The organism is Thalassolituus maritimus (genome assembly GCF_900156675.1).
In the GTDB taxonomy this organism is placed as follows: Bacteria; Pseudomonadota; Gammaproteobacteria; order Pseudomonadales; family Oceanobacteraceae; genus Thalassolituus; species Thalassolituus maritimus.
Window position 1 is genome coordinate 55,445 of the sequence record NZ_FTOH01000007.1, and the last position, 56,887, is coordinate 112,331.

Consider the following 56,887-nt stretch of genomic DNA (forward strand, 5'->3'; position numbering starts at 1 on the left):
GCCAGAACACCAATAAAATCATGGCCTGGATCGACGACCGTCTGCCGGTTACCCAGACCTATGAAAAGCATATGTCTAAGTACTATGCTCCGAAGAACTTCAACTTCTGGTACTTCTTCGGCGTACTTTCTATGCTCATGCTTGTTAACCAGATCCTGACGGGTATCTGGCTGACCATGCAGTTCACGCCAAGCGCTGAAGCTGCTTTCGCATCGGTTGAATACATCATGCGTGACGTAGAGTGGGGCTGGCTGATCCGCTACATGCACTCCACCGGCGCGACCTTCTTCTTCGTTGCAGTATACCTCCACATGATGCGTGCGATTCTGTACGGGTCATACCAGAAGCCACGTGAGCTGATCTGGATCTTCGGTATGCTGATCTACCTGGCCCTGATGGCTGAAGCCTTCATGGGTTACGTACTGCCATGGGGCCAGATGTCCTACTGGGGTGCACAGGTAATTATTTCTCTGTTCTCTGTTATGCCATACGGCGACCTGCTGACTGAGTGGATCCGTGGTGACTTCCTGATTTCAGGCGCTACCCTGAACCGCTTCTTCGCTCTGCACGTTGTTGCTGTACCTCTGGTTATTGTTGCTCTCGTTGTTATGCACCTGCTGGCGCTGCACGAAGTAGGCTCTAACAACCCAGATGGCGTTGATATCAAGAAGCACAAAGACGAAAACGGCAAGCCACTCGATGGCATCCCATTCCACCCTTACTACACCGTTCACGATCTGGTGGGTATTGTGGTCTTCCTGATGGTGTTCTGTACTGTGCTGTTCTTCTTCCCAGAAGGTAACGGCTTCATGCTGGAATACGCTAACTTCGAGCCTGCGAACGGTCTGAAGACACCTGAGCACATTGCTCCTGTATGGTACTTCGGTGCGTTCTACGCCATCCTGCGTGCGGTTCCGGATAAGCTGCTGGGTGTAATCGCTATGGGTGCCGCTATTGCTGTACTGTTCGTACTGCCTTGGCTGGATCGTAGCCCGGTACGCAGCTGGCGCTACAAAGGTATCGTTAGCCGTATCTACATCGTGATCTTTGGCTTTAACTTCGCACTGCTGACCTGGTTGGGTACACAGCCTGCAACTGAGCTTCTGACTCTGATCGCTCAGATCGCATCTGTTATCTACTTTGGTTACTTCGCCTTCCTGCCACTGGCGCCGAAGTTCGAAAAAACCAAGCCTGTCCCTGAGCGCGTAACTGGAGGCCACTAAGATGAAACTGGGCATGAAAAAGATATTTGCACTGGTTGCTGCCTTCGTCCCAGCGCTCGCTCTGGCTGCTGGCAGCAGCGTTCCACTGGATGAGCACCGTACTGACCTGCATGACACCGCGTCACTGCAGCGTGGTGCTCAGACTTTTGCTAACTACTGCATGGGCTGTCACTCTATGGAGCACGCCCGTTACAACCGCGTAGCGAAAGATCTGGATATTCCAGAAGAACTGATGATGGAAAACCTTGTATTCGCCGACAAGAAGTTCGGTGACAAGATGACCATCGCAATGGATCAGGTAGATTCTAAGCGTTGGTTCGGTGCTACGCCTCCGGATCTGACACTGGTTGCACGTGTACGCCGTCCTGACTGGCTGTACACCTACCTGCGCAGCTTCTACGAAGACGACAGCCGTCCATGGGGCGTTAACAACGTTGTCTTCAAAGATGTAGGTATGCCACACGTTCTGGCAGAGCTGCAGGGTAATCAGGTACTGGGTACTGCACTGGTTGAAGAGGGTTTCGACACTCTGACTGGTCAGCCTATCATGGTCGAAAAAGAGCATGTCCTGTACATCGAAGAAGAAGGCACGCTGTCTGCTGATGAGTACGACAAGCTGGTCTACGACCTCGTGAACTTCATGGTTTACATGGCTGAGCCAATCGCTGTTGAGCGTGAGCGTCTCGGTTGGTGGGTTCTGCTGTTCCTGGCCATCTTCTTTGTACCGGTATACTTCCTGAACAAAGAGTTCTGGCGCGATATTAAGTAATTTCGCTTAATTGAGCCTGAGTCAGAGCCCGACCGCCTTAAACAGCGGTCGGGCTGTATTCGTTTCAGGCCGTGCCCAATTAACTATTCGCAGTTATAAAAGAGAGGAAACTATGGGAGTTGTAGCCAAGCGCTCTTCCATGACGTTCTTATCCGATGCGGCTGATCACTACAGCCACCGTGTACGCATCGTACTCGCCGAGAAAGGCGTTACGGTTGATATTCACGATATCGACCCGGATAACAAGCCAGAAGATCTGGCCACACTGAACCCGTACAACAGCCTGCCAACCCTGGTAGACCGCGAGCTGGTTCTGTATGAGCCAAACGTAATGATGGAATACCTCGATGAGCGTTTTCCTCACCCGCCACTGCTGCCAGTATATCCGGTAGCGCGTGCGCAGAGCCGTCTGTGGATGCACCGCATCGAACGCGACTGGTGTGGTCTGATCGAAACTATCCTGACCGGCAAACCAAAGGATGCAGACAAGGCGCGTAAAGCACTGACTGACAGCCTGGTTGCGACGACTCCTATCTTCACTGAGATGCCGTTCTTCATGAGCGAAGAGTTCTCAATTGTAGATTGCTGTGTCGCTCCTATCCTGTGGCGTCTGCCGCAGCTTGGTATCGAGCTGCCTGAAAAGCAGTGCAAGCCATTGATTCAGTACATGGAGCGTTTGTTCGAGCGCGAAAGCTTCCAGGCATCACTGTCTGAAGCTGAACGCGAGATGCGCGACTGATATGAAAGATAAGATGACACCCAGCCGTCCGTATCTGATGCGGGCGCTGAATGAATGGATCCTCGACAACGACTGCACACCGTATGTGCTGGTCGATGCCGGGCTCCCCAATGTTCAGGTTCCTGACGATTACGTAAACAACGGACAGATCGTGCTGAACATCAGCCCATCTGCAGTACGCAGTCTGCTGATCAATCAGGATGGGCTGTCATTTAATGCACGCTTCGGTGGTGTTCCGATGGATATCTATGTGCCCCTGATTGCGATCCTGGCGATATACGCCAAGGAAAACGGTCAGGGCATGGTGTTCGGGTCTGAGGCCGGCGCGCCTGATCCGGATGATCCACCGCCTCCTCCAGGTAAGCCGGAGAAAACGAGCAAGTCTGATTCATCAGGTTCTGGTCGTCCGTCACTCAAGGTTGTTAAATAACAGCGTTAAGTGAGTGCACACAAACCGCCTACGGGCGGTTTTTTAATGCCTGCTTAAAACTAAACCGGGTTTTACACTGTCGTAATTTTACTGAATTAAAGAACGAGGCATAACGTGGCAACACCGGAAGATCTTGAACGCCTTAAGCAGGTAGAGCGGTTTGCGCGCATGATGGATGCGCAGTTCAGGATTCCGTTTACACGCTTTTCGATTGGTCTCGATGGAATTATTGGTTTGCTACCCGGGATAGGTGATGGTGCGTCTTTCCTTATGGCGCTCTATCCTGTCGTTCTTGCGCACAGATCAGGGGCTGGCTTCTGGCTGAAATTCCGTATGGTGATGAACATAGCTGTCGATACCGTGATTGGTGCAATACCACTGATCGGTGACCTATTCGATATTGGCTTTAAAGCCAACCTTCGAAACGCAAAACTGCTGCGTAAGTTTCTGGAAGAACGACAGTAGTATTCACTGAGCGAAGTTATAGCTCTGCTACACCAGAGCGATAACAACCCCATAGAACAAGATAAGAAAACCACCGATTTCCGCCGCGATCAGTGTCCACATATAGACAGGAATCGACTTATGAACAAAGGTCGGCTTCTCTCCGTCTGACAGATGCAACTGATTGCGTGTGTCTTGTTTTATTCCGTGGATAAAGTAACTGATTACCGCAGTGGCAAAATACCCCACCAGAAGTATGACCGCTAATACCTCTAGCCAATCGGCTAACTCACTGATCAGAACAAACTGATAGATCAGCACGCAGGCAAACGCATACATTAAAGACGCTCGGTGACACACATCGATATAAATGTGAGCACGCCCCTTTGGTGAAGCAACGATCTGCTGATACTTAATCACGCCTGTGATCAGACCAAAAAGAAAGAACAAACCGGCAGACAGAATAGAAATAACAGCCGCAGACATAACAGAACCCTTTTACTGAAGATCATCAGTGTAATCAGACAAAGCCCGTGTGTGTAGGAGTGATGTTACTGCGTTGTGGGAGCGAATCAGCCGAAGGCTATTCGCGATAGCAATAGAACAGGTTAGCAGCGCAGGCATCAAGCCAGACTTGAGCCTGACATTCAGGCTTACATTGAGACTGCTATGGCCCTCATGCATAATTGCCATAATAAGCACTTAACCAGGGAAGACATTGTGCCTGAACTACTTTTCCTCAAAGAGCCTGCCAAAGCATCAGATGTACTGCATGGACTGAGCACCGATGATACTCAACAGCTGTGTACGGCAAACCAGGTTATGCCGGGCACATCGCTGCCACGCTCTACCGTTTTCAGCCTTGAGTCCGACAGTCTGTCGGTCAGTGTACGTAATCAACTGAACCGGGTAGCACCTGCTGAACGTCAGTGCATTGCGGGTGTCGCGGAAGCGTGCGGTGATGAAACTGCCGTTCTGGCCGCGTTTCTCGATCGTTATTTTGGCGATGAGAACATGGCACAGTTGAATGCTGCTATTAATGCGGGGTCGACGGCGGCTTTCGCAAGACTGAACAACTTTGAAAAAGCCGTCGTTACCTATCAGAAGTCGCTTAACAATCTACGTAGTCTTGTGGAGTCTGGTAAATACGGACGTGGGCAAGGTCAGCGCATTATCGAAGCCAAGCGCTCGGTGCGTATTGCCTATGCTGAACTGGCGAAGCGCTATGCTATCGAGCTTCAGAGTTTTTCACCGGCTGCCCACCGCGCCAAAAACCGCGGCACAGCGTTCAGCAACGCGGAGCGTGGCATTACTCTGGCGAAGCGAAAACCGAGAGCGACTAAGCCGGATATCCGGTTAAACGTTGAAGGGCAGCTACAGGCCAGCCAGATTGCGAAGATGGGTAAGCTGATCAATGGGCTCGGCACCGCGACGATTGTCGCCGATGGCGTATTCCGAACGACGGAAGTTATGGGCATCGCTGAAGAGGGTGGTGACTGGATGCGTGCAGGTGCGCGAGAGGTGACTGGTTTTGGGCTGGGTACAGCTTCTGGGTTGTATGCAGGTGGTTTGGCCTACTCTGGTTTGATTGCTCTAGCTGGGCCCGTAGGATGGGGAGTGCTGGGAGCTATCTTTGCGGTTAGTTTAGCTGCTGGTTACCTCGCATCGACAATTGGTAGTGCTGCCGGAGAGAAGCTATCTGACCGTGTATGGGAGCTATCGCAGTGACTCTTTTTGATTACGTATTGGTCGCCTGGATGTGCTTGTTGATCTTGACCTGCGTATTCTGGATTTTGTTTAGCAGGAAGAATTTAAATGCGCTTGAAGAGCGCGCAAAGAAAGCTGGCTTGTATGAGCAAGAGCCGGTAGATGTTATGGGGACCCGAGTCTTAATTATCTCCAATGTATTGGTATTGCCTACATATATTGCGAGGCGCTTTGAAGGCACACCGCTGGAGGGGATCTCAAAGATGAGGGCATATGCGAGTGTTGCTGACAGGCGCTCCGCTTTATTGCTGGTTCTCGCTATGCATACTTTGGCTTTATTAACCTTGGTAATTTACTTTTTACCTGTCGAAAGCTAGTAGGTCATTGTTCACCTTTGTCGGATTTTTCTAGTCCAGTATTCCGGCACCTCTTAAGCTTTATACTTCTTCAAACCTCGGTAGCGGCGGCATTTCTACCTCTTTCGCGTCTTTAGGAACTAACACCACTGATTCCCCGTCGGTCACGAGCTCATCGTTCTGGTTTATCACTGTGCAAGCGAGGGTAGCGACTGGCTTGTGTTCGTGAAGTGCTATCACCTCCACGTTCACAGTTAACGTATCTCCCGGTCGCACTGGTGCTCTGAAGTTGAGCGTTTGCGACAGGTAGATGGTGCCGGGCCCCGGAAACTGAGTGCCCAGCATTCGGGAGATAAGAACGCCCGAGTACATACCGTGCGCAATGACACCGCCGAAACGGGAGTGCTTTGCGTAATCGTGATCGAGGTGAACAGGGTTATTATCGCCGCTGGAGGCAGCAAACAGGCGTACGTCGCCTTCTGTGACAGTATGGGTTAATTGGTCGCTGTCCCCGATACTCAGTGAAGAATAGGCATGATTGATCGTCGATGACATAACACTGCTCCGCGGTAAGGTCAGGAGTCAGGTTAACGCGATGAGATGAAAAGGCGATGACGTAAGGCACAGGATCGTCGTCTTTGTTGGTGCTCTGATAAAGAGATGAACCTGTAGGAGGGGGTCATATCCCCGACATTCATGCGCCGGTTGTTCGCGATTGTTGAGCCTATGACAAGCCGATTTCCTCTCGGAGCACGCCGTAAATCCATCCCTGGGTGCTCGGGTGCCGCGTCCTTGCGGCACACGGCCAGCGACTTGCCAGAGACCCGTGTAGAATGGCAATGAATCATGCGAATCTATTACCCAGCGGTGAACTCTATGAAATACAAAGTCGGTTATGACACCCAAACCTCAGACGGCATCAAAGCTCTGTGGGAGTTACCAGCCGATGCGACCGTTCTCGACATTACCCCCATGGGCGATGTCTTCGTAGAGCTTCCAGACGGCGAGTTCCTGATGATCTCAGTCACCGATGGTGAGACGCTGAATGTCACTGAAGAGATCAAAGAATATGGTCTGCCGCCCGTAGATGTAGCATTAGGCGACGACTGGTATCACCTGGATGCTCAGGCTGCGTTGTCGGAGGCGGGCTTAACTTTGAATACAAATGAGTGCTTCGGGTTTAAAACGCCGCTTTTTCAGGATGGCGATTACTCCGCTGAGAATATCGAGATTATGGATATTCTGGAGTATCACAAGCGGGTACATCAGAGCTTAGCTGCGAGCTAAAAAGCGACTCGCGGATTTGTAGGAGGGGATCCTATCCCTTATACCGCTATATCCATGTGGGAGCGAATCAGCCGGAGGCTATTCGCGATTGATAGTGAGGCCTCTGTTAAGTCGGCGAGACTTGCAGGAAGTGTCTCTATACCTCTGAGGCTGCGTTCTATATTAGGATCCTCCGAACTAGGTACCGCATGTGGAGAGGAGCCGAAGTATTAATCGGTAGTCGCTACCCATCCCTCATATGTAAAAGCTTTCCATCTCTGTGAATTTGTCTCGATACCTTCGAGGGTCGACACTCGATTCGATATACGTTAGCTTCTTAATAATTACGTGGAGGGAATCTAGTGGCCAAAGATTATCAGGTACGAACGGTTGAGGAGCTGGCAGAAAACCTTAAAGCTGCTAATGGACAGTGCGTTTTTCTTATCGGCGCAGGTTTCTCCTATAGTGCTGATATTCCGTTAGCTGGTGCCTTAGTTGATGAGATAAAGGACACCTATCCTTTGGCTTATAAGCGAGCTAAAACTAAATCCTATAATCATGTTATGGGGGAGCTTACTCCCCAACAGCGCATACAGCTTCTTACCAAGTACATAGAGCGAGCTAAAGTCAACTGGGCACATATTGCTTTGTCTGCCTTGTTTGAGAAAGACAAGATTGATCGAATTCTTACCGTTAATTTTGATCCTTTAATTCTAAAAGCCTGTTCTATGGTTGGGGAATTCCCTGCTGTTTACGATCTTGCAACAGCGTCTGAGTTTAAATCGAACCGTATTGCCCCTAAATCTGTATTTTACTTAAACGGTCAGCACACAGGTTTCTCTATGCTGAATTCCGAAGAGGAGTTGGAAGAACATAAGGACCGCTTGAGGGAAATAGTTAACCAGACTGGAGTTAGTCGAATTTGGGTTGTAGTGGGGTACAGCGGTGATGCAGATCCATTATCGGAAGTGCTTGCAGAGGTTGCAGGAAAATCTTTTGATAATGGATTGTACTGGGTAGGTCATAGTAATGAGCCATCTGACAGTCAGCTTAACCTCTTAAAACACCCCAATACCTATTACATAGGCAAACAGGATGCAGATAAATTCGCGGATGAATTAGCTAAGAAAATGGAATGTTTTCCACCGGATATTTTGGTCAGACCATTTGACTATATTGAAAATTTGGTCACAAGAAATATTGACTTTACTACGGGAGGAGGATACGCGACTTCAACTCAAATTAAATTAAAAGGCATGATTGAACGAGCGAAATTGGCATGTAAGAGTGACCCGGTGGGACGATTCACTAACAAAGCACTCGATACATCCTCTCTTGTTATGTCTGGGAAATATGATGAGCTGATTGATCTCTGGAATCAAGACTCTAACCAGTTTGATGAAAACCAGATGGAAGATGTTGCATGGGCTTTTTTGTTGAGAGGGAATTCAATTTGTGAGCAAGCTCAGGTTCATGTAAGTGATAATGTAGAGTTAGCACGGAAAGAATGGTCGGAAGCAAGAGCGGATTATTCGAGAGCGCTTGAGATTAAACCTAATATGCATGAAGCATTGAATAATTGGGGGAGCGCATTAGATGAAGAAGCCCGAGCTATATTGGATGGAAATCGAGAGAGTGCTCTAGAAAAATGGTCAGAAGCTACCGTTAAATTTCAACAGGCACTAGATATTAACCCAGGAATGGCGGACGTTATAAGTAACTTGGGGCTTGTTCTTGATCGAGAGGCTCAAGCGGTTCTGACTTATGATAAAGATAGTGCGCTTACAAAATGGAAGGAGGCTAGTAGTAAATTTTCTGAAGCTCTTTCCATTGATTCTCGGAATGAAGACGCATTGTACAACTGGGCTAATTTGCTGTGTCGAGAAGCGCGGGTATTGCGTGAAGATAATAGTATGGCTGCGATGTATAAATGGTCGGAAGCGTCCGAAAAATATGAGCAGGTGTTGGCGATTAATCCGAATAATTATGATTCTTTAAGCAACTTGGGAGCTACCCTCGATGATCAAGCTCGTATTTATATAAATGAGGATACAGGTAAAGCTCTATCGTTGTGGAATAAGGCTTGTGAATGTTACGCCTCAGCACTATTTAGTAAGCCCGATTTTTATACAGCCTTGAACAACTGGGGAAATGCACTGAGCCATCAGGCAGAGGTTTACGTAGACGAGAATAGGAATATGGCGTTAGGGAAGTGGAAAGAGGCAGGAGAAAAATATGCTCAAGCGATCCAGATTAAGCCCGACCTTTATGAAGCACTCACCAACTGGGGAGCTGCACTATATCGGATAGCAGGAGCTTTGTTGCCAGAGGAAACTGATCTTTCCCTTGAAATATGTTCTGAAGCTAGTGATAAGTATGCTTTGGCGCAGGCAGTTAGGCCTACTGATCCTCATGTATTACTTAGTTGGGGGGCAATGCTTGATAGGCAAGCGCATACGCTTTTAGGTATTGATCGAGCCAAGGCTTTTGAGAAATGGCATGAGGCGGGAGAGAAGTATGCCCAGTGTCTATCTCTCGAACCAGATAGTTACGAAGCATATAATAATTGGGGAGTGATACTTGGGCTTGAGGCTAAGGAAATCTTTGAATATGACAGGGAGAAAGCACTTGAGAGCTGGCGGCTGGCTCGTACGAAGTTTTCAAATGCACTATCTATAAAGCCGGACTATTACGATGCGCTCTACAACTTTGGCACTATGCTTGGTAGAGAAGCTCAGGCCCTTTTAAAGGGTGACAAACATGAGGCCTTTGATAGGTGGGCGGAAGCCGGGGAGTTATTTTCCAGTGCGGTCTCTATAAAGCCGGATTTTTATGAGGCGCTCAGTAATTGGGGGGCTATGCTAGATTTAGAGGCTCAGGCACTATCAAAAGAAGAAATTTCTATTGCTAATGGAAAGTGGTCAAAAGCATGTGAGAAATTCAGTCAAGCGGTATTGATTAAGCCTGGTATGCATGAAGTACTTGGTAAATGGGCAAGCGCACTTGCGCACCAAGCGCAAGCTCTGCAGTCGAAAGGTGAAAACCTGGCTGTAGAGAAATGGTCTCAAGCGAGCGAAAAATTTTCTGAGGCTCTACTTATTAAGCCAGATAGTCTTGAGTTACTTAGTAATCTTATCCTCGCACTTTTTAGCGAATATAACTTACTAAAATACAGTGACCCTGGTCTGGCTAATAAGAAACTTCATCGTATAAATACTCACCTTGAGTCGGGGGTATCTATGGCTCCAAATAAATACGCGTACAATTATGCTTGCTGCTTAGCTTTGTTGAACAATGTAGGGAAGAGTGTCTTCTGGTTAGAGGAGGCCAAACGCTTTGAGGTATTACCAAGTAGAGAGGATGTCGATGCAGACGGAGATTTCGACCTCATTCGTAGTTCAGTTGAATTTCAGGATTGGTATAGTCGTACATTTACGGAAGATTGTTCACCCGTCTAGTTTCATTTCGACCTTCCAAAACAAAAAACGGGAGCCGAAGCTCCCGTTCTTATCACTTAAAAATCAGCCCAATTCCTCAAGCTTCTTCTTCAGCACTTCCATCACCACTTGTGGGTTCACCCCTTTCGCAGCTTTACGCGTCAGGCCAATAAACGGCCCCATGGCTTTACCACGTTTTTCTTCTGGGGTGGCTAGGTAGCCTTCCACCAGTTTCGGGTTGTCGGCCAGTACCTGAGCTACGATTTCTTCAATCGCACCAGTGTCCGATACCTGTTTCAGGCCGAGTGAATCAACGAGGCCATCGACATCGTCGCCTTTACCTTCAACCAGAGCATTAAAGACTTCTTTTGCACCGCCGTTGTTAAGGGTGCTGTCCTTAATTAATTGCAGGATGCGGCCCAGTTGCTCTGCCGTGATGTTCAGTTCGTTGATGCCAACTTCGAGACGGTTCAGTGCAGCAGACACATCACCCTGTACCCAGTTGGCAGCCAGTTTGTAGTCGCCAGCGATTTTCGCTGCGGTTTCAAAGAAGTCTGCGAGATCACGGTTAGCGGCCAGTACGGCGGCGTCTGTGGCTGACAGGCCGTGGTCGTTTTCGAAACGTGCTTTCTTAGCATCAGGCAGTTCTGGCAGCGTTTCTTTTACGGCGTCGACGTAGTCCTGATCAATGATGACAGGCAGCAGGTCCGGGCACGGGAAGTAGCGGTAGTCGTTCTCTACTTCTTTTGAGCGCATGGCGCGGGTTTCATTTTTGTCGGCATCGTACAGGCGGGTTTCCTGCAGGATGACGCCACCGTCTTCGAGGATGTCCATCTGACGTTCGATTTCGGCGTTGATTGCGCGTTCTACGTTACGGAAGCTGTTTACGTTTTTAATTTCGGTACGGGTACCGAATTCTTCCTGACCTTTCGGGCGCAGAGAGACGTTACAGTCACAACGCATTGAGCCTTGCGACAGGTCGCCGTCGCACACACCTAAGTAGGTCACGATGCTGTGCATCTTTTTGAAGTAGGCCGCAGCTTCTTTAGCTGTACGCAGTTCTGGCTCAGAAACAATTTCGATGAGTGGCGTACCGGCACGGTTCAGGTCGATGCCTGACATACCGCTGAAGCCTTCATGCACAGATTTACCGGCGTCTTCTTCGAGGTGAGCGCGTGTTACGTTAATACGGCGGGTTTCGCCGTCGTCCAGCTCGATATCAATGTGCCCCATGCCGACGATCGGGTGGTGCAGCTGAGTCGTCTGGTAGCCCTTGGGTGAATCCGGGTAAAAATAGTTTTTACGGTCGAAGACACTTTTCAGGCCGATTTCGGCATCAATCGCGAGGCCGAATTTCACAGCCATGCGCAGTGCTTCTTCGTTAAATACCGGCAGTACGCCCGGCAGACCCAGGTCGACAGCGCAGGCCTGGGTGTTGGCTTCGGCACCGTATGCGGTCGAAGCGCCGGAAAAAATCTTAGACTTGGTGGCCAGCTGAGCATGAATCTCAAGGCCAATTACGACTTCCCATTCCATCATAAACCTCTCTTATTCAATGCCCTGTGGAGCTTTCAGGTGCCAATCAGTCGCTTGCTGGAATTTATGACCAGCGTTCAGGATGCGTGCTTCGTCGAAGTAGTTACCAATCAGTTGCAGGCCCACTGGCAGGTTGTTTACCTGGCCGCATGGCACAGACATCCCCGGCAGACCGGCCAGGTTGGTTGCGATGGTGAAGATATCTTCGAGGTACATGGCGACTGGGTCGTCGGTTTTCTCACCAAACTTAAATGCTGGCGTCGGTGAGGTCGGGCTCATGATGACGTCGACGTCTTTAAAGGCTTCGACAAAATCATTTTTAATCAGGCGGCGGACCTGTTGCGCTTTTTTGTAGTAGGCATCGTAGAAGCCTGCAGACAGTGCGTAGGCACCGACCATAATGCGGCGCTTCACTTCGTTACCGAAGCCTTCACCGCGTGAGCGGCAGTAGAGGTCTTCGATGTCTTTTGGATCTTCGCAGCGATAACCGAAACGAACACCATCCATACGAGACAGGTTGGCTGAACACTCGGCCGGTGCAACTACATAGTAAGTCGGCACAGAGAGGTGGGTGTTTGGCAGTGAAATCTCTTTCACTTTGGCGCCCATTTTTTCGTATTCGGCGATGGCGTTGCGTACCTGCTGCTGCATTTCAGCGCTGATGTCGTCGCGGAAATATTCCGTTGGCAGGCCGATGGTCATGCCTTCAATGCTGTCGTTAAGCGTGCTGGTGTAATCCGGCACGTCGCGCTCAACACAGGTGGAGTCTTTCTTATCGAAGCTGGCCATCACATTCATCATCATGGCGGAGTCTTCGACGGTGCGGGTCATGGTGCCGGCCTGATCAAGGCTGGATGCGAAGGCGATCATGCCCCAGCGAGACACGCGTCCGTAGGTTGGCTTCAGACCGGTAATACCACAGAGGGCAGCGGGCTGACGGATTGAACCACCGGTATCGGTTGCTGTTGCACCCGGTACTAAACGAGCTGCAACGGCTGCGGCCGAACCGCCGGATGAACCGCCGGGTACGCGGTCGGTGTCCCATGGGTTTTTCACCGGGCCGAAGTAAGAGGTTTCGTTGGATGACCCCATGGCGAATTCGTCCATGTTGGTTTTACCCAGTGAAACGGCGCCAGCGTTATTGAAGTTCTCGACCACGGTGGCGTCGTAGGGGGCTTCAAAGTTGCTCAGCATTTTTGAACCGCAGGTGGTCAGTACGCCCTTGGTGCAGAAAATATCTTTGTGCGCCATCGGCACGCCTGTCCATGGGGTCGCGTTACCCGCGGCACGGCGTTCATCGGCGGCTTTCGCTTGCGCGAGCGCTTGTTCTTCTGTGACGGTGATAAAGCTGTTGAGGCCTTTATCGAGGTCTTTAACCCGCGCCAGCAGGTCGGTCGTGATTTCGGTGCTGGAGTATTCTCCGGCGGCGAGATCGCGTGAAATCTCAGCAATAGTTTTGTTGTGCATTCTCAATGTCCTGGAGGCAACTGCCCGCTTATTGGCTGGGCCTTATTCAACTACTCGAGGCACAAGGTAGTGACCTTGCTCGGTGGCTGGTGCAATTTTCTGGAAATTCTCGCGCTGATTTTCTTCAGTCACTACGTCGGCGCGCAGGCGCTGAACCGCATCAAGCGGGTGAGCCATCGGGTCGATGCCGTCGGTATCAGCAGCAGAAAGCTGATCTACCAAGTCGAGAATATTGGTCAGATTGGTCTGATATTCGGCTATCTGACCGTCGTCGATCTGCAGGCGGGCAAGGCTGGCAATTTTGCGAACCTGATCCTGATCCAGAGCCATGGGTTTACTCCAATGAATACGAACGAATATATAAGTGGGCGAGACTACCACAAATGTCCCTTGCCCTAAATCCCCGCCATTGCTAGAGTTACGGCAATTTTTTGCCATATTTGTTTACGGGAACCCGGTGGATGTTTAAGAAGCTCCGTGGCCTGTTCTCCAGTGATCTGTCTATCGACCTGGGAACCGCCAACACCCTGATTTACATGAGAGATAAGGGAATTGTCCTGAATGAACCGTCAGTGGTTGCCATCCGGACTCAGCCTAATGGTAAATCAGTACAGGCCGTCGGTGCCGATGCGAAGCGCATGCTGGGCCGTACACCCGGGAATATTCAGGCGATTCGTCCGCTCAAAGACGGCGTTATCGCCGACTTTGAAGTTACTGAAAAAATGCTCGAACTGTTTATTAAGCAGGTACACGAACGCAGCCTGATGCCGCCAAGCCCACGTGTTGTGGTGTGTGTGCCGTTCCAGGCTACCAAAGTCGAGCGCCGTGCGATTCGTGATTCCGTGATTAATGCTGGTGCGAGCAAGGCGTATCTGATTTACGAACCGATGGCCGCAGCGATTGGTGCTGGCCTGCCGGTTGATGAAGCACGTGGTTCGATGGTTGTTGATATCGGTGGTGGTACCACTGAGATTGCGATCATCTCTCTGAGTGGTGTGGTTTACGCCGAATCTGTGAAAGTCGGTGGTGACCGCTTTGACGAAGCGATTGTGGCTTACGTACGTAAGCACTACGGCAGTCTGATCGGTGAAGCGACTGCTGAGCGCATCAAGCAGGAAATCGGAACAGCTTACCCAGGCGGTGAAGTCCGTGAAATCGATGTTCGCGGTCGCAATCTGGCAGAAGGTATTCCACGTAGCTTCACACTGAATTCAAACGAAATTCTCGAAGCTCTGCAGGAGTCCCTGGCGCAGATCGTTCAGGCGGTTAAAGGTGCGCTTGAGCAATCACCACCTGAGCTGTCTTCAGACGTTGCTGAGCGTGGCATGGTACTGACTGGTGGTGGTGCACTGTTGCGTGATCTCGATAAACTTCTGAGTGAAGAAACTGGCCTGCCAGTGATTGTTGCTGATGATCCTCTGACCTGTGTTGCGCGCGGTGGTGGTAAGTTCCTTGAGAACGCGACCGAGCAGCAGTTGGCCATGGCGGCGCTTGAGTGATCCGGTTTCCGGGCCTGTTAAGAATGCATTCGCAGCGTTCTTTGCACATATATCTGTAGAAAGGGGCCGTCAGGCCCCTTTTTCTTTTCCGTATCCGGGCCAGACGGTATAGTTGGGCATGATATTTCAACGAGTGAGGCAGCGTCATTAAAGCTCAGTTTCAGGTGCCCCCATTCCAAGGACAGCGAGTCGGCCTGATCGCAGTGTTTTGCCTTGTGCTCATGTGGGTGGATAACCAATATTCCTGGCTGGATTCCGTGCGTTATGGTGTCGGCTACCTGATTGCGCCGGCCCGCCAGACGGCGGTCATTCCTCTTTCGGTAGCCGAATGGATGAGTGAGAACGCGACGCTGCGCCGCGAGCTTCTGAAAGAGAACAAAGTTCTCTCGGCACGTAACCTTGTGCTTGAGCGCAAAGCACAGCGCATGGCCTCGCTTGAGGCAGAGAATATGTCTCTGCGTGAACTCCTTTCGGCGTCAGACCAGATTGATGACAAGGTTCTGGTGACTTCGGTTACCGCCGTTGATCCTGACCCGTACACTCAGCAGATTCTGATTGATAAAGGCGGCAGCGATGGCGTGTTTGTCGGTCAGCCAGTGCTGGATGCTTATGGTCTGCTGGGGCAGGTCATTGATGTGCTGCCGTTTTCTTCTCGTGTGTTAATGATCGCTGATTCAAACCATGCGGTACCTGTGCAGGTAAACCGCAATGGTGTGCGTGCGATTGCGACGGGTACCGGGGCTCTGAACGAGCTTGAGCTGATATACGTGCCTAACACCGCTGACATTAAGGTCGGCGATATGTTGGTCAGCTCGGGTCTTGGCGGGCGTTACCCTAAAGGGTATCCGGTCGCGACCGTCAGCAGCATTCGCAACACGCCGGGCGAATCTTTCGCGACGGTGACGGCAGAACCAACGGCGAAGCTGGATCGCAGCCGTCATCTGCTCTTAGTGTTTACCGACGAAGCTGGGCGAGTTCCCCCTGAGCAGTTGTGGAGGGATGAAGAATGAAATTGCACAGCATTGTGTACGTTATGATCATGCTGTTTGTGGCTTTCGTACTTGAGCATCTGCCTCTGCCAGCAATGGTCGACTGGTTCCAGCCAGCCTGGGTGATGCTGGTTGTGACTGCAGCCGTACTGGCGGCGCCTTCTGTCTTCGGTGTGTGGCTGGCGATTCCGCTGGGTCTGATGCTGGATGTCGAGAAAGGTACGCTACTCGGGCTGCATGTGTTGCTGGTAGCGATGCATGTGTATCTGCTGCAACTGCTCTATCGCCGCATGTATTTGTTTAATGTTTTGCAGCAGGCTGCCGTACTGTTTCTGATGGTGCTGGCTGAGCAGATTATTCATTACTGGTCTCTGGCGGTGATGCGCGAAGACGTGACGCCGGTCATGTTGCTTGCTCCGGCACTGACCACGGCCGTGCTCTGGCCCTGGGTTTACGTGATTGGTTACCGCTCGCTGCAACGCATGGAGTCTTCATGATTCTTGCGTCGTCATCGCCACGGCGTCGGGAATTACTGACACAGATCGGCGTACACTTTCGTATCCAGGCGGCGGATATCGATGAAACTCCTCTTGCCGATGAAGGTGCTGTCGCCTATGTCGAGCGCATGGCGTTAGAGAAAGCCAGAAAGGTCGCGGAAGAGCACCCGCAGGAAGTTGTCCTTGGATCAGACACTAGTGTGATCTTCTCCGGGGAAATTCTCGGAAAACCTGTCAATAATCGTGAAGCTGAAGAAACGTTGCAGCGGCTTTCCGGTCAGACTCATCAGGTGCTCAGTGCTGTCGCTGTGGTTAAGGGCGACAGAGAGAAAGTGATTAGTGTGGCGACTGAAGTCACCTTCCGGTCATTAAGTGATGAAGAAATAGCGCGTTATGTCGCGACCGGAGAACCTGCCGATAAGGCAGGAAGTTATGGAATTCAGGGGATGGGCGCCATTCTGGTGGCAGGTATTTCTGGTAGTTATAGCAATGTGGTCGGCCTGCCGCTGACCGAAACCGCCGCCCTGTTAAATGAATTTGATGTGCCTGTCTGGCATACAGAAGAATTATGAATGTGAACGCAGAGATTTTAATGAACGTCACACCGACAGAGACACGCGTCGGTGTAGTTGAAAACGGTGTACTGCAGGAAATCTTTATCGAGCGTGAAAATCATCGTGGCCTGGTAGGTAATATCTACAAGGGCAAGGTGGTGCGGGTACTGCCGGGTATGCAGGCCGCGTTTGTCGATATCGGTCTTGAAAGGGCGGCGTTTATTCATGCCGCTGAAATCGGTGATGGCGACGCCAATACGCCGATTAACCAGCTGGTGCACGAAGGGCAGTCGCTGGTCGTTCAGGTGACAAAAGATCCGATCGGTACCAAAGGTGCCCGCCTGACCACTCAGCTCTCGATTCCTTCGCGCTATCTGGTGTTTATGCCGGGTTCGGTGCATGTCGGTATTTCGCAGAAAATCGAAGAAAATGGCGAGCGTGATCGACTCAAGCAGCTGGTGAAAGACAGCATGGAAGTCGAGGGCCTCACCGGGGAAGCCGGATTTATTCTGCGGACCGCGGCCGAAGGTGTGGGCGAAGAAGAAATCGGTGCCGATACCAGCTACCTGCGTCGCTTGTGGCGGAAACTGCAGGAGCGTATCGCGGACAACAAGCCACCCAGCCTTGTATACGACGAGCTGCCTCTGTCGCTGCGGACGATACGTGATCTGTCCCGCCCAGAAACCAGTAAGCTGTTGATTGATTCCCGTGAGACCTTCCAGAAAATCGAACAGTTCTGCCAGCAGTATGTGCCAGAGGTTGCTGAGAAAATCGAATACTATCCGGGGCCGCGCCCGATCTTTGACCTCTACAGTGTGGAAGATGAAATTCAGCGTGCCCTTGAACGCAAAGTGCCTTTGAAATCAGGCGGTTATCTGGTGATTGATCAGACCGAAGCCATGACCACAATCGATGTGAACACGGGTGGTTTTGTCGGTCGACGTAATCTCGAAGAAACAATTTTTAAAACCAACCTCGAAGCGGCAACCGCCATCGGTCGTCAGGTTCGTTTGCGGAACCTGGGCGGCATTATCATTCTCGACTTTATCGATATGACCGACACTGAACATCAGCGTCAGGTGCTGCGCATGCTTGAGAAGGTGCTGGAGAAAGATCACACCAAAACCAAGATTAGCGGTGTCTCTGAATTAGGGCTGGTGGAGATGACGCGTAAGCGCACCCGTGAGTCTCTTGAGCACATGTTGATGGAAACCTGCCAGGCCTGTGATGGTCGTGGTGTGGTTAAAACAGCAGAGACCATCTGCTATGAAATATTCCGTGAAATCCTGCGTGAAGAGCGCGCGTACGAAGCAGGGACTTATCTCGTTCTGGCTAGTCAGCAGGTGGTCGATCGCCTGTTAGATGAAGACAGTCACGGCATGGCTGATCTTGAAGCGTTTATTGGCAAGGCAATTAAGTTGCAGGTCGAAGCCCAATATACGCAGGATCAGTACGACATCGTCCTGCAGTAACAGGTGTACTGATGTTGCGCTCAGTCTGGACTCAGTTATGGATAACTCTGGTGGTAGCCACAGTGCTGCTCGCCTTTTATACCAGTCTGGGCCGACAGTTAATTCCACTGATTGAAACTCAGAAGCCTGAGCTTGAGGCGCTTTTGCAGCAGCAGCTTGGCTTGCCCGTCAGCGTCGGCACTCTTCAGGGTGACTGGAATCTTCTGTCACCGGTCGTGCGTCTGGAAGACATTCAGGTGGGCGCCAATGATGAACACCTGAGTGTTGGGCGCATTGAAGCCGAACTGGATATTAGCGCTACTGCATTTTATTTCTCCCCCGTTTTTAAGCGCATTCTTGTCGAAAACGTGCGTGCACCGCTGACTGAAAACGAAGACGGCCAGTTATTTCTGGGTGAGCAGCCCTTAATTAATACTTCGAATATCACCGACCCCAAAACAGACAAAGCCGATAAAAAAGCGACACCGCGCTGGCTTGAATGGTTGGGCTATCAGCAGGCTGTGATTCTCAGTGACTGGGAAATTACCAATGCCCGCAGCAGTGGCTCGGAAACGCTCCTGATCCGTAAGGTGTTGTGGCGTAACCGGGGTGAGCAGCATGCGCTTGAAGGTGACGTTGCCTGGGGGCGTGAAGAAATTGCCGATGTGTATGTGGGCGCCCAGCTGAATGGGCCGTTGTGGCCGTGGGACGATCAGGAAGGTCAGATTTATTTGCGTGCTGATGAACAGCAGTGGACCCGCTGGATTCCGGAAGACCTGCCGCGGGAACTCTCGTTGCCGTCATTACGTGGCAGTATGGAAGGGTGGTTGTCGATTGCTAATGGCGACCTCGACTCTATCTATGTGCGCGGTGAAGTACCCGAATTAATGTTGGATGCACCGGCTAAGCAGCTTGTGCTGACAGACGGGCAGCTGGAAATCTCAGGCGAGCGCAGTGATGAAGACTGGCACCTGAGCATTCGTCAGGAATTTACGCAGAATCTGCCGTTAAACGAACTGCGCCTTAGCTCAGTTCAACTCGATGACGAGCGTGGCTGGCACATAGGTATTCCTCGTGCAGACCTTCAGGACGTCAGTAACTTCATACTGGATTACAACCTGCTGCCTGAACGTTTCAGCCGTTATATCGAGAACCTTGAACCTGAAGGATTGGCAGAAAGCGTACGCATCAGTCTTGTGCCTGAAGTGGCTGAGACAGGTGAACGTGGTGTCGATATCCGGGCAGACCTGAGCGACATCTCGACCAAAGCGTTTATTGGTATTCCGGCCTTTACTGGCGCCGACGGGCATCTCCACCTGCAACCGCAAGGAGGCGTTGCTCATATTGATGACCCTTCTCTGAGTATGCACCTTGACGGCGTCTACAATCCGACCTGGGAACTGACTGACGCCTCTGCGAGTTTCTATTGGGATATTCAGCCGGAGCTTTTCAATCTACGACTGGTCGACCTCGATGCCGGACTGCGTGATGCCCGTGTTCATGGCGACCTTGCGATTCGCCTGCCGCGACGCGACACGGATGTAGAAAGTCACTTTGCCTTGATACTTGGGATTGATAAGGCGGATATCCGCTTACAGGAAGACCTGGTTCCCGACATGCTCGACCCGTCCATTAATGAGTGGCTCGATGATTCCTTGCGAGGAGGAACAGCTTCTCAAGTCGGCTTTGTATTGAACGGCGTTATCGGGGGCGATATTCCAGACAACGGTCTGACTACGCAGCTTTATCTTGAAGCCGATAACGCCACCATCGATTATCTGGATGGCTGGCCTTCGGTGGCTGGTGTTAAAGGGCGGGTATTTCTCGACAGCCCTGATCTGGATGCATGGATTGATGAGGGGCGCACTTTAGGTGGGCAACTGAGTCCGGGGGCGCGGGTTAAATTACGCGACACCCGTGCGGGTACGGAGCTGTCCCTTAATGGTCATATCGAAGGTGACAGCAGTGAGGCGTTACTCTATTTGCAGGAGACGCCACTGGCGGATCTGATTGATCGATCTCTCGATGATTGGCTGGCTACAGGCGCAGCAGCAACCGATCTCAGTCTGTCGATGATTCTTGGTGACGAAGATGCTACGCCCGATGTTGAGCTGCGCAGTGTGCTCCAGAATACCGGCATTACGCTCACGTCTGCAGACCTGAAATTCAGCGATTTGAATGGTGCGCTGACATTTGATACCGATACCGGTTTATTCGCCGACAAACTCAGTGGACGTACTTTTGGTGGCGAGTTTACGCTGGATATTAATTCGGTCGCTACCGGCGACAGTTATCGGATTGATGGCGATGCCTCTGGTAGCGCTGACTGGCAATCGTTTAAACAATGGGCGGATTTATTTTTACTCGACCCGGTAAAAGGCCAGTTGAGCTATCGCGCCAGCCTGGGTATTGACCCCGCTGAAGACAATCCGTTTAACCTCCTGATTGAGTCCGACTTGCAGGGCACAGAGATATCCCTGCCTGCACCTATGGGTAAAGTACCGGAAGATAAGCGTCGTCTCACAGCCCTTGTGACACCGGGGGAGACCATTGACGTTTCAGTGAATTATGACGATTTACTGAGTACGTCGGTGCGACTTGATGACGCGGGTGTAAGCACAGGTGAAGTGGTGCTGGGTGGTGGCGAAGCGCGTATTGATGATAGCCCTGGCATTGATATTACAGGCCGGGTTCCTGGAACGGTGAATGTCTCAGACTGGTGGGATGTCTGGGATCGTATGATGCTGCTGGTGGATAAAGCAGATGCCCGGGCGCAAGCGCAGGGCTTACCGACCGAGCTGCCTGAAAATACGCTTGGGAATACCAACCCGGTCAGTTCGGTTGAGCTGACTATCGACTCACTGGATGCATGGGATATTCCGATCGGAGCTACTCGTGTTTCTGGCGGTCAGGAGTTTGGTGAGTGGACGATCCAGCTCGCTAATGAAGTTGCTCGGGGCACGGTCGTTATCCGCGAAGACGACAATGATCCTCTGGTTCTGTTGATGGACTTTGTTCACGTACCTGAGCCCCAGGAACCGGCACCTGAACAAACGATCGCGTCTGCAGCGGCCGAAACTTCAGCAACTGCTTCACAAAATACAGACCCGATGTCGGAATTTATCCCGGCAGATGTCAGCGCTATGGATATCACGATTCAGGAGCTTTATTACGGTACCCGTAACTTTGGTCGTTGGCAGGCGACAACGCGTCCGATTCCATCCGGGTTGAGCTTGCAGGTTCTCGACAGTGACATGAAGGGGATTAAACTTCAGGGAACACTGGACTGGGTTTTACGCGAAGGTCAGCATGCAACGCGTATGACAGAGTTTGATGTCAGTGCGAGTAAGGTCGCCGATATTCAGCGCGCCTTTCGTCTGCAACCTGTGGTTGAGGGCGATAAACTTACCGGTAAGTTTAGTCTCGACTGGATAGGCTCGCCCGCTGGTTTTGACACCGAAACGTTAAATGGCAAAGCCAATTTCCGCATTACGAATGGGCGTGTGAATGCAGAAGGTGCGGCGGCTCTGAAAGCCTTCGGTGCATTGAATTTTAACTCTATTTTCCGGCGTCTTCGTCTCGACTTTTCGGACCTTGTAGGCTCAGGGATGGCATTCGATACCATGAAAGGCGCTGCGACTATCGAGCAGGGTGTGCTGACGTTAAGTGAGCCTATTACCGTTGATGGTCCGGGCGGTAAATTCCTGACTTCGGGTATGACAGACCTGAATACCACTGAGCTTAATATGAAGCTCGCGGTGACTTTCCCCGTGACTAATACCTTACCTCTGGTCGCCGTACTGGCGGGTTTTGCACCACCCGTCGCCGCATCCATCTACGTCACCGAGCGCCTTATTGGTGACGAACTGGAGCGCTTTACCAGTGCGAGTTATACCATCTCCGGGACCTGGCAAGAGCCGGATGTGAAACTGAATAAAGCCTTTGATAACGACGTTGAAGGTAAGAAAAGCCGTGGTTTTATGGATCGCGTGCTGAGTATTTTTGGACTGGGAGGGGACGATTAATGGCCCGTAGAATTGCAGCGGTGCAGTGCACCAGCGTCAGTGATCCGGAAAAGAATAAACGGGCGCTGTCGGTGTTGATTTCTGAAGCAGCTTCTCAGGGTGCAGATCTCGTGCTCCTGCCCGAAATGTGCCTGAGCATGAACAGTGACTATTATCAGGACCTGGCTGAGGACAGCGCAACCCTGGACTGGCTGGCAGCTCAGGCTGCCACCCATTCGTTTTGGCTGGTGGCCGGTGCTGTTCCTCAGCCTGCCCCTGGCGACGATTCCCGTGTTCGTTCTGCATCACTGGTGTTTAACCCGGAAGGCGAGTTAGTTAAACGCTACGATAAAATTCATTTATTCGATGTCGACGTAGGGGATGCTCAGGGAAGCTACCGGGAATCTGATACCTTCTCTGCAGGCAGTGAAATCGTCAATATTGAAACCCCCGTCGGTAATGTCGGTCTGACGATTTGTTTTGATCTGCGTTTCCCTGAACAGTATCAGGCTCTGCGTGACGCCGGTGCCGATATTATTCTTGTGCCAGCCGCTTTTACGCATACCACGGGCGAAGCGCACTGGGAAATTCTGCTGAAGGCCCGGGCCATCGAAACGCAATGTTATGTGCTTGCGGCGAACCAGTGTGGCTGGCACGATGACAAACGCCGTACCTGGGGACATTCGATGATTGTCGATCCCTGGGGAGAGTCTCTGGGAATGCTCCATGAGTCGCCCGGTGTGATTGTTGCCGACGTGGATCTGAAAGAGCTGGAAAACCTCAGAAAGAAAATGCCACTCACACGTATGTAGTGAGTACTTTAAGCGACTGGCCTTAATGTAGTCGTCAGACCAGTCGTTCGTAGAGCAGGCCGAGAACTAATATCAGTAAGATAAAAGAAACCCCTTGCCAGAACTTGACCGGATCTCGCTCCATCACCGGTGGGCGTGATTTCTGAAGGTAGACTGAATTCGGATTTCTCAGATCATAAATAAATTCAGCCGGTTCTTTATAGCGCATCGCGCGTTTAGGGTGGACTGCTTTTTTAATCGCCTCATCAACCCAGACGGGAATAGCACGTCCGCAAGTTCGTACGGAGGTGTAGTGCAGTTTGTTCAGGTCTTTACGCTTGGTTATGCGGGCGACATCTGAGCCGTACGGTAAGCGCCCAGTGAGTAGCTCGTAAGTAATGGCACCGAGTGCGTACACATCGGATTCTGTAGAACCTTGTGCACCCAGAAAATATTCGGGGGCCGAATATTGAGCCGTGCCAAGTAACGTCAGGCGCTCGAGCGGTGTGTCTATCTCGGTGATGCCAGCTACCCGCGTCGATCCAAAATCCAGAATCCGCACGATGCCATCATTGCCGATCATTAAATTATCGGGTTTAAGGTCCTGATGCAGCATTTCCAGACGGTGAAAGGCCTGAACGCCACGGGCGGCCTGTTCCATAACTTCCCGGACCTGTTCGAGGGTCGGCTCCGGATGATCACGCATCCATTGGTCAAGCGTCTGGCCTTCGATGTATTCAGTGGTGACGTAAATAAAATTGCGGACCCGATGCGATGGCCCCGGACGAACTACGTAAGGGCTGTCGATTCTTCTGGCAATCCAGTCTTCGAGTAGAAAACGTTCAAGGTAGGCCGTGTTGTCACGCAGCTCACCGGATGGCGTTTTCAGAATCAGCGTTTGTTCTGTCTCTGTGTCTTTTGCAAGATACACATGGCTGCGTGGGCTGCTGTGTATCTTGCGGAGAATGTTGTAGCCGTCGAACTCATCGCGCGCCTTCAGAGAAGGAGGAAAGGGGAGTTCGGTGAGCTGTTGATGAACGTCCTCTTTATTCTGATCAAGCAGGTGATCAATACGTAAGATCTGGATCGTCAGGTTGTCGTCACTGTTGTTATCCCGTGCGGCTTCGAGGATTTCTCGTGCGGCACGATCAAGATCCGATGAATATTTATTGATCGTACTGATGACCAGCTTGTCGCTGACGAACTCATAAATGCCGTCGGTCGCACTGATAAAAATATCACCGACATTGACTGAGAGAGACAGATAATCAATTTCTAACTGGGTATCCATACCTAAGGCACGGGTCAGGTAGCTCTGGTCTTCGGAGGTATAAAAGCGATGGTCGGTGGTCAGTTGTTCCAGCTGCTCATCCGCAACACGGTAAACACGGCTGTCACCGACGTGGAAAATATGGGCTGTACGGGATTTAATAACTAACCCATTAAAGGTACAGACGTAGCCTTTATTCGGGTCGTAGCTCCTCAGGTTTCTTCTTGCCTGCGCGTGCAGCCATGAGTTCGTAGCTTCCAGTACTCGCAGCCCCGATGTTTTTACCGACCATGCCTCAGAGGTGCTGAAGTAATCACTCAGAAAACTCTGTACGGCTGTTGCGCTGGCGTCCTGACTGACGTTGCTGCTACTGATGCCATCGGCGAGAGCCATGGCAACGCCTTTGCTTTCCAGAAGAGGGAGTGTTGGGGTGTGAACGGCGTGAAAGTCCTGGTTAATGGCTTTGACGCCCTTATCGCTGCATTGCCCTGTGCTGACTTTCAGCTGCTCTGACATGGTATTGCCTCGCAGAAAAAACAAATCTGCCTGTGCAATGTGCACAGGCAGAGTTTATTGCTAACTATCAAAGGTAGCGTTTACAGGGCGCGGTCTGCACTCTGGCGTACGTGTGTGTAGTACAGCGGCAGTGCTACGAAGACGAAACCGCCGACAAGGTTACCCAGTGCAGTTGGGAGTTCGTTCCAGATGATGTAATCCATCACAGTGAAGTCACCGCCCATGATCATAGAGAATGGGAACAGGAACATATTTACGATGGAGTGTTCGAAGCCCATGAAGAAGAACAGCATGATTGGCATCCACATAGCGAACATTTTAGAGATCGCAGAAGTAGAAATCATAGCGCCAACGACACCCATAGATACCATCCAGTTGCACAGCATGCCGCGGATGAAAATAGTCAACCAGCCGTCTACGCCGTGCGATGCATAACCTACGGTACGTGATTCACCGATGGTAGATACTTTGGCAGCAATCGCACCACCATCAGTGTTATAACCATAAGTCAGAATGAAAGAAATCATCACGGCAACAGACAGTGCACCCGCCAGGTTACCGCAGAAAACTAGTCCCCAATTGCGCAGCAGTTGTGGCCATGTACAACCCGGTCTTTTGTCGATAATCGCCAGTGGCACCAGAGTGAATACACCGGTCAACAGGTCGAACTTCATCAGGTACAGCATAATGAAACCTACCGGGAACAACACAGCCCCCAGAATTGGCGAACCACTTTTCATGGCGACGGTGATCGCGAATACAGCAGCCAGAGCCAGGATGGCGCCAGCCATAAAAGCACGGATTAACGTGTCTTTGGTCGACATGAATATCTTTTCTGCACCGCTATCCACCATTTTTGTGGCGAACTCAGAAGGCATTAAGTAGGACATAGCATTTCCTCATTATTGGGGGTGTTCTATCGGCTTTAAAATGAAAAACGGCGTCGCCCCAGTCGGTAATTTACCGATGGGTGTCGACGCCGTTATCGAATTTTTTCTGATTTTTCATGAGCCGCCGTTGGCTCACTCAGAATTTTGCAACCGCCGTGCCATGTTTGAATATTAGAAATAAAACCCTATTAAAACAGTGGGTTAAAGAATCGTAGCTGAATGTTAAGACGTAATAGAGAGAAACACTCTGGATTTTGGTGCGATACTCAGGTGCAGGAAAAACAAAAGATGCGCACTAAGTGCGCATCTTTGTAGAGAGCAAAAGAAGGCTGACTGATAATGCGCTCAGGCGTTGCTGTCGATTTCTTTTATCAGCTGAAAGAGTTTCTTGAATGCAGCTCCCGGCTTTGGTGGCTCAGCCTGCATCTCTTTCTGAGCATTGCGCACCAGATTACGTAATTGCTGGCGATCTGTATCTGGGTAGGTATCAAGAAACTCATTCAACGCTTTGCCATCCTTGATAAGCCGATTACGCCATTGCTCTAACTGGCCCATGCGACGACCGAAGGCCTCGCTGGATGGGTCGAGCATATCGATCGCCTCCTGAAGAGCGTCGATGTCTTCCGAACGCATCAGCTTGCCGATGTATTGAAAGTGACGGCGGCGGGCTTCGTGTTTTTTAATACGACGGCTCTCTTCCAGCGCGGCCATTAGCACATCGGTAATCGGAAGGTCAGTCCATTTGGCCGGTGGAAGATTGCACAGAGTTTCTCCGAGTTCCTGATAGCGATGCATTTCACGCTTCATTTCAGTCTTACTGACCAGTTCGTATTCGATGTCGTCGTCTTCGTGGGTCATAAGAACTCCGGAGTATTCAGTGGTGATCAGCGCAGCGACTGGTCAGCTTACAGATAGAACAGGGTGGCGAGCCCGAGAAATGACAGGAAGCCGATCACGTCGGTGACGGTTGTCAGTACTACGCCACCGGCGAGTGCCGGGTCGATGCCACGGGCTTTGAGTATCAATGGCAAAGCCGCGCCAGTGACTGCCGCGACCAATAAATTAATGATAATCGCAGCACCGATAATAGCGGCGATGCCTGGGTCGTTAAACCAGAGCAGGGTAATGACCGCGATGACAGCCGCCCATAATACGCCGTTAATGCCTGCGACGATAATTTCCCGGTTAAACAGCCAGCGGAAGTTTGCACTGGAGAGGTGCCCGAGAGCCTGACCGCGGATAACCAGAGTCAGCACCTGACTCCCGGCAATGCCCCCCATACTGGCGACAATTGGCATCAGTACGGCGAGAGCGACGACCTGTTCGATGGTTTTATCAAACAGGCCGATGACGGCGGAGGCAGCCAGTGCCGTAAGCAGGTTAATGCCCAGCCAGACAGCTCGACGGCGGCTGGTTTTCAGTGCCGGAGCAAAGGTATCTTCTTCTTCATCCAGACCCACGGAACTCATCAGCGAGTGGTCCGCGGTTTCCCGGATAACGTCAACCACGTCATCGATGGTGATACGACCGATGAGTTTGCCCTCTGCATCGACAACCGGAGCCGATACAAGGTCGTGTCGTTCGAACAGTTTGGCAACGTCTGTGTCCTGCATGGTGGCAGGGATCACCCGGGCGTCGGTGGTCATAACCTCACGCACGGTCTGATTTGGATCACTGACAAGAAGCTTGTTGATGGTCAGTATGCCAATAAATTCGTTATTCCGGTTTACGATCAGGAGGTTATCCGTCATTTCTGGCAGCGTTGGGTGACGGCGCAGGTAACGCATAACAACTTCGAGCGTGATGTCAGGACGGATGGTCACCGTATCGGTGTTCATCAGACCACCGGCGCTGTCCTCCGGGTAGCCGAGTACCTGTTCAAGACGGGTACGGTCCTGCTGGTCCATCGCGTCGAGTACTTCCTGGGTAACGCGTTCAGGAAGTTGCTGCAGGATGTCGGCGACATCATCGGCGTCGAGGTCTGAAGTGATGTCGACCAGTTCTTCGGCACTCAGGTCCGACAGGAAGTGCGCTTGCAGGTCTTCGCTTAAGTACTGGAGTACTTCGCCTTCGAGTTCTTTGTCGACCAGATCCCAGAGCACTTTACGTGCTTTCGGCGGGGAGGACTCGATCAGGTGAGCAATATCGGCAGGCGCGAGGCCGGAATTCAGGATGCGCTCTACTTTATTTAGGGCACCACTTTCCAGGGCAGCATTAAGGCTGTGGAGTTTTGCTTTTGCCTTTTCTGTGTGCTGAGCCATGGCCGGAATCCGGAGTAAATCGGGTTAACTGATTCTAGCCTGATTGCTCGGTTGATACCACGAAAGTACTCGCAGTTTTGGGCCTAATCAGCTGTTTTAGCGGGGATAATCGTGAAATTTTCCTGAGGGCTATTCTTCTTCATCGAAGCGACGATCAATGAGATCGGTAATGGCATCGACGGCAGCTTCTTCGTCACTGCCTTCCGCTGTCAGGATCAGCTCAGTGCCTTTGCTTGCGGCCAGCATCATGACTGACATGATGCTCTTGCAGTCGACCATACGCCCGTCCTTGCCAATTTTCAGCTGGCTGGAGAAGGCTGACGCGGTAGATACCAGTTTGGCCGCAGCACGGGCATGCAGGCCGAGTTTATTTATTATTAGAACGCTTTTCTGGATCATACGGTGTCCGGGTTATGGAGTGGGCAGATTCGCCGCTCGCGCTAGTTCACGGTGACGTACCTGCACGTTCGGGTATTTCATACGGTATTCGGTGGCTAGCTGCTCCGCCAGGTAGACGGATCTGTGCTGACCACCGGTGCAGCCAATTGCGATGGTCATGTAGCTCCGATTTGCTTCGATCAGACGATCCGTCCAGCGAGTCAGAAAATCGCTGATTGATTTCCGCATTTCTCCAACAACATCATAGCTGTTCAGGAATAACTGTACTTCACTGTCGAGGCCTGTGAGTTTTCGCAGGTCTTCGCTCCAGTAGGGGTTCGGCAGGTGCCGTACATCGAAAACGTAGTCGGCGTCTGTCGGGATACCGTGTTTAAAGCCGAACGACTCAAACAGGATCGACATCTCACCGTTCGGACGATCTGCAACCCGCAGGCGAATCATGCTGCGCAACTCGTGAACAGACATGTGGGTGGTGTCTAAGGTCAGGTCCGCCATATTGGCGAGTGGATCAAGGAGCTCTTTCTCCTGGTCGATGGCTTCTGCCAGTGACAGTTCTGTGGTCGTGAGAGGGTGCTTTCGGCGTGTCGCGCTGAATCGTTGCAGCAGAACCTTTTCAGACGCATCAAGATAAACCACGTCGAGCTGATAGTGATCATTAGGCAGATCGAACAGCAGTTGTTCGACAGGCTCTTCTGTCGCCGACAGGTTACGCGCGTCAATACTGACCGCTACCCGGGTGAGCTTGTCGTTAGCATCTGCCTGACTGGCCAATGCGGGTAGCAGCCCGATCGGCAGGTTATCGATGCAATAGAAGCCCAGGTCTTCGAGAACGTGCAGAGCGCTCGATTTGCCCGATCCTGATCTTCCGCTGATAACTACCAGGCGCATATTCGACTCCGTGATGACTACCGCTCTGCGATCGCTCGCTGGAAAAGATGTTTGGCGTCTGGCGCGTTGCGTAGAGCTTCGCGATATTCCGCCTGATTAAAGTTACTGGCGAGTGTCGCCAATATCTGAAGGTGTTCGTCGGTCGCTTCCTCGGGGACTAACAAAGCAAATACGAGGTCGACCGGATTACCATCAATAGAATCATAGTCTATCGGGGTATTTAATCTTAGTAGAATGCCCAACGCTTTCTGACACTGCAGCAGTCGGCAGTGTGGGATGGCGATGCCTTCTCCTATCCCTGTGCTCCCCATGCGCTCGCGTGCTAACAGGCGTTCGTATATATCGTCTGCGGAGGCGTCGCCGATTTCTTCAGCAACCAGAGATGAAAGTTGTTCTAACAGTTTTTTCTTACTGGAAACGGTCACGTCAATGACGGACCGCTCCGGTGTGAGGATATCCTCAATACTCAAAGACATGCTTCAGCCTTGACCGTGTTGGCGCGCTACCAGCTTCTCTTTGTGTTTCAGAACCTGACGGTCCAGCTTATCCACCATCTGATCGATAGCGGTATACATATCTTCGTTTTCTGCTTTGGCGTGCAGGTCGTGACCTGTGATGTGAATTGTCGCTTCAGCCGTCTGTCGATCTTTAACGACAGTCAGTGTGACTTGCCCTGTGGTGATGCTGTCACTGTGGCGTGTCAGTTTAGCCATTTTATCTTCAACGTGTGCCTGCATAGCTTCTGTTACTTCTACATGATGACCACTGATATTGATTTGCATGCCAAGTCTCCTGTGTCGCTGGCGGTATGTGAATCAAAGTCTGTTGACTCTCAACTAACAGACTCTAAATCAGCTGCTTACGTTCATTCGATGGTGGTATCAGCATAGCCTCGCGGTATTTCGCTACCGTGCGCCGTGCCACTTTGATGCCTTTCTCACCCAGCATCGTTGCTATCTTGTTGTCACTGAGTGGCTTCCGCGTGTTTTCGTCCGCGATCAGTTTTTTGATCATCGCCCGGATGGCCGTCGATGAACACTCCCCGCCGCTGTCGGTGCTGACGTGGCTGGAGAAAAAATACTTGAGCTCAAAAATGCCGCGCGGCGTATGCATGTATTTCTGAGTCGTCACTCGCGAGATCGTTGACTCATGCATACCAACCGCTTCGGCGATGTCATGAAGCACCAGCGGTTTCATCCCTTCATCACCTTCTTCAAAGAAGTCTATCTGGAATTCAACGATTTTGGTTGCGACTTTGAGCAGAGTGTCATTGCGACTTTGCAGGCTTTTGATAAACCAGCGCGCTTCCTGCAGGTGATCTTTGAGGAAGGTATTGTCGGCACTGCTGTCTGAGCGGCGGATCAGCGATGCATAATCGGCATTCACACGCAGCTTGGGTGCAATTTCTGGATTCAGCTCAACACGCCACTCATCACGAATCTGGCGGACGATGACGTCTGGAATGACGTATTCAGATTCTTCTGAAGCGATACCGGCACCCGGCTTAGGGTTCAGCTCTTTAATCAGTCGCATGACGGATTTCAGATCGTCTTCCTTTAATTTGGTACGGCGCATCAGTGACTGATAATCACGGCTACCAAGCAGGTCAATATGATCACGAATGATCAGCTGAGCTTCGGTTAACCACGGGGTACCTTGTGGGAGCTGATGCAGCTGAAGAAGCAGACATTCGCGCAGGTCGCGACAGAAAACACCGGCCGGATCAAACTGCTGAAGGCGATGAAGAACTGCCATCACTTCTTCTTCTTCGATTTCGAGTGATGGGTCCATCGCTTCAATGACGTCTTCTACGGTCGTGTGAAGGTAGCCATCATCGTCCACACCATCAATCAGCATGGTAGCAACTTCCCGGTCGGCATCTGACATTGGGGTCAGGTTAAGCTGCCAGAGCAGGTGATCCTGCAGATTGTCGCTGGTGGCATAGCGGGAATCGTAGTCAAAGTCTTCGTCTACCGGCCCGGAGCTTGATGCGACTCCGGCGCTGACCTGATAGGTATCTTCCCACTGGCTATCTACAGGCAGGTCATCGGGCAGTTTCTCGCTCGACCATTGCTCATCGAGAGATTCCTGGCCGCTCTGATCGTCGTAGGAATTGTCATCGTAGGAATTGTCGTAATCCTGATTGTCAGAGCTGCTTTCACGGTTGTCGTGGCTGTCTCTGTCGTTGTTGTCGGAATCAGAACTGCGGGAATCGTTGTCTGACTCGTTTCCTGAGTCGCTGTTGTCATCAAACTCTTCGCTTTCCAGCATTGGGTTGGAATCCAGCGCTTCCTGAATTTCCTGCTGAAGGTCCAGCGTTGAAAGCTGGAGGAGGCGGATGGCCTGTTGCAGCTGAGGCGTCATTGTCAGCTGCTGGCCCATCTTAATCTGAAGGGATGTCTTCATATAACTCGGTAATTACGACCTGAAAATCGAACCATCTTTTTGTTTGATGCACCTAGCATTATAGGCAAAGTCCTTGTATATGGAACCTATTTTGCTTACCAGAGTAAATAGATAACTCTACAGTACGTGACATTGGTCAGAGTTTCAAAGACGGAAGTCGTCTCCGAGGTAGACTTCGCGCACCTGTTCATTGGCCAGTACGTCTTCAGCCGTGCCCTCGGCGATGATGTGGCCGCCACCGACGATGAAAGCCTTTTCGCAAATCGCGAGGGTCTCGCGCACGTTATGGTCGGTGATCAGTACGCCGATGCCCCGCGCTTTGAGCTGACGGATGATATCCATGATGTCCGATACTGAGATCGGGTCTACACCGGCGAAGGGTTCGTCGAGCAGAATGAACGAGGGCTCTGCAGCCAGCGCTCTGGCAATCTCGACACGTCGACGCTCACCGCCGGATAGCGCCATGCCGGCGCTGTCGCGGATGTGTTGAATATGAAATTCGTTGAGTAGCTGCTCGAGTTGTTCAGTTCGCTGCTGGCGATTGAGATCTTTACGGGTCTCAAGAATGGCCATGATGTTATCTGCAACACTGAGCTTGCGGAAAATCGACGCTTCCTGCGGCAGGTAACCGATGCCTTTGCGGGCACGGCCGTGCATTGGCAGGTGGCTGATGTCTTCGTCGTCGATCATGATACGACCACGATCAGCCTGCACCAGGTTGACGATCATATAGAAACAGGTCGTTTTGCCGGCGCCATTGGGGCCCAGCAAACCAACGATCTGACCGCTTTCAACGCGGATAGACACGTCTTTAACGACTTCGCGGCCGCCGTAACTTTTGGCCAGATGTTCTGCCTTCAGTGTTTTCATTCTGTCGATGCTTCCGGAGATTCTGTCGTGTCAGACTCTGAGTCAGATTCGGACTCGCGTTTTGGCGGCTGGATAACGACTTTGATCCGGCCGGAGTCTTCATCTGTGCTGTCGGTCGACGACTCAGCGGTGGTGCCATCAGCACGCACGGTCTCTGTTGCCATGTCGTAGGTGATGCGTTCGCCGCTGAAAATATTGCCTTCCTGTTCCAGCTCAGCATCGCCGGTGATAATGATGCGGCGCTCGCTGGTGTAGTAATCGATGCGGTTGCCGAGGGCCGTGGTGAGCGGTTTACCGACCTCAATCTGCTGTTGGTAACGGGCACGGTCGCCTTCTGCGACGGCTTTTTCGAGGGTGTCGCCGTTGCGCAGAATCATCAGGCGGTCGGCTTCTATTTTCAGCGTGCCTTGGGTAAGAATGACGTTGCCTTCATACACAACTGTACCTGCGCGGCGGTCGATTTCTGCAGAATCTGAGAGGATCGTCATTTCTTTCTGCCAGTCATCCGGCAATGCGACTGTGTAGCTTGCGATCACTGACAGCGACATCACGGCCAGTTTATTGAACAGGTTCATAAGTCGTACGGACTCCTGTTTTCAGTTCGAGGCGCTGACGTGTGGCGTCAAACATCATTCCGGTGCCAGTCATGCGGCTGTTTTCACCCGTCATGGTAACCAGCTCATCAGTCTCTGCGATCTTGTCATCAATATGATAGGTCAGCCTTGAGGTTTCAAGGCGCATCGGGTCACTGCTGTCGAGCGGCCTGATTAATATGTTGCCTGATAATTTCAGTGCCTGTTCGTTGCCGCGCATAACACCTTCGTCAGCGGTCAGTACCCAGTCGTCTTTTGAACTGACCAGAAGACGTGGCTCACTGAATACGGTGAGGTCGCCCTCGGGAAAGTGCTCTGATTTTGCGGCGTAAAAAGTATCGGCCAGTGAGCCGTCTTTTTCGTAGCGGCGACTGAACAGTACTTCGCCATAATAATCCGGCTCGCGAACGACCTGTTCGGTCGTTTGCCCGGTAATATCGCGGGTGTAGCGATCTACTGCCAGAAAGGCAACGCCGAAAAATGCGGTGACTAATAGCAGTAGATAGCGCTTACGCATCAGATGACGCCTGCTCGCAGAAGGTCGTGCATGTTAATAACACCGACGGTGCGGCCTTCGTCCTGCACGACGAGCGCGTTGATCTTGCCGTCTTCCATGATTTTCAGGGCTTCTGCTGCGAGCATGCCCGGTGAGGTCGTTTTACATTCAACCGTCATCACATCTTTGATGGTGGCATTACGGATATCGACACCATGGTCGATGGCACGACGAAGGTCACCATCGGTGAAGATACCGGCGAGCTTGCCGTCGGAGCCTGCGACTGTGGTCATGCCTAACCCTTTCGAGGTAGCGATCAGCAGCGCTTCTGGCAAAGATGTCTCGGGAGACACAACCGGAATCTGGTCGCCGCTGTGCATGATGTTTTCAACTTTAAGGAGCAGGCGACGCCCGAGGCTGCCGCCCGGATGAGAGAACGCGAAATCTTCGGCGGTAAAGCCTTTGGCTTCGAGCAGCGCGATCGCCAGTGCATCACCCATAACCAGCGCACACGTGGTTGATGATGTCGGTGCCAGATCAAGAGGGCAGGCCTCCTGATCGACACCCGCATAAAGATGGCTGTCGGCTGCTTTTGCCAGTGTCGATTCTTTATTCCCTGTCATGCTGATCAGCTGGGTGCCTTGACGCTTCAGCAGTGGTAACAGACTGGTGACCTCGCTGGTTTCACCGGAGTTCGATAACGCAATCACAACATCAGCAGCCGTGATCATACCCATGTCACCGTGGCTGGCCTCACCCGGGTGAACGAAAAAAGCCGGGGTGCCCGTACTGGCCAGAGTTGCCGCCATTTTGTTACCGACGTGACCGGACTTACCCATGCCGGTAACCACCACGCGACCACGGCACTGAATAATTATCTGGCAGGCGCGGGTGAAATTGTCATCCAGGTGGTTGTTCAGTAAACCGACCGCTTCCTGTTCGAGTTTTACAGTGCGGCGGGCAGAGTCGATAAAATTAAACGTTGTTGATTCAGTCATGCTTGGTTTGCCAGAAATAAGGTGAACATGTAGCCGAGGTAACCGGCGGTAAGAATGATGCCCGGAATGCGCCCCAGTGTCCCTCTGCGATAACAGATAACGAAAAACAGCAGCAGAGCAAAGGTGGCGCCAGCCATCACTATGTAGTCACGGTAAAGTGCCATTGGTTCAACGGCGGTGACCGCCAGAATTCCCGGGATAGGCATTACTGCGAGCAGATTGAAAATATTCGAGCCAATGACATTGCCAATGGCAATGTCGTGGTGACCTTTCAGAGCGCTGGCGACGGACGCCGCTAGCTCCGGCAGGCTGGTGCCAATCGCAATAATCGTCAGGCCGATCACCAGGTCAGACACTCCAAAGGCTGTTGCGATACCTGTTGCGCCCCAGACCAGTGCTTTTGAACTGGCCATCAGGGTGATCAGACCGACGACCAGCCAGAACACGGCTTTGCCGGTAGGTGTGCTTTCGATTTCGGCCGCTTCGTCTTCATCGATCACAGATTCGCCGCTATCAGACGATTGTTGGAACATAAGGAACAGGGCGAATACCAGAGCAGCGATCAGTATCAGGGCGTCTACCAGATTCAGCTCAAGATCGATCAGTATGACACCTGCGAGCAGGGTGATCATCATCAGCAGAGGGAGTTCTTTTTTCAGCAAGCCCTTCTGCAATGGAATAGGCGCGACAAGGGCCGTGATACCGAGTACCAGTGCAATGTTGGTGATGTTAGAACCAATAGCATTACCGATGGCCAGGTTACCCGCTCCGTCGATGGAGGCCATCGCCGAAACAAACATCTCTGGCGCGGACGTGCCGATGGAAACAATCGTCAGGCCAACGAGCATCTGAGACATGCCCAGATGACGTGCAGTCGCCGCGGCACCGATAACAAATTTGTCAGCACTCCAGACAAGAAAAATCAGGCCAACGAGGATTGCGCCTATTTCGGGATACATAGCAAAAGATCACGCTCAGGAAATTAAGCCGCTCATTGTACCGGAGCGGCGAATCGGCGCAATTGCAACAGGATGTTCCGTCTACCGTGCGGAATTGCCGTTGGTATGCCCTGAACAATCCGATATGCTAGCGGTCAGTTAAAGTACAGGGTAAATACAGGTCACCTGATGTCTGACAATAACAACCACGTCGAAGTTAAGGATGTCACCTTTTATCGTGGTAAAAGAAAGATCTACGACGGTCTCAATGTTGCCTTCCCGCGCGGTAAAATTACCGCAATCATGGGGCCGAGCGGCACAGGGAAGACAACGCTCCTGCGCATGATCGGTGGCCAGCTCAAGGCGGACTCTGGCGAGGTGCTGGTGGATGGCAGCAATGTCGGCACCATGAGTCGTGGAGATCTGTTCGAGCTGCGTAAAAATAAAATGGGCATGCTGTTCCAGACCAGTGGTTTGTTTACGGATCTCAATGTCTTTGACAATGTCGCTTTCCCGCTGCGTACCCACACCGATCTTCCGGACGACATGATCCGTGATCTGGTGCTGATGAAACTCGAAGCGGTGGGCCTTCGCGGTGCGCGTGATCTGTTTCCTGCGGAACTGTCCGGTGGCATGGTGCGCCGTGTTGCGTTAGCGCGCTCTATCGCCATGGACCCTGAACTCATTATGTATGACGAGCCGTTTACCGGGCTCGATCCTATTTCTATGGGGATGATTCTGCGCCTGATCCGAGGTTTAAATGAAGCGCTCGGTCTGACCAGCTTGCTGGTGTCTCACGATGTGGAAGAATCCTGTCAGATTGCTGATTACCTTTGCATCGTTTCAGGCGGAAAAGTGATTGGCTTCGGTACACCAGACGAACTCCGAAATGGCGACAACGCTGAAGTACGGCAGTTTCTTAACGGTGATCCTGATGGCCCTGTACCCTTCCATTATCCGGCCGATGACTATCGCGCTGATTTATTTGCGGGAGAGGCGTAATGCTTAAGCATGTACGAAGCCTGGGGCAGGTCGGTGTTCAATCGATTCAGTCTATTGGCCGGGCCGGAATGCTGTTTACTCAGTCGGTCACCTGGGGCGGCCCCGGCAGTGCCGGTTTTCTTGATCTTATCCGTCAGATTCACTCTGTGGGGGTTCGCTCGTTATCGATCATTATCGTGGCGGGGTTCTTTGTCGGCATGGTGTTGGCCCTTCAGGGCTACAACATTCTGGTGAAGTTCGGTTCGGTTTCTGCGCTTGGGACCATGGTTTCTCTGACCCTGCTACGTGAACTTGGCCCGGTACTCGCGGCGCTGCTGTTTGCAGGGCGCGCAGGCTCGGCTCTGACTGCTGAAATTGGTTTGATGAAAGCCACTGAGCAGTTGTCGGCGATGGAGATGATGGGCGTTGACCCACTCAAACGTGTGATTACGCCGCGACTATGGGCGGGCGTCATCAGTGTTCCCATCCTGGCGCTGCTATTCAGCACGGTAGGCATCTGGGGCGGTGCATTTGTCGCTGTCGACATGCTTGGGCTTTATGACGGTGCTTACTGGAGCAATATGGCGAACACCGTAGAGTTTTATGAAGACGTTGTTCAAGGCCTTATTAAGGCTGCGGTGTTCGGTGTGGTCGTGACCTGGATTGCCGTGTATCAGGGCTATGACGCCGCGCCAACCTCAGAAGGTATTGGTAAGGCAACGACACAGACGGTAGTGATCTCATCACTGGCGATTCTTGGACTGGATTTTATGTTGACTGCGGTCATGTTAGGAGGCGTGTAAAACATGCGTATGCGTAATGTCGAACTCATGGTCGGCGGCTTTATGGTAATGGGCATTATAGCTCTTGTGTTGATGGCACTGCGGGTCAGTGGCCTATCTATGGACGCGGCGGGTGAAACCTACACAATTAAGGCACGTTTCGAGAACCTGGGTGGTCTGACTGACCGTGCTAAAGTCTCGCTGGCGGGTGTCACTATCGGTCGGGTAACTAATATTACCTTGGATCAGGAGTGGTACGCCGCTGTGGTTGAGATGGAAATTGATAAGTCCATGAGCACCTTGCCGATTGATACCAGTGCATCGATTCTTACTGCCGGTCTGCTTGGCGAGAAATACATTGGTCTCAGTGTCGGTGCCGAAATCGACTATATGCAGGATGGCGACTGGGTGCAGGATACGCAGTCAGCGATTGTCCTTGAAGAGTTGATCAGCCGTTTCCTGTTCAGTAAGGCCGAGGGCGAATGAGCGCGCCCTCGTTGTCGGTCGACAAGACCGGAGATATCCAGGTAGCGGGGGATCTTACCCTGCATACCGTCGCCAGTCTGATCAAACCTGGTCACGAGGCGATTGCACAGGCACAGGGGCAGGTGGTTGTTGATCTGGCCGCCGTGAGTCGTTTCAGTAGTGCAGGTGTTGCCCTGATTCTGAACTGGCTGCGTGCTGCTGAGACCCGCAAGGTGTCGCTCATGATCAAAAATCCACCTGCGGACCTGCCTGCGATCATCGAGGTATGTGATCTTGATGCGGTTTTTGAGCCAGTCCTGTCAGGTTCTGACCTGCCGGAGTAAGTCAGTACTTCGGTTCAGCGCCTAAATCCGCTATGATTGTGCGCTTTCTGAACTGAGTGGTAGTTACAATATGTCCTCGGATATTACCCCGAACGAAATCCTGGAAGTGTTACAGGCTGAAGCCCCGGATGTTACCTGGTCTGTCGTTGACGGCTACGTAAAGGAAATCACCGGAGTCGGGGAGGTTTTCGAAGGCCTGAACGCAGTGAAGCGTCAGCAGTTCGTCTACAAAATTCTGAATCCCTATATCGTTGATGGTCGGCTTCATGCAGTGTCCATCCAGACTTATACGCCTGCTGAAAAAGCCTGAGCGTGAGACCCTGAAATGGAAAAACTGAGAATCGAGGGCGGCAACCGCCTCGACGGCGAAGTCCGTATTTCCGGCGCAAAAAACTCGGCGCTGCCGATCCTTGCGGCAACGCTGCTGGCTGAAGGGCCGATGCAGGTGGGTAACCTGCCGCATTTGCACGACATTACCACCATGCTCGAGCTGCTTGGGCGTATGGGCGTAAGTGTCGCTATTAATGAAGATATGTCGGTAGAGACCGTCTGTGGTGAGCTGAACAGTCTGGTCGCGCCTTATGACCTGGTGCGTACGATGCGTGCATCGATTCTTGTGCTCGGTCCACTGCTTGCGCGTTACGGCGAAGCCGAGGTATCGCTGCCTGGTGGTTGTGCCATTGGTTCCCGTCCGGTGGATCTGCACTTGCGCGGTATGGAAGCCTTAGGCGCTAAGGTCGAAGTGCTTGAAGGTTACGTTAAAGCCTGGGCACCTGAAGGCCGCTTAAAAGGCGCCAATATTTTTCTCGATACGGTGACAGTTACCGGTACTGAGAACATCATGATGGCCGCCGTACTCGCCGACGGTAAAACCGTCATCGAAAATGCTGCGCGCGAGCCGGAAGTTGTCGATCTGGCCAACTGCCTTAACGCCATGGGCGCTAAGATTACCGGTGCAGGCACCGACACCATGGAAATCGAAGGCGTCGAAACACTGCATGGCTGTGAATTTAATGTCCTACCAGACCGCATCGAGACCGGCACCTTTCTGGTGGCTGCTGCCGTAACTGGCGGTCGTGTTCTGTGCAAAGACACTGATCCAGTTCTGCTGGAAGCGGTTCTGCATAAGCTGCAGGAAGCGGGCGCCGAGATCAAAACCGGTGATGACTGGATCGAGCTGGATATGCACGGCAAACGTCCAAAAGCCGTGAATGTCCGCACGGCACCGCACCCCGCGTTCCCCACGGATATGCAGGCGCAATTTGTTGTGCTGAATGCAGTAGCCGAAGGTACGGGCACCGTGATCGAAACTATTTTTGAAAACCGCTTTATGCACGCCCAGGAACTGGTGCGTATGGGTGCAGACATCAGTGTTGAAGGCAATACCGCGGTGGTTGTCGGTAAAGATACCCTGAGTGCGGCGCCGGTCATGGCGACCGATCTGCGCGCATCGGCGTCACTGGTGATTGCGGCACTGGTCGCTGAGGGCGCAACGGATGTGAACCGGATTTACCACATTGACCGTGGTTACGAATGCATTGAAGAAAAATTTCAGCAGCTCGGTGCGAATATCCGCCGACTGCCGGCCTGATGGCCACTATTGAAAGCCGTGACTGACACGCGAGTGAACTAAAGAGGATCAGCAAGACCATGACTCAGCCTTTGACTATTGCTCTCTCAAAAGGGCGCATTCTGGATGACACACTTCCCCTGTTGGCGGAAGCAGGTATTCATCCGGTTGAAGATCTGAAGAAAAGTCGGAAGCTGATCTTCGACACTAATCATGAGCACATCAAGCTGGTGGTCATTCGTGCGACCGACGTCCCGACCTACGTGGAATACGGTGCGGCGGATCTGGGCGTTGCCGGTAAAGACGTGCTGATGGAATACAACAGCACCAACCTGTGTGAGCCACTGGATCTGAACATCGCGACCTGTCGTCTGATGACGGCCGCCTTAAAAGACGCAGAACTTCCAGCCGGTCGCTTAAAAGTAGCGACCAAGTTCGTCAACGTGGCGAAGCGCTACTTCGCCGAGCAGGGTCGTCAGGTCGATATTATTAAGCTTTACGGTGGCATGGAGCTGGCACCAATCATGGGGCTGGCGGATCTGATCGTGGATATTGTCGATACCGGTAATACCCTCAAGGCAAACGGCCTGGAGCCGTGCGAACTGATTGCTCCAATCAGCTCAAGACTGGTCGCATCCCGTGCCTCAATGAAAGTAAAATATGACCAGATCCAACCCATTATTGATCAGATGGCTGCCGCCGTTGAGCGTCAGCGTAACGCCTGAGGAGCACAGGTATGAGTATTGAAATCCGTCGTTTCCGTTCGGATCAGTCAGATTTTGCAGCACAGATGGATGAACTTCTCGCCTGGGAAGCTGTGTCGGATTCAGGCGTGCAGGAAGCCGTGACTAATATCGTCAATGATGTTCGCAGTCGCGGTGACGAAGCCCTGATTGAATACACCAACAAATTCGACCGCACCAGTGCCAGCACCATGGCTGACCTTGAACTGACTCAGGAGCAGTTGCAGGCGGCGTTAGACGGTCTCGACGAAAAGCAGCGCACGGCTCTGATTACAGCGGCCGACCGTGTGCGCGACTATCACGAAAAGCAGAAACAGGATTCGTGGCAGTACACCGAAGCTGACGGCACTGTGCTGGGTCAAAAGGTTACACCGATGGATCGTGTTGGCATTTACGTGCCGGGCGGTAAGGCCGCTTATCCTTCTTCGGTATTGATGAATGCTATTCCTGCTCACGTCGCCGGCGTATCTGAAATCATCATGGTTGTGCCGACTCCCGATGGTCAGCTTAATCAGCTGGTACTGGCCGCTGCGGCAGCGGCTGGTGTGTCACGGGTATTTACCGTGGGCGGTGCGCAGGCTGTCGCTGCCCTCGCGTACGGCACTGAGACTGTTCCCGGCGTCGATAAAATTGTGGGCCCGGGGAACATCTTTGTGGCGACTGCCAAGCGTATGGTGTTTGGTCAGGTCGGCATTGATATGATCGCAGGCCCTTCTGAAATCCTCGTCGTGTGTGATGGCGATACCGATCCGGACTGGATAGCGATGGACCTGTTTTCGCAGGCCGAGCACGATGAAGACGCTCAATCGATTCTGGTTACGATGGATGAAAACTTCCTTGATCAGGTACAGGCCAGTATCGAAAAGCTGCTGCCAACCATGGAACGTGAAGAGATTATCCGTAAGTCACTCAGTGACCGCGGCGCGATGATTCTCGCCTCGGATAAAGAAGACGCGTTGAACCTGATTAACCGGATTGCGCCGGAACACCTTGAGCTGTCAGTAGAAGATCCGGATAGCTGGTTGCCGGGCATCCGTCACGCAGGCGCCATCTTTATGGGACGCTACACCGCGGAAGCGCTTGGCGATTACTGTGCTGGGCCAAACCACGTACTACCGACTTCAGGCACGGCACGCTTCTCATCACCGCTGGGCGTTTATGACTTCCAGAAGCGTTCATCGCTGGTGAAATTCTCTGCAGACGGTGCGTCTGAGATGGGGAAAGTGGCTTCTGTGCTGGCGCGAGGTGAGTTTCTCACCGCGCATGCGCGGTCGGCGGAATACAGAATTAAAGACTGACGTCTTTTTCTGGTTTAAAGAGCCCGGCGATGCCGGGCTTTTTTGTGTGTAGCTACCTTCGGTGGGAGGGGTGCTTTGGCTGCCGCCAGGCCTTTGTTTTTTCTGCAAGGGGCGGGCCCCTTCCGATCCCCCTTTCCGGCGTGATGTCCTGATCCTTGTCTCTTGATACCGATTGGGGCACGCCTGCAGCGGCCATCCATGGCCGCGGGCAGGCTTAACCGGCGTCCTGCCGGTTAGCACCCATCGTTATCTGCGATCCTGCGGGGTCATCACAAGCCGGGTATCATCAGCGCTTCGCGGCGATGTCAGTTTTTATTTTGTTAGAAGGTTTTGAGGGATAGAAATTGCGCCTCTGGGGCCGCCGGGATTTACGCCAGCTTTGCAGGCAACGTGAGGCAGGATGCCGAACGAGGCTCCATACGGGCATGGATGCCCGCCGGAGCCGGTTGCCGGAAAAGCCAGTAAATATCGGATATACGGCCCAGAAAGCGCGAAAGCAGGGGGATGGGCCGCCCGCCCGGGGGACAAGGTCCCCCAACAAGGGCATATAGACCCGGCGGCAGCCAAAAGAACCTCTCTGCCGAAGGCAGCTATAAACCTTGAGGATCGGAAGGGGCCCGCCCCTTGCAGAAAAACAAAGGCCTGGCGGCAGCTAAAAAAGTCTCCCTGCCGAAGGCAGCTATTCCCAACAAGGGCATAGGTACCCGGCGGAAGCCAGACACGTGCCTCTGCCGAAGGCAGCTATAAACCTTGAGGATCGGAAGGGGCCCGCCCCTTGCAGAAAAAACAAAGGCCTGGCGGCAGCCAAAGAAGCTCGCCCACCGCAGGTGGCCAATGCCCTCGGCGGCGCCGATAAATGTATAATGCGCTCACTAAATTCTCTGATTCAGTCAAGGCCATCAATATGTCCGTCAACGCACTAGTTGAACAACTCATTCGCCCCGAAGTCCGCGCCTTACAGGCGTACCCCGTCGGTAAGGCCGAGGGCATGATTAAGCTGGATGCAATGGAAAATCCATTCCGCTGGCCGGAGGAGATGATCTCTGAGTGGCAGTCATTGCTCGCCGATTGCGCCCTGAACCGTTATCCAAATCCCGTCGCCCCTGAGGTTGTCGCGGGTCTGCGTGAGGCGATGCAGGTGCCGGATAAATATGAGGTGCTCTTGGGTAATGGTTCGGATGAGATTATTCAGCTACTGGCGATGGCGGTTGCTCAGCCGGGTGCTTGTGTTCTGGCGCCTGAACCCGGGTTTGTGATGTATAAAATGATCGCGACCTTTGTGGGTATTGATTATTGCGGTGTGCCATTAAACGATGATTTTTCTCTGAATCGGGATGCCATGCTGGCGGCGATTAATGAGAAAAAACCGGCGCTGATTTTTCTGGCGCAACCGAATAATCCGACCGGTAATTTATGGGCTGAAGACGATCTGGTCGCCATTATTGAGGCGAGCAATACGGCGGATTACAAAGGTCTGGTCATACTGGATGAAGCGTATCTACCCTTTTCCAGTCGTAATCATCTGAGCTGGCTGGACCGTTTTGATAACGTGCTGGTCATGCGCACTCTGTCGAAAGTCGGGCTGGCTGGTCTGCGTTTGGGCATGCTGTTTGGTCGTAAAGAGTGGTTGTCAGAGCTGGATAAAATTCGCATGCCTTACAACATTAATGTGCTCACGCAAGCGTCTGCGGCATTTGCCTTGAAACATTACGATGTACTGATGCAGCAGTGTGATGTATTAAAATCAGAGCGTAGAAAAATGCACGGGAAGCTCTCAGAACTTGGCTTTTCTGCGTTTGACTCAGAGGCTAATTTTATTCTGGCACGTGTGCCAGAGGGTAAAGTAGCCCGCGATATATTTGAGGCATTAAAGCAGGAAAATATTCTGATCAAATGCACTGATGGAGCTCACCCATTGTTAGCGAAAACGCTACGTTTTACAGTGGGAGCGCCTGAAGAAAATATTGCACTTTATGCTGCACTCGAGAAAGTCCTGGCTGCTTGAGTTAGCAGCTTCAGGTTTACGCAAGATCAGTTTTCCGGCTGGTCTCTGAGACCAGCAAACGCTGTGGTCGTCAGCTGTTCGCCGCGGCGTAGAAATTCGACAGATATTTTATCACCGGGCCTCAGACTAGCTATGAGGTTCATGGCATCGACGGCATTGTCCGCGCTGTCACCATTTAGACCGATAATAATATCACCCGCTGCCAGGCCAGCCTGTTCTGCTGGACCTTCGGGGAAGACTCCAGTGACGAGCAGGCCAGTCAGTTCATCCGGGAGTTTTAAAGACTTGAGCAGCTCTGGTGAGGCTTCCTGAACTTCAATGCCCAGCCATCCGCGTATCGTGGTTCCATAGCGTGCGATGTCGGCCATAGTTCGGTGCGCAATATCCGAAGGTATCGCAAAGCCTATGCCTTCACTGCCGCCAGACTGGGTGAAAATGGCGGTATTGATGCCAACGAGTTCGCCGTAGGCGTTGATCAGCGCGCCGCCCGAATTACCCGGGTTAATGGCTGCATCGGTCTGGATGTAGTCTTCGTAAGTGTTGAGCCCGAGGCGGTTACGGCCTTTGGCCGAGATGATCCCCATCGTAACTGTCTGGCCGACACCAAATGGGTTGCCGATAGCCAGTACAACGTCACCGACGTCATGACCATCAACGTTGGTAATGGTTGCCGGGGCAATATCGTCAGGAAGGTTGATCTGTAAGACCGCGAGGTCGGACTCAGGGTCGCTACCGACTAGTGTGGCTTCTTCATCCCTGCCATCGAACAGTGCAACCGTGATTTCATCCGCCCCTTCGATCACGTGGAAGTTGGTGATGATATGACCTTCATTGGACATAATCACGCCCGAGCCGAGGCTGCTTTGCATGCGGTCACTGGGTTGTTCTGATTCGCCGAAGAAGCGTCGTAGAGCTGGGTCATTCAATAGCGGATTTGTGCGTCGCTTCACGACCTTGCGGGTATAGATATTCACCACGGCAGGTGCGGCTGCATTAACGGCATCCGCATAACTTACCGGGCCCTGCATCGCTGGTACATTTGATGCGACATGTTGCTGCGGTTGTGGTTCCTGAACAGGAGTCGCGACCTGAGGCAATACCCACTCGGGTGCGATCAACAGTATCAGAGTGGCAATAAGGCCTCCGATGGCTGCAGGGAACAATATCCGCAATGCGAATGTCTGCGTTGGAGACATTTGTCAGCGCTCCGCAATCTCTCTAAGATCAATGAGCTGACATGTTACAAACTTTTGGATGGCACGACTATGGCGGTTACACGTAAAGAGCTTATTTCTCATCTTGATCATATTCTGCAAAGCCGCAAAATCCGCGATTACTGCCCGAACGGATTGCAGGTATCAGGTAACGAAACCATCCAGAAAGTCGTGACGGGAGTGACCGCAAATCAGGCCTTGATAGAAGCTGCTATCGCTGAAGAGGCAGATGCGATTTTTGTGCACCATGGCTACTTCTGGAAAGGTGAGGACGAATGCATTACTGGGATCAAGAAAGAGCGGATTAAAGCGCTTCTGCTTAATGATATAAACCTGATTGCTTACCACCTTCCGTTAGATATGCACCCGATATACGGCAATAACATTCAGCTTGCGGATGTTCTGGGGATTCAGGTCGACGGCCCTCTGGATGAATCTGACCCATCCGTGCCGGGTAATATCGGTCGCTTGCCAAGACCTATGACGGGCGGTGAACTGAGTGCCTGGGTTGCACAGTGTCTGCAAAGAGAACCTCTGCATATCGGAGAATCAGGCGATACGATCGAAACGGTCGCCTGGTGCACTGGGGGCGCGCAAGGTTATCTTCAGAAGGCTATTGATGCAGGCGTTGATGCCTATATTACTGGTGAAGCGAATGAGCCTGCAGTTCATCTCGCGCGGGAAACTGGTACGCATTTTTTCAGCGCCGGACACCATGCAACTGAACGTTATGGCGCCAAAGCGGTGGGTGAGTATCTCGCCGATGAGTTCGATCTGGATGTTGTATTTATCGATATCGATAACCCGGTTTAAATACTATCCAGATCTTTCTTTTGTAGCCGGTTAACTGCGCAGTTTATTTATCAGCTGTATGGGCACGACCAGAATGACACCGGTAGCAATGCCAGTCATGAGGTTCACCGTCATGCCGGAGATCAGCTCTGCGGCAGGGATGGCCAGGTAAGAGGCTGATTTTGCAATATCATGCGTCAGGTGCTCAATCGCGGGGATATGGTGGGCAATAATGCCGCCCCCAACCAGGAACATGGCGATGGTGCCTACAATTGAGAGAAAGCGCATCAGGCGCGGTGCTAGCCCCAGTAAGAAACGCCCAAATGCAGCTTTGAACATGCCCAGGCGGGCTTCTTTTTGTTCGGTTAGCCAGAGGCCAGCATCATCAAGCTTGACGATACCAGCGACCAGCCCGTAGACACCGAAGGTAAATAGAATAGCGAGTAGTGACAACGCAATTATCTGTGTAAAGAGGGCAGCGCTGGCCATAGTGCCAAGAGAAATTACGATGATCTCTGCTGATAGAATAAAGTCGGTTCGGATAGCGCCTTTAATCTTTTCTTTTTCAAACGCCACCATGTCTGTTTCCGGGTTGTTGATGGCCTCCACTCTTGCCTGATGTTCTTCGGTTTTTTTATGGAAGAATTTGTGAACCAGCTTCTCGACACCTTCGTAGCATAAATAGGCACCACCAACCATAAGAAGCCAGGCGATGGCCTGCGGTAGAAATGCGCTGATCAGCAGCGCTGCAGGGACGAGAATAAGTTTGTTTAAAAGTGAGCCTTTGGTCACAGCCCATACGACGGGGAGTTCCCGCTCTGCACGAATACCCGTCACCTGCTGCGCATTCAGTGCCAAATCGTCACCCAGGACACCACTGGTTTTCTTTGCCGCGACTTTGGACATCACAGCAACGTCGTCCAATACGGTAGCAATATCATCGAGTAACGCGAGTAGGCTGCCAGCGGCCATGGTTTTACTTCCTGTGTTTGATAAAGATCAGAATGCTAAGCCTAACATCAGACTGTTATAGCGGATATCGAATGCTCGTCTTGTGTCGGAGAATACGTCGTTCAGTCGTTGATGATTGATTGATAGCATGAACATAATGTCATCATCCAGAGGGGGATACAGGCTGACCCCAGCGTAATACCCCTGGCCGCGGTCACTTTCTGAGGCCTCACCGGATGGGTATACGCCATCAAAGTATTCTTTTACCGTTAGTTGGGTGTTATAGATCAGCGTGCCGCCCTTCACATACAACCTGGTCTTACTGTATTGAAAGGTCTCAACCTGCAACCCCAGCGCGACAATGTCAGAGGTCAGACCGTTTTTATACTCGCCCGCGATATCCCGCTGCTTATTTGTTTCGGATTCGCGGTGACGGGTGTAATCCACTTCAAGCTTGAGCCAGGAAATAGCTAAATATTCCATGGCTAATCCATAATTTAAATTGGAATCAAGTTCGGGCTGGTTCGACGCGTTTATTGCACTGTCTGTCTCTATATCCGCTTGTGAGATACCGATGTGGGGTATTACAGACAAGCGGGATAACAGGCTGTTCTTGGTCGTAGGGTAAGGCTCGCTGTTCGCCAGAGAGCAGGTGAGAAGTAGAACTACGAGACTGATGAGTTTCGTATAAACGGAGAAAGGCATCATGGGCGATACTCCACTTGTAGGTTGTCGCTGCGGCTACCGGTAATACTACCGCCACTGAAATCTTCGCCGAATTGGCCTTCCCGCTGACGTACCAGTGACAGTTGAATGGTGCAGGAATCAAGAATGAATTTATCGAAGTTGATTTCAGTCGGCTCGTACAAACCCAGCGTCGCAGCGCTGAGAGTGGCTTCGATAAAGAATTGAACAAAGCCTGTCACTACGCCTCCGAGGTTAGCTGACGTTTCAAGCGCACCCGTGGCGGGAATAATATCGCCTATGCGGATATTTTCTTGCTGGTCATCATCCATCTGCGAAGCGTATACCCAGCTAAGGTCATCACTATCGGTAGTGGATCGGCAGCGGTTGTAGGTGACGAGTTTGAAGTCATCGGCAGGGGAGCCTGTCCATTCGAGTGGAATTATGTCGTCGCGGCTGGAATACGTCAGACCGGGCTGTGGTGCTGTGATTTCTATGGCCGTCGGTAGCAGTAGAGTGGCTTCGAAGCCCTCGAGCTCCCCTGGGCCAGGGTCGACTAATATATCCTCTGTCGGATACCAGCGCTCCTGGCGGGTTTCTTGAGGTCGGTGAACTATCGCTATATTGATGGTATCTGTGTCGGGGTTCGGGATGCCTATTTGTCCGGAGTAGAAATTGTCGCGTTCATCGATACCGGAAAGGATAACCGTGACGCTCTCCGAGGTGACTTCCAGCACGTTGCCGCCAATCATTGGCGCTGGTTGCCCTGAGTCGTAAACGGCTGCGGCGACACTGGCATCGGTATCACCTTTGGCGAGGCTGGTCTCGACGATAATGGCAACGCCCGTATCTGGTATTTCTATGTCGGGTACCGATTCTGAACAGCCGGCGAGGCAGGTGATAAGGCTTAACGCAGAGAGTGCTGGCGTGACGTTCACGTTCTATCTTCCATGAGCTTTATTGCCCAGCATACAGCGTCGGTGCATTAATCAAAAACAAAAAAGCCCGCCATTAAAAAAGCCCACCTTAAAGGTGGGCTTTGTTACTGCGTTAGTAGTGAATCACAGTAAAGGATCAGAAGTAGAAATCGATGGTTGCATAGACAGCATCGAAATCACCAGGACCTGTAGGGTTAAGATTTTCATCGAAGTATTGGTCTTGTACTTGTCCATTACGGTCAACGTAACCGTCCTGAGTCAGGTATTCGAGGTATATCCAGCCCGGGCCATAGTCGTAGCTGAGGCCTGGTGCAAAGGCACGTACGGTGTCGGCATCATTACCGTCGGTATCAGGCTGAGCGTACGTCAGGTCTGCGTAGAAAGACCAGTTGCCAGTGTTCAGGCCGACTTCTGCTGCGTAGCGGTCGTTCTTAGCATTTAGACCAGCCAAAGCTCCATCACCATCCGCATAGACATCACCAGCAGACTCTTCAGGTACATTACGCTCTGTGGTTATGTAAGAGGCTTTCGCCCAGAGACCGCCAACCTTGAGGGTATAATACAGGGCTGCAGCGTTATGGTCGCCTGAAACTTCAGTAGCGCTGTATCCATCAGTTTCATTGCCTTCGAAGGCTTGTAGGCCGCCGCTTTGCGCAGATACGCCGACGGTCGCCATATCATTAATTGAGTAACTCAGGTTACCTACAAACGTCTGTACTTTGCGGTAGGTGCTGGTGCTACCCCAATGGCGATTATCATCCATAGTATCCGTACTGGTTGACCAGTCATCAGCGAGGTACAACGCAGCATCGTAGTGCAGCGCGCCCAGTGTCTGGGATACTTTTACGCCAACATCCATCTGATCGCCGTAGCCCGCAAGGAGCATGTCGCCAGGCCAGAAGTTGTAGGTTTTCCAGGCGAATGGCACCTGGCTTTTACCAATGGTGATCATAGGGCCATCTTCAAACTGGTAACCAACCCAGGCTTTGTGAATTCCAAACTGGCTACCGGTGCTGTTGTTGTTTGCGTCTGTAAAACTGCCCGGACCAATGCGGGTCTCTGCAGAGTAAGTCCACGGGGTATCAGGCACATCGCCGTCGGCGTACAGAATCAGGGCTTCGCTGTCGATGACCCCCCAGGATTCCTGTTGTGCTTTATCATTCTGAGCGTACTGGTAGTTAAACCAAACTCCACCAGAGAGGTTAGGGCTCGCGTGTGCGGCGGTAGATAGTATCGCGGCTGCGGTCAGCGCTGATACCTTAAAGGCAACAGACTTCGTCATGGATAGCTCCTGGCTAGCTGTGTATAAGATAGGTATTTATTAATTCCTGCTTTTTCAGATGCAGGACTTATACAAGTGTAGCAGTTTGTATAGAAAAATCAGTGTGGGAGGAGAGGATCGCCCGTTTTGTCCTGAAAAGATAGGGCGATCCGGAAAAGCCTATTTCAGGCGGGACACGCCAATCATAACCAGGGTCATTCCAACGACGGCTGCCCAGCCGAATGGCTCCCCAAGAAACAGGATGGCCATGATCGTCGTCATCACCGGGCCAATAGTGCCCGACACGCTGGCTTTGGCGGGGCCAATTCTTTTAATGGCCTCACTGACCATAAAAGAAGGAACAACCGTTGCGAGCAGTGCTAACAGCAGAGTGCCAGACCAGCGAGTTGCATCCATGTCGGGAAGACTCACTCCTTCGGTGAAGACGTAGTGAACCAGCGTAGCCAGTGTTGCAGAGGCCATCGACACGCAGGTGAAGAACAGACTCCCTAATTCAGCAATACCGCGCTTACTGAACAGAATGAACAGCGAAAACGATAGTGCACTGCCAATAATCAGTAGGGTGCCTTTGGTGATATCCGCATTGCTTGTGCCCGGAGGGGCAATCTGAAGGTCATGCCCATACATGACTCCGAGCCCCGCGTACGTAAGCAGTAGCGCAGGAATCACCGAGCGGCTGACCTTTGCACCGAAGAACAGTGCGCCAATCACCACGACCATACTTGGGTAGGCGTACAACATCAGGCGTTCGAGCTGGGCGCTGACATATTCAAGGCCTGACAGATCCAGTAAGGACGCAAGGTAATACCCCAGTAATCCGACAGCGGCGGCCCGCAGTATGGTCTTGCCTGCAGGCTTCTGTTCCATGCGCTTCCACAGCACCCAACCGATCACCAGATATACCGGAAGGGCAATCACCATGCGCAGCCCCATCAGCGGCATGGCACTCATGCCCAGGCTGTAAAGCCACTTAATGATGATTGGCTTGGTAGAAAACAGAAACGCAGCTGTGAACGCCAGGGTTAAGCCGACTCTGAGATTTTTTTCCGCACTTGTGAGGCTGGCAGCCATCATTATTCATCCTATGTGTCATGTGGATCAGTGGCTGCGGAAGAAGAGAGAAATCGGGAAGAAGGTTTCTGCTGCTCTTCGCAGCCGAAACCGGTATGTGTGACTCAGAACCGGAGCGCTGCGCGGGTAGACGCCATCCACCACATCAGGGCAGACAGTCGGATATGCGCTAGAGCTTTCGGCTTGTTGATCATCGGACTTTTGAATCCAGAGTCTTTACATAACGAAAGCTCAAATTAGCAGAGCTGACAGGTAAAGAAAAGCACTCCATTGATTTACCCTCGAGGTGCTTTCGGGTAAACTGCCCTCCCATCTTGAGTGAGTGGCCCAAGTGCGCTTCAAGCGCCGATTTCATAGGGATTCGTTGCATGAATTCAGTGGAAGCTGGCCCGCTCCGTAACAAATTTTTCATCTCTGCTCGCGGACCTTCTATGACACGTTTTATCTTTGTCACGGGTGGTGTTGTTTCTTCTTTGGGGAAAGGCATCGCTTCTGCATCTCTGGCTGCCATTTTGGAAGCCCGTGGCCTTAAGGTCACTATGCTCAAGCTTGATCCGTACATCAACGTTGATCCGGGTACCATGAGCCCGTTCCAGCACGGTGAGGTCTTCGTGACCGATGACGGCGCGGAAACCGACCTCGACCTCGGACATTATGAGCGTTTCATTCGCACGACCATGTCTCGTCGTAACAACTTTACCACTGGTCGTATCTATACCGACGTGCTGGCGAAAGAGCGTCGAGGTGATTACCTGGGTGGTACTGTGCAGGTGATTCCGCATATCACCGACGAGATCAAACGTCGTGTACTCGAAGGCGCTGAAGGCTCAGACGTTGCTTTGGTCGAAATCGGTGGCACCGTGGGCGATATCGAATCCCAGCCATTCCTTGAAGCCGTGCGTCAGATGAAAGTCGAGCTGGGCTCAAAGCGCGCATTGTCTCTGCACCTGACACTGGTGCCGTACATTGCGACCGCGGGCGAAACCAAAACCAAGCCAACTCAGCACTCTGTAAAAGAGATGCGCACCATCGGTCTGCAGCCAGATGTACTGATCTGCCGCTCAGATCACAAGATCGATGCTTCATCTCTGCGTAAGATTGCACTCTTTACCAACGTTGAAGAGCGTGCCGTTGTTCCTCTGGAGGACGCGGATACGATTTACAAGATTCCTCGCATGCTGCACGAAGCGGGCCTCGATGATCTGATCGTTGAGAAGTTCGACCTGTCATGCAAAGAAGCCGACCTGTCTGAATGGGATGACGTGGCAGACGCCAAGCTCAACCCAGAGCAAGAAGTGACCATCGCTATGGTCGGCAAGTACATGGACTTGCTGGATGCCTATAAGTCTCTGATCGAAGCGATTGATCATGCCGGTATTCACCATCGCGCCAAAGTGAACATCCGCTACATCGATGCCGAAGACGTTGAGCGTAAAGGTGTTGAGGTTCTCGCCGGGGTTGATGCCATCCTGGTTCCGGGTGGTTTTGGTAACCGTGGTGTGGAAGGCAAGATCCGCACGGTTCAGCACGCTCGTGAAAACAAAATTCCGTACCTGGGTATCTGTCTGGGTATGCAGGTCGCCGTGATTGAATTCGCACGTAATGTCGTGGGTTGGAAAGACGCGCAGTCGACCGAGTTTAGTCGCGATACCGAACACCCAGTAATTGGCCTGATCACCGAATGGCAGGATGCATCGGGTAATGTTGAAACCCGTGACGAGAACTCTGACCTCGGCGGTACCATGCGTCTTGGTGGTCAGGAATGTGTCCTGACCGAAGGTTCAACGACTGCTCAGGCATATGGCAGCGACGTCATCACCGAACGTCATCGTCATCGTTTCGAAGTGAACTCTTCACTGGTTCCAGAGCTTGAGAAAGCGGGCTTGCGTATTGCTGGTCGCTCTGTTGATGGCGAGCTGGTAGAAGTTGTGGAAGTACCAGATCACCCATGGTTTGTGGCGTGTCAGTTCCATCCGGAATTTACATCGACCCCGCGCGACGGCCATGGCTTGTTCTCAGCCTTTATAAAAGCGGCTCTGAACAATAAATAAGTTTTAAATTTAAACCTTGTGATCGGCCTTCGCGTAAACAGCGAAGGCCGCGTTAATTTCAGGAGATTAAAATGGCGAAGATTATCGACATCAAAGCCCGCGAAGTGCTGGATTCACGTGGCAACCCAACCATCGAAGCAGACGTAACTCTGGAAGGTGGTTTCTTCGGTACAGCATGTGCTCCAAGCGGCGCATCGACCGGTACCCGTGAAGCACTGGAATTGCGTGATGGCGATAAAAGCCGTTACCTGGGCAAAGGCGTACTGAAAGCCGTTGCTAACGTCAACGACACCATCAAGCCAGCCCTGATCGGTATGGACGCACTGGATCAGCGCGCCCTCGACAACAAGATGCTCGAGATCGACGGCACTGACAACAAAGCTAACATGGGTGCAAACGCCATCCTGGCTGTGTCACTGGCTGCTGCCAAAGCCGCTGCGGCTGCAAAAGGCGTTGAGCTGTACGAACACATCGCAGACATCAACGGCACCTCTGGCGTTTACTCTATGCCAGTACCCATGATGAACATCATCAATGGTGGTGAGCACGCAGACAACAACGTTGATATTCAGGAATTCATGGTACAGCCAGTTGGCGCGCCTACCTTCGCTGAAGCTCTGCGTTGTGGCGCAGAAATCTTCCACGCTCTGAAGAAAGTACTGTCTTCTCAGGGCCTGAACACTGCCGTTGGCGACGAAGGTGGTTTCGCACCAAACCTGGCGTCTAACGCCGATGCACTGGCAGCGATCAAAGAAGCTGTTTCAAACGCTGGCTACGAGCTGGACAAGAACGTCACACTGGCGCTGGATTGTGCGTCTTCTGAATTCTACAAAGACGGCAAGTACGATCTGAAAGGCGAAGGCAAAGTCTTTAGCGCTGAAGAATTCTCTGACTACCTGGCAGAATTGTGCGACCAGTACCCAATCGTTTCTATCGAAGACGGTCAGGACGAATCTGACTGGGCTGGCTGGAAATACCAGACTGAAAAACTGGGCAGCAAAGTACAGCTGGTGGGCGACGACCTGTTCGTAACCAACACCAAGATCCTGAAAGAAGGTATCGAAAAAGATATCGCTAACTCTATCCTGATCAAGTTCAACCAGATCGGCTCACTCTCCGAAACTCTGGACGCGATCAAAATGGCGAAAGACGCAGGCTACACCGCTGTGATCTCTCACCGTTCAGGTGAAACTGAAGACGCGACCATCGCTGACCTGGCCGTTGGTACTGCTGCTGGCCAGATCAAGACGGGTTCACTGTGCCGTTCAGACCGTGTTGCTAAGTACAACCGTCTGCTGCGTATTGAAGAACAGCTGGGTGCGAAAGCGCCGTATAAAGGCCGCTCTGAAATTAAAGGCCAGTAATACCTGCTGCGCTCGATGATACGGCGTTAAAATTTTCTGCGGGGTGCTCATGTACTACTTGTACACTCCGCTCCCCCAGAAAATTTTGCCTTGTCTCATCATCGCTCGCGACGGTCTTACAAATCGCTACTGATTTGCATCTCCGCTATTTGTATGTGATCTTTAGATGAATGGCAGGTTGCTTCTAAAACCCCTTGGGTACATTTTGATCTATAATATGACCTTCGGAATCTGCGATATGCAGTTTATGGAAAGGCTGATCGAGGAAAATGGAATGAATATTGCTCCGAACGATAGCTTGTGGAGTAATCGGAAATGACTTTTGAATCTAGTCCTAGAACAATACTTCCTAAAAATCCGCTCGTTGAGGTGGTAACCCAGGTTGCTTTCGTTTCTGAAGCTGATGATTTCGAGAGTGGTGAAAAAGTACTTCGGTTACACAACTGTATTAAAGAATTTTTCCCATTATTTAAAAAAGCTAAGAGTGTTAGCCTCAATCTGAACACTGATGAACAGTCGGTTAGTCAAATTGAGCGTCCAATATATGAATTTTCCTCCTTTGATGAATCTGCCCGAGTTGTGGTTGAGGCTGATTCAATGGTATTGGTGTTGAAAAAATATGAGTCTTGGGAAGTTCTTTTTCAATATATTGAGGCCGCATACGAAGCAGTCAAAACTACATACACTGAGCGGCTGATTCGCAGAGTAGGATTACGGTATAAAAATGTAATCCAACGTTCGATATTGCAAGGTGTAGACGATGATGCTGACTGGACCTCTTTACTTCGAGAATCTCTAATATCTGTTCAGGATGACCCTGACTTGAGATCAATCATTTTGAGTGCAGGTGGGAGCTTCACTCTTAGTATGGATGAATTATGCAGAAATGCGAAAATGAACGCTAATTATGGAATAGTAAAGCATGCTCAATCGGGAGAGTCGTGTTTTATGATTGATAGCGATTATTTTATCGAGGGAGTTCAAAACTATGACAGCGCTAAACAATTTCTCGGAAAGGCCAACGTCAAGGCTAGAGACTTCTTCCACTGGTGTATCACGCCAGCATTGCTTAAGGAGTTTGGCGCAGAGTGATTTTGATAAGCATTCTGCGAGTTTAATGGTTGTTGCTGGAATTGCAGCTGTTGTAGTTTTGTCGCCAAATGAGCAGGTTCTGGGTCGGTATAACACCGGTGAGCATTTGCATTCATATGGGGGAAATGCTGCCGTTACGGTGTATGAAAATGTTGAAGATAAACTCCCGTGGTTGAAAGAATTTTATAAAGATGCAGGTGAGGCGGAAGATGCTAGGAGTGTATTTCCTCTGGTCGTAGGACTGAAGAAGTTACTGGCTGAAGGTTCGTATCAAACTATTGACCGAATACTCATGGAATTACCTCTAAATAGGGTTTCTAGTACTTCCTTGGTTGCTTTTCTATCTTCTGTCTTTCCTGCAAGGAAAAAGCTTCAATCATGGTCATATACTTTAGAGCGTGTGAAAATGACGCTTGATAGTAAAGGTCTTGACTCGATGGCAGTTCTTCGCGGAATGTTGTGAATTTATGGAGTTTGGTATTTATCAAGGGACTGATTTTTCAGATCTAGATTTGTTTGGGATAGGGATGAGTCAGTATCCCGGAAGGCAGAATCATATCGCGATCATCTTTAAAGACCGCCGTGACGATGTAAATTTAATGCATGTTGGGCAGCACAAAGGGCCCTTGTTAGAGCCGCCCAGTGAGAAGTATATTTGGTTTAATTTAGGTGATACCTTCCACCCCATTCGTAAACAGGTAATGCTTGCGTTGTTATGGCAAATAGCGGAAGAAAACTCAGATTCGAAGGTCAGCTATGGCCTCAATCATGGTTTGTTCTGTATAGATCCTGAGTCTGGCCGGTTTAATTCTCATTATACGAAGTTTACGGGTTTTACTTGCGCGACATTTGTTATTGAAGTTTTTTTATCATTCGGAATACAGTTAGTTGACTGGGATTCGTGGCCTGAAGCAAACGATGATGATGTCGCTTTTCAGAATAAAGTTTTAGATTATTTAGCTGGTCGGTTAGATATAGATGTTACGGTGGAATATCTTATTTCTCAGGGCCAAATAATCGGTGGTGCTAGATTTCGTCCCGAAGAGGTAGGCGCCTCTACTCAAATTGAAATTCCAGCTAGCTGGCACTCTGTTCGACCGGGAGCTACGCATATAGCTAGTTTTTTGAATGATTATGCCGATGGTTTGCGTGCAGGGGCATAGTTACTTTTCGAAGTCTGGATCTCTCCTTTGTGCGCGGATGCTGTTTAAAATTTCCGCCCACTTGCCTCCCTTCCCCTCCAGCGTTACCCTCTGAGTGACACTGGAGAGCCTGATGTCCCCAACCGAATCTCATATTCTAGAATACTGCCTCAAGCGCCTGTCCGGCTTGCGTTTGCTGTATTTGTTTGGTTCTCAAGCGAGTGGTGATGCCCGCTCTGATAGTGATTGGGATATCGCCTTTCTTGCGGATGGCGATCTGGATAACGTCAGTCGCTGGCACATTGCTGAAGAACTGGCGGCAGAGCTGGGTCAGGATGTTGATCTCGTTGACCTGAAGGAGGCGAGTACGGTACTCAAGATGCAGATCGTTCAGAAGGGGCGTTTGCTCTATGGTGCGTCGTTGGAGGCAGATC

57 protein-coding genes (2 of these 57 cut by a window edge) are annotated in these 56,887 nt (G+C 51.6%); 32 read left to right on the forward strand and 25 right to left on the reverse strand.

Annotation, left to right across the window (positions count from 1 at the left end):
- The 5 genes from BW941_RS11920 to BW941_RS11940 form a co-directional block, all read left to right on the forward strand.
- A protein-coding gene (locus BW941_RS11920; RefSeq protein ID WP_076516364.1) for a cytochrome b crosses the window boundary here: on the forward strand, window positions 1-1,223 show its 3' portion. 4 nt of this gene lie to the left of the window's left edge; 1,223 of the gene's 1,227 nt are visible here — the last part of the coding sequence; its start codon lies beyond the left edge, outside the window; the stop codon is at window positions 1,221-1,223.
- A 13-nt stretch (window positions 1,224-1,236) separates the two neighbouring features.
- Complete coding sequence (locus tag BW941_RS11925; protein WP_068443866.1) at window positions 1,237-1,992, forward strand: cytochrome c1; 756 nt, start codon at window positions 1,237-1,239, stop codon at window positions 1,990-1,992.
- Window positions 1,993-2,104: 112 nt separating this feature from the next.
- Window positions 2,105-2,731 (forward strand): stringent starvation protein SspA, encoded by a 627-nt coding sequence (sspA, locus tag BW941_RS11930; RefSeq protein WP_068443856.1) that lies wholly within the window; start codon window positions 2,105-2,107, stop codon window positions 2,729-2,731.
- 13 nt (window positions 2,732-2,744) lie between these two features.
- Entirely contained in the window at window positions 2,745-3,161 is a 417-nt protein-coding gene (locus BW941_RS11935; RefSeq protein WP_175607906.1) for a ClpXP protease specificity-enhancing factor, read from the forward strand.
- A gap of 114 nt (window positions 3,162-3,275) precedes the next feature.
- Window positions 3,276-3,626 carry a DUF4112 domain-containing protein gene (locus BW941_RS11940; protein ID WP_076516366.1) on the forward strand — a complete coding sequence of 117 codons (351 nt, stop codon included), beginning with the start codon at window positions 3,276-3,278 and terminating at the stop codon, window positions 3,624-3,626.
- Between the two features lie 27 nt (window positions 3,627-3,653).
- Here the strand turns inward: BW941_RS11940 and BW941_RS11945 are convergent, their stop codons facing one another.
- Window positions 3,654-4,091 (reverse strand): hypothetical protein, encoded by a 438-nt coding sequence (locus tag BW941_RS11945; RefSeq protein WP_076516368.1) that lies wholly within the window; start codon window positions 4,089-4,091, stop codon window positions 3,654-3,656.
- A 234-nt stretch (window positions 4,092-4,325) separates the two neighbouring features.
- Between BW941_RS11945 and BW941_RS11950 the strand changes: the two genes are divergently transcribed.
- Together BW941_RS11950 and BW941_RS11955 are read left to right on the forward strand one after the other, a co-directional pair.
- Window positions 4,326-5,333 carry a hypothetical protein gene (locus tag BW941_RS11950; RefSeq protein WP_076516370.1) on the forward strand — a complete coding sequence of 336 codons (1,008 nt, stop codon included), beginning with the start codon at window positions 4,326-4,328 and terminating at the stop codon, window positions 5,331-5,333.
- A complete protein-coding gene (locus BW941_RS11955) occupies window positions 5,330-5,689 on the forward strand; it encodes a hypothetical protein (protein WP_139325835.1) in 360 nt (119 codons plus the stop codon). Before BW941_RS11950 ends, BW941_RS11955 begins: the two co-directional genes overlap by 4 nt.
- A 60-nt stretch (window positions 5,690-5,749) precedes the next feature.
- Here the strand turns inward: BW941_RS11955 and BW941_RS11960 are convergent, their stop codons facing one another.
- Window positions 5,750-6,223 carry a MaoC family dehydratase gene (locus BW941_RS11960; RefSeq protein ID WP_076516374.1) on the reverse strand — a complete coding sequence of 158 codons (474 nt, stop codon included), beginning with the start codon at window positions 6,221-6,223 and terminating at the stop codon, window positions 5,750-5,752.
- 321 nt (window positions 6,224-6,544) lie between these two features.
- Between BW941_RS11960 and BW941_RS11965 the strand changes: the two genes are divergently transcribed.
- Together BW941_RS11965 and BW941_RS11970 are read left to right on the forward strand one after the other, a co-directional pair.
- Window positions 6,545-6,955: a T6SS immunity protein Tdi1 domain-containing protein gene (locus BW941_RS11965; RefSeq protein ID WP_139325836.1), complete on the forward strand. Its 411-nt coding sequence runs from the start codon at window positions 6,545-6,547 to the stop codon at window positions 6,953-6,955.
- Between the two features lie 341 nt (window positions 6,956-7,296).
- Window positions 7,297-10,392 (forward strand): TPR end-of-group domain-containing protein, encoded by a 3,096-nt coding sequence (locus tag BW941_RS11970; protein WP_076516378.1) that lies wholly within the window; start codon window positions 7,297-7,299, stop codon window positions 10,390-10,392.
- Between the two features lie 63 nt (window positions 10,393-10,455).
- On the opposite strand, the gene gatB is transcribed toward BW941_RS11970, so the two are convergent.
- From gatB to gatC, 3 genes are read right to left on the reverse strand one after another with little or no spacing between them, the layout of a single operon-like run.
- A complete protein-coding gene (gene gatB, locus BW941_RS11975; protein ID WP_076516380.1) occupies window positions 10,456-11,907 on the reverse strand; it encodes an Asp-tRNA(Asn)/Glu-tRNA(Gln) amidotransferase subunit GatB in 1,452 nt (483 codons plus the stop codon).
- 12 nt (window positions 11,908-11,919) lie between these two features.
- Window positions 11,920-13,374 carry an Asp-tRNA(Asn)/Glu-tRNA(Gln) amidotransferase subunit GatA gene (gatA, locus tag BW941_RS11980; RefSeq protein ID WP_076516382.1) on the reverse strand — a complete coding sequence of 485 codons (1,455 nt, stop codon included), beginning with the start codon at window positions 13,372-13,374 and terminating at the stop codon, window positions 11,920-11,922.
- A gap of 42 nt (window positions 13,375-13,416) precedes the next feature.
- On the reverse strand, window positions 13,417-13,704 hold the full coding sequence (gene gatC / locus BW941_RS11985; protein ID WP_068435619.1) for an Asp-tRNA(Asn)/Glu-tRNA(Gln) amidotransferase subunit GatC: 288 nt from the start codon (window positions 13,702-13,704) through the stop codon (window positions 13,417-13,419).
- A gap of 131 nt (window positions 13,705-13,835) precedes the next feature.
- Between gatC and BW941_RS11990 the strand changes: the two genes are divergently transcribed.
- The 7 genes from BW941_RS11990 to BW941_RS12020 all read left to right on the forward strand — a co-directional run bounded on the left by BW941_RS11990 (window position 13,836) and on the right by BW941_RS12020 (window position 23,180).
- Window positions 13,836-14,873, forward strand: a complete 1,038-nt coding sequence (locus BW941_RS11990) for a rod shape-determining protein (protein ID WP_068435621.1) — start codon at window positions 13,836-13,838, stop codon at window positions 14,871-14,873.
- Between the two features lie 164 nt (window positions 14,874-15,037).
- A complete protein-coding gene (gene mreC, locus BW941_RS11995) occupies window positions 15,038-15,883 on the forward strand; it encodes a rod shape-determining protein MreC (RefSeq protein ID WP_076516385.1) in 846 nt (281 codons plus the stop codon).
- Entirely contained in the window at window positions 15,880-16,359 is a 480-nt protein-coding gene (mreD, locus tag BW941_RS12000) for a rod shape-determining protein MreD (RefSeq protein ID WP_076516388.1), read from the forward strand. Before mreC ends, mreD begins: the two co-directional genes overlap by 4 nt.
- Window positions 16,356-16,931, forward strand: a complete 576-nt coding sequence (locus BW941_RS12005; RefSeq protein ID WP_076516390.1) for a Maf family protein — start codon at window positions 16,356-16,358, stop codon at window positions 16,929-16,931. Before mreD ends, BW941_RS12005 begins: the two co-directional genes overlap by 4 nt.
- A gap of 2 nt (window positions 16,932-16,933) precedes the next feature.
- Window positions 16,934-18,385 carry a ribonuclease G gene (gene rng, locus BW941_RS12010; RefSeq protein WP_076516692.1) on the forward strand — a complete coding sequence of 484 codons (1,452 nt, stop codon included), beginning with the start codon at window positions 16,934-16,936 and terminating at the stop codon, window positions 18,383-18,385.
- Between the two features lie 11 nt (window positions 18,386-18,396).
- On the forward strand, window positions 18,397-22,389 hold the full coding sequence (locus tag BW941_RS12015) for a YhdP family protein (RefSeq protein WP_076516392.1): 3,993 nt from the start codon (window positions 18,397-18,399) through the stop codon (window positions 22,387-22,389).
- Window positions 22,389-23,180, forward strand: a complete 792-nt coding sequence (locus tag BW941_RS12020; RefSeq protein WP_076516394.1) for a carbon-nitrogen hydrolase family protein — start codon at window positions 22,389-22,391, stop codon at window positions 23,178-23,180. Before BW941_RS12015 ends, BW941_RS12020 begins: the two co-directional genes overlap by 1 nt.
- A 34-nt stretch (window positions 23,181-23,214) precedes the next feature.
- Here BW941_RS12020 and BW941_RS12025 read toward each other — a convergent pair whose 3' ends face one another.
- The 14 genes from BW941_RS12025 to BW941_RS12090 form a co-directional block, all read right to left on the reverse strand.
- Window positions 23,215-24,945, reverse strand: a complete 1,731-nt coding sequence (locus BW941_RS12025; protein ID WP_076516396.1) for a bifunctional protein-serine/threonine kinase/phosphatase — start codon at window positions 24,943-24,945, stop codon at window positions 23,215-23,217.
- An 80-nt stretch (window positions 24,946-25,025) separates the two neighbouring features.
- Window positions 25,026-25,835 carry a formate/nitrite transporter family protein gene (locus BW941_RS12030; RefSeq protein WP_076516399.1) on the reverse strand — a complete coding sequence of 270 codons (810 nt, stop codon included), beginning with the start codon at window positions 25,833-25,835 and terminating at the stop codon, window positions 25,026-25,028.
- 345 nt (window positions 25,836-26,180) lie between these two features.
- A complete protein-coding gene (gene yjgA, locus BW941_RS12035; RefSeq protein ID WP_076516402.1) occupies window positions 26,181-26,693 on the reverse strand; it encodes a ribosome biogenesis factor YjgA in 513 nt (170 codons plus the stop codon).
- 47 nt (window positions 26,694-26,740) lie between these two features.
- The gene (gene mgtE / locus BW941_RS12040) at window positions 26,741-28,096 is read right to left on the reverse strand and encodes a magnesium transporter (protein WP_076516408.1); all 1,356 of its coding nucleotides are present in this window, start codon (window positions 28,094-28,096) and stop codon (window positions 26,741-26,743) included.
- Window positions 28,097-28,225: 129 nt separating this feature from the next.
- Window positions 28,226-28,495 (reverse strand): HPr family phosphocarrier protein, encoded by a 270-nt coding sequence (locus tag BW941_RS12045; protein WP_076516411.1) that lies wholly within the window; start codon window positions 28,493-28,495, stop codon window positions 28,226-28,228.
- Window positions 28,496-28,507: 12 nt separating this feature from the next.
- Window positions 28,508-29,383 carry an RNase adapter RapZ gene (rapZ, locus tag BW941_RS12050; RefSeq protein WP_076516414.1) on the reverse strand — a complete coding sequence of 292 codons (876 nt, stop codon included), beginning with the start codon at window positions 29,381-29,383 and terminating at the stop codon, window positions 28,508-28,510.
- A gap of 17 nt (window positions 29,384-29,400) precedes the next feature.
- Window positions 29,401-29,859 carry a PTS IIA-like nitrogen regulatory protein PtsN gene (gene ptsN, locus BW941_RS12055; RefSeq protein WP_076516416.1) on the reverse strand — a complete coding sequence of 153 codons (459 nt, stop codon included), beginning with the start codon at window positions 29,857-29,859 and terminating at the stop codon, window positions 29,401-29,403.
- A gap of 3 nt (window positions 29,860-29,862) precedes the next feature.
- On the reverse strand, window positions 29,863-30,165 hold the full coding sequence (hpf, locus tag BW941_RS12060) for a ribosome hibernation-promoting factor, HPF/YfiA family (protein WP_068437158.1): 303 nt from the start codon (window positions 30,163-30,165) through the stop codon (window positions 29,863-29,865).
- 64 nt (window positions 30,166-30,229) lie between these two features.
- Window positions 30,230-31,789, reverse strand: a complete 1,560-nt coding sequence (locus BW941_RS12065) for an RNA polymerase factor sigma-54 (RefSeq protein WP_076516418.1) — start codon at window positions 31,787-31,789, stop codon at window positions 30,230-30,232.
- Between the two features lie 144 nt (window positions 31,790-31,933).
- Entirely contained in the window at window positions 31,934-32,659 is a 726-nt protein-coding gene (lptB, locus tag BW941_RS12070) for an LPS export ABC transporter ATP-binding protein (RefSeq protein WP_068437160.1), read from the reverse strand.
- Window positions 32,656-33,234 carry a lipopolysaccharide transport periplasmic protein LptA gene (gene lptA, locus BW941_RS12075; RefSeq protein ID WP_076516420.1) on the reverse strand — a complete coding sequence of 193 codons (579 nt, stop codon included), beginning with the start codon at window positions 33,232-33,234 and terminating at the stop codon, window positions 32,656-32,658. Before lptA ends, lptB begins: the two co-directional genes overlap by 4 nt.
- On the reverse strand, window positions 33,218-33,769 hold the full coding sequence (gene lptC, locus BW941_RS12080) for an LPS export ABC transporter periplasmic protein LptC (protein WP_068437165.1): 552 nt from the start codon (window positions 33,767-33,769) through the stop codon (window positions 33,218-33,220). The genes lptA and lptC overlap by 17 nt, the downstream gene beginning before the upstream one ends.
- Entirely contained in the window at window positions 33,769-34,746 is a 978-nt protein-coding gene (locus tag BW941_RS12085) for a KpsF/GutQ family sugar-phosphate isomerase (protein ID WP_076516422.1), read from the reverse strand. Before BW941_RS12085 ends, lptC begins: the two co-directional genes overlap by 1 nt.
- On the reverse strand, window positions 34,743-35,705 hold the full coding sequence (locus tag BW941_RS12090) for a calcium/sodium antiporter (RefSeq protein WP_076516424.1): 963 nt from the start codon (window positions 35,703-35,705) through the stop codon (window positions 34,743-34,745). The genes BW941_RS12085 and BW941_RS12090 overlap by 4 nt, the downstream gene beginning before the upstream one ends.
- A gap of 168 nt (window positions 35,706-35,873) precedes the next feature.
- Here BW941_RS12090 and BW941_RS12095 point away from each other — a divergent pair, with 168 nt between their 5' ends.
- The 9 genes from BW941_RS12095 (at window position 35,874) to hisC (ending at window position 43,872) form a co-directional block, all read left to right on the forward strand.
- Window positions 35,874-36,686 (forward strand): ABC transporter ATP-binding protein, encoded by an 813-nt coding sequence (locus BW941_RS12095; RefSeq protein WP_076516426.1) that lies wholly within the window; start codon window positions 35,874-35,876, stop codon window positions 36,684-36,686.
- Window positions 36,686-37,468, forward strand: a complete 783-nt coding sequence (gene mlaE, locus BW941_RS12100; protein ID WP_076516428.1) for a lipid asymmetry maintenance ABC transporter permease subunit MlaE — start codon at window positions 36,686-36,688, stop codon at window positions 37,466-37,468. The genes BW941_RS12095 and mlaE overlap by 1 nt, the downstream gene beginning before the upstream one ends.
- 3 nt (window positions 37,469-37,471) lie before the next feature.
- A complete protein-coding gene (gene mlaD, locus BW941_RS12105; RefSeq protein ID WP_076516430.1) occupies window positions 37,472-37,933 on the forward strand; it encodes an outer membrane lipid asymmetry maintenance protein MlaD in 462 nt (153 codons plus the stop codon).
- Window positions 37,930-38,256 (forward strand): STAS domain-containing protein, encoded by a 327-nt coding sequence (locus BW941_RS12110; RefSeq protein WP_076516432.1) that lies wholly within the window; start codon window positions 37,930-37,932, stop codon window positions 38,254-38,256. The genes mlaD and BW941_RS12110 overlap by 4 nt, the downstream gene beginning before the upstream one ends.
- A gap of 70 nt (window positions 38,257-38,326) precedes the next feature.
- Window positions 38,327-38,566, forward strand: coding sequence for a BolA family protein (locus BW941_RS12115; protein WP_068436037.1), 240 nt, complete (start codon window positions 38,327-38,329; stop codon window positions 38,564-38,566).
- A gap of 15 nt (window positions 38,567-38,581) precedes the next feature.
- On the forward strand, window positions 38,582-39,847 hold the full coding sequence (gene murA / locus BW941_RS12120) for a UDP-N-acetylglucosamine 1-carboxyvinyltransferase (RefSeq protein WP_076516435.1): 1,266 nt from the start codon (window positions 38,582-38,584) through the stop codon (window positions 39,845-39,847).
- 59 nt (window positions 39,848-39,906) lie between these two features.
- On the forward strand, window positions 39,907-40,551 hold the full coding sequence (gene hisG, locus BW941_RS12125) for an ATP phosphoribosyltransferase (RefSeq protein WP_076516437.1): 645 nt from the start codon (window positions 39,907-39,909) through the stop codon (window positions 40,549-40,551).
- Between the two features lie 11 nt (window positions 40,552-40,562).
- Window positions 40,563-41,867 carry a histidinol dehydrogenase gene (gene hisD, locus BW941_RS12130; RefSeq protein WP_076516439.1) on the forward strand — a complete coding sequence of 435 codons (1,305 nt, stop codon included), beginning with the start codon at window positions 40,563-40,565 and terminating at the stop codon, window positions 41,865-41,867.
- An 856-nt stretch (window positions 41,868-42,723) separates the two neighbouring features.
- Window positions 42,724-43,872 (forward strand): histidinol-phosphate transaminase, encoded by a 1,149-nt coding sequence (gene hisC / locus BW941_RS12140; protein WP_245820099.1) that lies wholly within the window; start codon window positions 42,724-42,726, stop codon window positions 43,870-43,872.
- A 26-nt stretch (window positions 43,873-43,898) separates the two neighbouring features.
- Here hisC and BW941_RS12145 read toward each other — a convergent pair whose 3' ends face one another.
- The gene (locus tag BW941_RS12145; RefSeq protein ID WP_076516443.1) at window positions 43,899-45,068 is read right to left on the reverse strand and encodes a trypsin-like peptidase domain-containing protein; all 1,170 of its coding nucleotides are present in this window, start codon (window positions 45,066-45,068) and stop codon (window positions 43,899-43,901) included.
- Window positions 45,069-45,137: 69 nt separating this feature from the next.
- Between BW941_RS12145 and BW941_RS12150 the strand changes: the two genes are divergently transcribed.
- The gene (locus BW941_RS12150) at window positions 45,138-45,899 is read left to right on the forward strand and encodes a Nif3-like dinuclear metal center hexameric protein (RefSeq protein ID WP_076516445.1); all 762 of its coding nucleotides are present in this window, start codon (window positions 45,138-45,140) and stop codon (window positions 45,897-45,899) included.
- Window positions 45,900-45,929: 30 nt separating this feature from the next.
- On the opposite strand, the gene BW941_RS12155 is transcribed toward BW941_RS12150, so the two are convergent.
- The 5 genes from BW941_RS12155 to BW941_RS12175 all read right to left on the reverse strand — a co-directional run bounded on the left by BW941_RS12155 (window position 45,930) and on the right by BW941_RS12175 (window position 50,807).
- Window positions 45,930-46,850, reverse strand: coding sequence for a DUF808 domain-containing protein (locus BW941_RS12155; protein WP_068437189.1), 921 nt, complete (start codon window positions 46,848-46,850; stop codon window positions 45,930-45,932).
- Between the two features lie 27 nt (window positions 46,851-46,877).
- Window positions 46,878-47,537, reverse strand: a complete 660-nt coding sequence (locus BW941_RS12160; protein WP_076516447.1) for an outer membrane beta-barrel protein — start codon at window positions 47,535-47,537, stop codon at window positions 46,878-46,880.
- The gene (locus tag BW941_RS12165) at window positions 47,534-48,451 is read right to left on the reverse strand and encodes a hypothetical protein (protein ID WP_076516449.1); all 918 of its coding nucleotides are present in this window, start codon (window positions 48,449-48,451) and stop codon (window positions 47,534-47,536) included. The genes BW941_RS12160 and BW941_RS12165 overlap by 4 nt, the downstream gene beginning before the upstream one ends.
- 136 nt (window positions 48,452-48,587) lie before the next feature.
- The gene (locus BW941_RS12170; protein WP_076516451.1) at window positions 48,588-49,733 is read right to left on the reverse strand and encodes a porin family protein; all 1,146 of its coding nucleotides are present in this window, start codon (window positions 49,731-49,733) and stop codon (window positions 48,588-48,590) included.
- Between the two features lie 159 nt (window positions 49,734-49,892).
- Window positions 49,893-50,807: a DMT family transporter gene (locus tag BW941_RS12175; RefSeq protein ID WP_076516453.1), complete on the reverse strand. Its 915-nt coding sequence runs from the start codon at window positions 50,805-50,807 to the stop codon at window positions 49,893-49,895.
- A 428-nt stretch (window positions 50,808-51,235) separates the two neighbouring features.
- Between BW941_RS12175 and pyrG the strand changes: the two genes are divergently transcribed.
- From pyrG to mntA, 6 genes are all read left to right on the forward strand, one after another.
- Entirely contained in the window at window positions 51,236-52,855 is a 1,620-nt protein-coding gene (gene pyrG, locus BW941_RS12180) for a CTP synthase (protein ID WP_076516696.1), read from the forward strand.
- Between the two features lie 71 nt (window positions 52,856-52,926).
- Complete coding sequence (gene eno, locus BW941_RS12185) at window positions 52,927-54,219, forward strand: phosphopyruvate hydratase (RefSeq protein ID WP_076516455.1); 1,293 nt, start codon at window positions 52,927-52,929, stop codon at window positions 54,217-54,219.
- A gap of 315 nt (window positions 54,220-54,534) precedes the next feature.
- Entirely contained in the window at window positions 54,535-55,311 is a 777-nt protein-coding gene (locus tag BW941_RS12190) for a TIGR04255 family protein (RefSeq protein ID WP_076516457.1), read from the forward strand.
- On the forward strand, window positions 55,298-55,774 hold the full coding sequence (locus BW941_RS12195) for a hypothetical protein (protein WP_076516459.1): 477 nt from the start codon (window positions 55,298-55,300) through the stop codon (window positions 55,772-55,774). The genes BW941_RS12190 and BW941_RS12195 overlap by 14 nt, the downstream gene beginning before the upstream one ends.
- Window positions 55,775-55,778: 4 nt before the next feature.
- Window positions 55,779-56,474 carry a hypothetical protein gene (locus BW941_RS12200; protein WP_076516461.1) on the forward strand — a complete coding sequence of 232 codons (696 nt, stop codon included), beginning with the start codon at window positions 55,779-55,781 and terminating at the stop codon, window positions 56,472-56,474.
- 112 nt (window positions 56,475-56,586) lie between these two features.
- Window positions 56,587-56,887 carry the 5' portion of a type VII toxin-antitoxin system MntA family adenylyltransferase antitoxin gene (gene mntA / locus BW941_RS12205; protein WP_076516464.1) on the forward strand. Its footprint extends 86 nt past the window's final position, so only the first 301 of its 387 coding nucleotides appear in the window; it begins with the start codon at window positions 56,587-56,589; its stop codon lies off the right edge, out of view.

What these genes read in the sequence shown, in the direction of transcription:
- murA (WP_076516435.1), top strand. Translation starts at nt 38,582, where the DNA reads ATGGAAAAACTGAGAATCGAGGGCGGCAACCGCCTCGACGGCGAAGTC.
- BW941_RS12175 (WP_076516453.1), bottom strand. Translation starts at nt 50,807, where the DNA reads ATGATGGCTGCCAGCCTCACAAGTGCGGAAAAAAATCTCAGAGTCGGC.
- BW941_RS12110 (WP_076516432.1), top strand. Translation starts at nt 37,930, where the DNA reads ATGAGCGCGCCCTCGTTGTCGGTCGACAAGACCGGAGATATCCAGGTA.
- BW941_RS11925 (WP_068443866.1), top strand. Translation starts at nt 1,237, where the DNA reads ATGAAAAAGATATTTGCACTGGTTGCTGCCTTCGTCCCAGCGCTCGCT.
- mlaD (WP_076516430.1), top strand. Translation starts at nt 37,472, where the DNA reads ATGCGTATGCGTAATGTCGAACTCATGGTCGGCGGCTTTATGGTAATG.
- sspA (WP_068443856.1), top strand. Translation starts at nt 2,105, where the DNA reads ATGGGAGTTGTAGCCAAGCGCTCTTCCATGACGTTCTTATCCGATGCG.
- hpf (WP_068437158.1), bottom strand. Translation starts at nt 30,165, where the DNA reads ATGCAAATCAATATCAGTGGTCATCATGTAGAAGTAACAGAAGCTATG.
- BW941_RS12085 (WP_076516422.1), bottom strand. Translation starts at nt 34,746, where the DNA reads ATGACTGAATCAACAACGTTTAATTTTATCGACTCTGCCCGCCGCACT.
- yjgA (WP_076516402.1), bottom strand. Translation starts at nt 26,693, where the DNA reads ATGACCCACGAAGACGACGACATCGAATACGAACTGGTCAGTAAGACT.
- mreD (WP_076516388.1), top strand. Translation starts at nt 15,880, where the DNA reads ATGAAATTGCACAGCATTGTGTACGTTATGATCATGCTGTTTGTGGCT.
- BW941_RS12005 (WP_076516390.1), top strand. Translation starts at nt 16,356, where the DNA reads ATGATTCTTGCGTCGTCATCGCCACGGCGTCGGGAATTACTGACACAG.
- BW941_RS11960 (WP_076516374.1), bottom strand. Translation starts at nt 6,223, where the DNA reads ATGTCATCGACGATCAATCATGCCTATTCTTCACTGAGTATCGGGGAC.
- BW941_RS12190 (WP_076516457.1), top strand. Translation starts at nt 54,535, where the DNA reads ATGACTTTTGAATCTAGTCCTAGAACAATACTTCCTAAAAATCCGCTC.
- rapZ (WP_076516414.1), bottom strand. Translation starts at nt 29,383, where the DNA reads ATGCGCCTGGTAGTTATCAGCGGAAGATCAGGATCGGGCAAATCGAGC.
- hisG (WP_076516437.1), top strand. Translation starts at nt 39,907, where the DNA reads ATGACTCAGCCTTTGACTATTGCTCTCTCAAAAGGGCGCATTCTGGAT.
- pyrG (WP_076516696.1), top strand. Translation starts at nt 51,236, where the DNA reads ATGACACGTTTTATCTTTGTCACGGGTGGTGTTGTTTCTTCTTTGGGG.
- BW941_RS11990 (WP_068435621.1), top strand. Translation starts at nt 13,836, where the DNA reads ATGTTTAAGAAGCTCCGTGGCCTGTTCTCCAGTGATCTGTCTATCGAC.
- BW941_RS12170 (WP_076516451.1), bottom strand. Translation starts at nt 49,733, where the DNA reads ATGACGAAGTCTGTTGCCTTTAAGGTATCAGCGCTGACCGCAGCCGCG.
- BW941_RS12200 (WP_076516461.1), top strand. Translation starts at nt 55,779, where the DNA reads ATGGAGTTTGGTATTTATCAAGGGACTGATTTTTCAGATCTAGATTTG.
- mlaE (WP_076516428.1), top strand. Translation starts at nt 36,686, where the DNA reads ATGCTTAAGCATGTACGAAGCCTGGGGCAGGTCGGTGTTCAATCGATT.
- BW941_RS12045 (WP_076516411.1), bottom strand. Translation starts at nt 28,495, where the DNA reads ATGATCCAGAAAAGCGTTCTAATAATAAATAAACTCGGCCTGCATGCC.
- lptA (WP_076516420.1), bottom strand. Translation starts at nt 33,234, where the DNA reads ATGAACCTGTTCAATAAACTGGCCGTGATGTCGCTGTCAGTGATCGCA.
- BW941_RS12150 (WP_076516445.1), top strand. Translation starts at nt 45,138, where the DNA reads ATGGCGGTTACACGTAAAGAGCTTATTTCTCATCTTGATCATATTCTG.
- hisD (WP_076516439.1), top strand. Translation starts at nt 40,563, where the DNA reads ATGAGTATTGAAATCCGTCGTTTCCGTTCGGATCAGTCAGATTTTGCA.
- BW941_RS12115 (WP_068436037.1), top strand. Translation starts at nt 38,327, where the DNA reads ATGTCCTCGGATATTACCCCGAACGAAATCCTGGAAGTGTTACAGGCT.
- hisC (WP_245820099.1), top strand. Translation starts at nt 42,724, where the DNA reads ATGTATAATGCGCTCACTAAATTCTCTGATTCAGTCAAGGCCATCAAT.
- BW941_RS12025 (WP_076516396.1), bottom strand. Translation starts at nt 24,945, where the DNA reads ATGTCAGAGCAGCTGAAAGTCAGCACAGGGCAATGCAGCGATAAGGGC.
- BW941_RS12065 (WP_076516418.1), bottom strand. Translation starts at nt 31,789, where the DNA reads ATGAAGACATCCCTTCAGATTAAGATGGGCCAGCAGCTGACAATGACG.
- BW941_RS12095 (WP_076516426.1), top strand. Translation starts at nt 35,874, where the DNA reads ATGTCTGACAATAACAACCACGTCGAAGTTAAGGATGTCACCTTTTAT.
- BW941_RS12090 (WP_076516424.1), bottom strand. Translation starts at nt 35,705, where the DNA reads ATGTATCCCGAAATAGGCGCAATCCTCGTTGGCCTGATTTTTCTTGTC.
- BW941_RS12145 (WP_076516443.1), bottom strand. Translation starts at nt 45,068, where the DNA reads ATGTCTCCAACGCAGACATTCGCATTGCGGATATTGTTCCCTGCAGCC.
- lptB (WP_068437160.1), bottom strand. Translation starts at nt 32,659, where the DNA reads ATGAAAACACTGAAGGCAGAACATCTGGCCAAAAGTTACGGCGGCCGC.
- BW941_RS11965 (WP_139325836.1), top strand. Translation starts at nt 6,545, where the DNA reads ATGAAATACAAAGTCGGTTATGACACCCAAACCTCAGACGGCATCAAA.
- BW941_RS12160 (WP_076516447.1), bottom strand. Translation starts at nt 47,537, where the DNA reads ATGATGCCTTTCTCCGTTTATACGAAACTCATCAGTCTCGTAGTTCTA.
- BW941_RS12030 (WP_076516399.1), bottom strand. Translation starts at nt 25,835, where the DNA reads ATGTCCTACTTAATGCCTTCTGAGTTCGCCACAAAAATGGTGGATAGC.
- eno (WP_076516455.1), top strand. Translation starts at nt 52,927, where the DNA reads ATGGCGAAGATTATCGACATCAAAGCCCGCGAAGTGCTGGATTCACGT.
- ptsN (WP_076516416.1), bottom strand. Translation starts at nt 29,859, where the DNA reads ATGTCTTTGAGTATTGAGGATATCCTCACACCGGAGCGGTCCGTCATT.
- gatB (WP_076516380.1), bottom strand. Translation starts at nt 11,907, where the DNA reads ATGGAATGGGAAGTCGTAATTGGCCTTGAGATTCATGCTCAGCTGGCC.
- gatC (WP_068435619.1), bottom strand. Translation starts at nt 13,704, where the DNA reads ATGGCTCTGGATCAGGATCAGGTTCGCAAAATTGCCAGCCTTGCCCGC.
- lptC (WP_068437165.1), bottom strand. Translation starts at nt 33,769, where the DNA reads ATGCGTAAGCGCTATCTACTGCTATTAGTCACCGCATTTTTCGGCGTT.
- mgtE (WP_076516408.1), bottom strand. Translation starts at nt 28,096, where the DNA reads ATGGCTCAGCACACAGAAAAGGCAAAAGCAAAACTCCACAGCCTTAAT.
- BW941_RS12020 (WP_076516394.1), top strand. Translation starts at nt 22,389, where the DNA reads ATGGCCCGTAGAATTGCAGCGGTGCAGTGCACCAGCGTCAGTGATCCG.
- gatA (WP_076516382.1), bottom strand. Translation starts at nt 13,374, where the DNA reads ATGCACAACAAAACTATTGCTGAGATTTCACGCGATCTCGCCGCCGGA.
- BW941_RS11935 (WP_175607906.1), top strand. Translation starts at nt 2,745, where the DNA reads ATGACACCCAGCCGTCCGTATCTGATGCGGGCGCTGAATGAATGGATC.
- BW941_RS12155 (WP_068437189.1), bottom strand. Translation starts at nt 46,850, where the DNA reads ATGGCCGCTGGCAGCCTACTCGCGTTACTCGATGATATTGCTACCGTA.
- BW941_RS11945 (WP_076516368.1), bottom strand. Translation starts at nt 4,091, where the DNA reads ATGTCTGCGGCTGTTATTTCTATTCTGTCTGCCGGTTTGTTCTTTCTT.
- BW941_RS12015 (WP_076516392.1), top strand. Translation starts at nt 18,397, where the DNA reads ATGTTGCGCTCAGTCTGGACTCAGTTATGGATAACTCTGGTGGTAGCC.